Source organism: Tabrizicola caldifontis, assembly GCF_004762095.1.
GTDB classification, from domain to species: Bacteria; Pseudomonadota; Alphaproteobacteria; order Rhodobacterales; family Rhodobacteraceae; genus Tabrizicola; species Tabrizicola caldifontis.
The window spans coordinates 54430-111703 of record NZ_SIJH01000005.1; the positions used below are offsets into that span (position 1 = coordinate 54430).

The window sequence follows — 57274 nt, forward strand, 5'->3', positions numbered from 1 at the left end:
TGCCCGTGCCACCTTCACGGTGAAGCTGGTCATGATCGCCTTGCTGATCATGTCCTTCTGGTCCTGGGCGATCATCATCCAGAAGCACATCCAGTTCCGCCGCGCGCGGGGTGAGGCGACGATTTTCGATCGGGCCTTCTGGTCGGGCGAGCCGCTGGACGAGCTGTTCGAGAGGATCGGGCCAGACCCGCAGGGCCAGTCGGAAAAGATCTTCGCCGCCGGAATGCTGGAATGGCGCCGCAGCCACAAGCAGGACGGCGGGCTGATCGCAGGTGCGCAGGCGCGGATCGACCGGGCGATGAACGTGGCCATCGCGCGGGAAAGCGAAGAGCTGAACCGTGGTCTCAGCTTCCTGGCCACCACGGGGTCCACCGCACCCTTCATCGGCCTGTTCGGGACGGTCTGGGGGATCAAGCACAGTTTCGAGCAGATCGCCATCAGCCAGAACACCAACCTGGCCGTGGTGGCCCCGGGTATCGCCGAGGCGCTTCTGGCCACGGGCATCGGCCTGGTGGCCGCGATTCCGGCGGTGGTTTTCTACAACAAGCTGAATGCCGACAGCGAGCGGATCGTGGGCGGCTACGAAAGCTTTGCCGACGAATTCGCGACGATCCTGTCGCGCCAGCTGGATTCCTGAGCCGTGGGCGCCGGGGTCATCAAATCGGCCGGTGGTGGTGGCCGGCGCGTCAGGCGTCGCGGCCGGTCGGCCGCGATGAGCGAGATCAACGTCACGCCCTTTGTGGATGTGATGTTGGTTCTACTGATCATCTTCATGGTGGCAGCACCGATGCTGACGGTAGGCGTGCCTGTGGAACTGCCGAAGACGGCTGCAGGTGCCTTGCCGACGGAACAGGAGGAACCGCTGACCGTCTCCATCACGGCGGACGGGCGCATAGCGATCCAGACGACCGAGGTGGCCGATGTCGAGATGATCCCGAAACTGCGGGCGATCGCGGCCGAGCGGACCTCGAAGAAGGTGTTCCTGCGGGCTGACGGGTCGATTCCCTACGAACGGGTGGCGCAGGTGATGGGGGCGCTGAACGCGGGCGGCTTCAACGAGATCGGTCTGGTGACCGACGCGCAGGGGCCAAGCTTTGGCGGCGGGGCCGCGTCTGATGCTGCGGGCGACGCGGGATCGGGCGGCTAGGGCGCGGGATGCAGACGGGAACGATCTATTCGGGGATCGGACATGCAGGGGTGATCCTCTGGGTCCTGGTCGGGGATTGGCTGTTCGCGCCGAAACCCGCCGAAGAGATCATTGCGACGCAGGTCTCGATCCTGACCAGCGCCGAATTTGCGGCCCTTCAGGCAGCGGCGACGCCAGATCCCGTGGAAGAGCCGGCCCCGGTGCGACCGCAGGCACGGCCCGATCCGCAGCCGGCGCCAGAGCCCGAACCCGCACCCCCGCCTGCCCCGGAGCCTGCCCCGCAGCCGGCGCCCGAACCCGTGCCAGAGCCGGAACCAGAGCCTGCCCCCAGCGATGCCGTGCAGGCTGAAGTGGAGCAGCCGCTGCCCTCGCCCTCGACCGAGATCCAGCCCGCGCCGCGTGCGGCCGAGATCGTGGCGCCAAGCCCGGTCGAGGTGCAGCCGGAGGTGCCGACTTCGGACACGCCGACGCCCGCCGTCAGCGACCAGCCGGCCGAGGCCGAGGTCGTGCAGGAAACCCCTGCCGAGGAAACCGCGCCCGAGGTAACCGGCGACGTTCTGCTGACCGAGGCGAATCGCGACCAGACGGCGGCGACGGGTATGACCACCTCGATCCGGCCTCGCGCCAAGCCCGAGCGTCTTGCGCCCCCGCAGCCCGAGCCGGAGGTGGCGGCCGCCGCGCCACCGCGCGAGACGCCGCAGGAACAGCCGGTCGACAACCAGGCAACCGAGGATGCGATCGCGGCGCTCCTGGCCGAGGCGGCCTCGGAACCGGCGCCGACGCCGGCGCCCACCGGCGGGCAGAACCGTCCCCAGGGGCCACCGCTGACCGGGGGCGAGATGGGCGACATCTCCAGCGCCATCGCGCGGCGCTGGAACCTTGGCGCTGCGTCGACCGAGGTCCTGCGCAGCATGGTGGTGATCCGGGTGACCTTCGGGCCGGACGGTCGCCCCACAGATTTCCAGCTCATCGAGTCGAATGGTCCGAACCAGGCGGCGATCGACAACCTGTTCCAGATCGCGCGGCGGGCGGTGAACCGGACCCACAGCGAAGGCGGCATACCGCTGCCGCCGGACAAGTACGACACCTGGCGCGTGCTGGATCTGGTCTTCGATGCCAACGGGATGCGGTTCAGATGATCGTCAGAAGCACTGAAATGTCGCCCAGACGTCCCACTTCTCCCGCATGATCGCGGGCAACGACACGAGAAACGGAGCATGAGGCCGATGACAGCACCCATGAGAACTGCCTTCCGAACCCTGTTTGCGCTGGTCCTTGGCGTGACGGTCCTTGCGGCCCCGGTCGCGGACCCGGCCATGGCGCAGAACGCACCGCCGCGCATCGTGATCGGTCCCGGCGTGATCGAGCCGATGCCGATCGCGGTGCCCACCTTCATCGACGAGGGCGGCGCAGGGCAGTATGCGCGCGACATCACGCGAGTGGTGATTTCCGACCTGACCGGGACGGGCTTCTTCCGCAACATCGGCGAAGAGGCCTACATCAGCCGGATCACCAGTTTCGACGGCGGGATCGCCTTCGAGGACTGGAAGGCCATCAATGCCCAGGTTCTGGTGACGGGCGCGGTTTCGGTCGCGGGCGACCGGATCACGGTGAAGTTCCGGGCCTATGACGTGTTCAACGGCACCACGCTGGAGGGTGCGGCGTTGCAATTTGCGGGCACGACCCAGGGCTGGCGGCGCATGGCGCACAAGGTTGCCGATGTCGTCTATTCCAAGATCACAGGCGAGGGCGGCTATTTCGACAGCCGGGTGGTGTTCGTCAGCGAGTCGGGGCCGAAGAACCAGCGGCTCAAGCGGCTGGCAGTGATGGATTACGATGGCGCGAACGTCCAGTATCTGACGGACAGCAGCAGCATCGTGCTGGCCCCGCGTTTCTCGCCCACCGGTGACCGCATCCTTTACACCAGCTACGAGACCGGTTTCCCCCGGATCACCCTGATGGACGTTGCCACGCTGCGCCGCCAGACGCTGGAAGAACAGCCGGGCACGATGACCTTTGCCCCCCGCTTCAGCCCCGATGGGCGCACCATCGTCTTCAGTCTGGAACGCGGTGGCAATACCGACATATATGCACTGGACGTGGGCAGCGGCGCCTTGCGGCAGCTGACGAATGCCCCCTCGATCGAGACGGCGCCAAGCTTCAGCCCCGATGGCAGCCGCATCGTGTTCGAGTCCGACCGGACAGGCACGCCGCAGCTTTACATCATGCCGGCCAGCGGCGGCGAAGGCGTGCGGATTTCAGGCGGGCAGGGGCGCTATGGCACCCCGGTCTGGTCGCCGCGCGGCGACCTGATCGCCTTCACCAAGCAGCATCAGGGCCGCTTCCACATCGGCGTGATGCGCACCGACGGCAGCGAAGAGCGCCTGCTGACGGCCAGCTTCCTGGACGAGGGCCCGACCTGGGCGCCGAACGGGCGGGTGATCATGTTCACCCGTGAAACCAGCGGCGCAGGCGGGCAGGCCACGCTGTGGTCGGTGGACATCACCGGACGGAACCTGAAGCAAATCCCGACCGACGGCCCGGCCAGCGATCCGGCCTGGTCGCCGCTTTTGCCCTGAAACGTGCCGCGCCGCCGGATTCCCACGGCGGCGCAAACCTGATACTGTGGCCACAATCGAGCCAACAAGAAGGATGACCTCCATGACCCTTGCCGTGAAATCCCTGCTGCTTGTCGCCGCGCTGGCACTTGCCGCCTGCAAGAACCCCGACCGTTACGGTTCCGGCGGCCCCGGTGGCGCTGGCGGCCCGGGCGGCATGGGCGGGATCGACACCACGGGTCTGGGTGATCCGAACAACCCGTCCTCGATCGCCTATTTCAACCAGCGTGTCGGTGACCGCGTGCTGTTCGCGGTGGACCAGTCCACGCTGAGCCCCGAAGCGAGGCAGATCCTGACGGCGCAGGCACAGTGGCTGCTGACCAACACCGGCTATGCCGCGATCATCGAGGGCCATGCCGACGAACAGGGCACGCGTGAATACAACCTGGCGCTGGGCGCGCGGCGCGCGGCGGCGGTGCAGAACTTCCTGATCAGCCAGGGTGTGCCGGCCAGCCGCCTGCGCACGATCAGCTACGGCAAGGAGCGTCCGATTGCCGTGTGTTCGGACGAATCCTGCTATTCGCAGAACCGCCGCGCCGTCACGGTGCTGTCGGCCGGGGCGGGCATGTAAGCGATGCGCTTCGCTCTGGTCCTGTTCCTTTCGCTGCTGCCGGTCCTGGGCCATGCCCAGGACCGGACGCAGACGTTGGCCGACATCCGGGCGGAGCTGGCAATGCTCGCGGCCGAATTCAACGCGCTCAAGGCCGAGCTGGTGACCACCGGCGCGATGACCAGCGGGGCAGCGGGCGGTGATGCGCTGTCGCGGATGGACGCGATCGAGGCGACGCTAGCCCGGCTGACCGCACGGGCCGAAGAGGTGGAACTGCGCGTGAACCGGGTGGTGGCGGATGGCACCAACCGGATCGGTGACATCGAATACCGGCTGTGCGAGGTGACGCCGGGCTGCGATCCGGGCAACCTTGGCGCGACGCCGACCCTTGGGGGAGACACGGGCGCTGCGGTGGCGGCACCGGCCGTGGTGAACCCCGGGGTCAGCACGGGAACGGGTGGGGCAGAGCTTGCCGTCAGCGAACAGGCGGACTTCGACCGGGCCAAGGAGGTGCTCGGTCAAGGTGACTTTCGCGGTGCTGCAACGCTCTTTGAGACCTTTGCCCAATCCTATCCTGGCGGGCCGCTGACTCAGGAGGCGATGTTCCTGCGCGGCGAGGCGCTAAGCCGCCTGGGCGAGACTTCGGCTGCCGCGCGGGCCTACCTGGACGCATACACCGCGAACCCGACCGGAACCTTCGCCGCGGATTCGGTGCTGAAGCTGGGCGAGGCGCTGGGCGCGCTGGGCCAGGTCGACGCCGGATGCCAGACGCTTGCAGCGGTCGGGATCGAGTTTCCGGGCAGCATCCAGGCTTCGCAGGCCAGCGTGGCAATGCAGGGGCTGGGGTGCCGGTAAGGACGGAGCGGCTGATCGGGCTGATCCGCGAGCGGTTGCCCGAGGGCCAGACCATCGGCATTGCGCTGTCGGGCGGTGGGGATTCCACCGCCCTTCTGCATCTGGCGCTGCGGGCGGGGTTCAGGGTGCGCGCGGTGACAGTGGATCATGGCCTGCGCCCCGAAAGCGCCGCCGAGGCGGCAGCGGTGGGGCGTGATTGCACGGCGCTTGGCGTGGCCCATGAGGTGCGGGTCTGGACGCATGGTGAGATACAGGGCAATCTGATGGATGCGGCGCGGCGCGCACGTATGGCACTGATCGCCGACTGGGCGCGGGGCGCAGGGATTGCCCATGTCGCACTTGGCCATACCCGCGACGATCAGGCCGAGACCTTTCTGATGGGGCTTGCCCGGCAGGCGGGAATCGCCGGCCTGTCGGGAATGCGGCGCATCTGGGCCGAGCAGGGGGTCACCTTCCACCGTCCCCTTCTGGACGCAGGACGCGCAGAGCTGCGCGACTGGCTCTCAGCGCAAGGGATTGCCTGGATCGACGATCCGACCAACGAGAACAACCGGTTCCAGCGGGTCAGGGCACGGGCGGTGCTGGCGGCTCTGGCGCCGCTCGGGATCACGGCTGAGGGTCTGGCGGGGGTGGCGGGCCATCTGGCTCAGGTGCAGGCGGCGCTGGCGGTGCAGGTGCGCGCGGCAGCCGCACATCTGCGGGTCGAGGCCGGGGCCTTGCAGGTCGGGCTGGGGCTTTGGGAGGAGCCGGAGGAGGTGCAGCGCCAGGTGCTGGTGGCCGCCCTGCGATGGCTGAACGGAGCGGATTACGCGCCCCGCGCGGCCGATCTGGCACGTTTCGCTGGCGCCATGCGGGCAGGGCGCGCGGCGACACTGGCCGGGGTACGTTTCACGCGGGGCTGGCTGTGCCGCGAGGCACGGGTTCTGGGCAGGCCGGTTGCCGTGGGTGAGGTCTGGGACGGGCGTTGGCAGGTGACGGGCCCCGAGGGCGAGGTGCGCTCCCTGGGCGGCGAAGGGTTGCGGCAGGTGCCCGGCTGGCGGGCGACCGGTCTGCCGCGTGAGGTGCTGGCGGTGACGCCGGCCGTCTGGCGTGGCGACGTGCTGCATTCCGCACCGCTTGCGGGCTGGCCGAACGGCTGGTCGGCACGTCTTGACGCACCCGAGGGCCTTTTCGGACTCTGCGATTGAACACGGGCGGCAAAAGCTTATCTTGGGCACAAAGACGGTCCGCGCCCGTTCCGGGCCCCGCGGACAATTGAGGAGATGCCTTGTGGGCAATGCACGCAACATAGCGTTCTGGGTCGTTCTGCTGATCCTGGTCATGGCGCTGTTCCAGCTGTTTTCCGGCAACACGGCCACGATGTCGTCACGGTCGCTCAGCTATTCGGAATTCATCAACCGCGTGGAGGACGGGCAGGTTTCAAGCGTCGTGCTGGACGGAGAGCGGGTGGTGGTCCGCGCGAAGGACGGCAACACCTATGTCACGATCCGTCCGCAGGGTGAGATCCTGACCGACACGCTGACCCGAGACCTGATCGCCAAGGGCGTGGAAGTCACCGCCGAACCGCAGGCGCAGTCGGGCTTCATGTCGCTTCTGTCGCTGTGGCTGCCCTTCATCGTGCTGATCGGCATATGGCTGTTCTTCATGAACCGGATGCAGGGCGGGGGACGCGGCGGCGCGATGGGCTTTGGCAAGTCGCGCGCGAAGCTTTTGACGGAAAAGCAGGGTCGCGTCACCTTCGACGACGTGGCCGGCATCGACGAGGCCAAGGAGGAGCTTGAGGAGATCGTCGAATTCCTGCGCAACCCGCAGAAGTTCAGCCGCCTGGGCGGCAAGATCCCGAAGGGCGCGCTGCTGGTCGGCCCTCCGGGCACCGGCAAGACGCTTCTGGCCCGTGCTATCGCGGGCGAGGCGGGCGTGCCGTTCTTCACCATCTCTGGCTCGGACTTCGTGGAGATGTTCGTAGGCGTCGGCGCCAGCCGTGTGCGCGACATGTTCGAGCAGGCCAAGAAGAACGCCCCCTGCATCGTCTTCATTGACGAGATCGACGCCGTGGGCCGCGCGAGGGGCGTGGGCATCGGGGGCGGCAACGACGAACGCGAGCAGACGCTGAACCAGCTTCTGGTGGAAATGGACGGGTTCGAGGCGAATGAGGGTGTCATCATCGTCGCAGCCACCAACCGCAAGGACGTGCTGGACCCCGCGCTTCTGCGCCCTGGCAGGTTCGACCGGCAGATCCATGTGCCGAACCCCGATATCAAGGGACGCGAGAAGATCCTGTCGGTCCATGCCCGCAAGGTGCCGCTGGGTCCGGATGTGGACCTGCGGACGATCGCGCGCGGCTCGCCCGGCTTTTCGGGGGCCGACCTGATGAACCTGGTGAACGAGGCCGCGCTCATGGCCGCGCGGGTCGGCCGCCGTTTCGTCACGATGGATGATTTCGAGCGCGCCAAGGACAAGGTGATGATGGGCGCAGAGCGCCGGTCGATGGTGCTGACCGACGACCAGAAGGAAAAGACCGCCTATCACGAGGCCGGCCATGCCATCGTCGGTCTGACGCTGCCTAAGTGTGATCCCGTCTACAAGGCGACGATCATCCCGCGCGGCGGCGCCTTGGGGATGGTGGTCAGCCTGCCCGAGATGGACCGGCTTCAGATGCACAAGGACGAGGCGAAGCAGCGCATCGCCATGACCATGGCGGGCAAGGCGGCCGAGATCATCAAGTATGGCGAAGAGGGCGTGTCCTCTGGGCCCGTGGGCGACATCCAGCAGGCCTCGAGCCTGGCGCGCGCCATGGTCATGCGTTGGGGCATGTCCGACAAGATCGGCAATGTCGATTACTCGGAGGCGCACGAGGGCTATCAGGGCAACACGGCAGGCTTCTCGGTCAGCGCGCAGACCAAGCAGCTGATCGAGGCCGAGGTGAAGGCCCTGATCGACGAGGGCTACGAGACCGCGCGGCGCATCCTGCTGGAGCGCCACGAGGATTTCGAGCGTCTGGCCAAGGGTTTGCTGGAGTATGAGACGCTTACCGGCGACGAGATCCGCAAGGTGATTGCCGGAGAGCCCCTGGGTGGCGACGACGATGCCGACAAGCCGGCGCCGAGCGGTGGCGGCGGGGCCTCGGTTGCGGCGATTCCCAAGACGCGCGGCCGCGGCGCGAAGCCCGGTCCCGAGCCCGAGCCAGCGCCCTTGTGACGGAATGTGACAACGTAAGGCCCCGCTTCGGCGGGGCCTTTTGCATGGGCGGGACAGCCGTTACCCTGTGCCACCCGCAGACGGAGGCAAGGGCGTGATCGCGGCACACAGGACAGCAGAAGACCGGCTGGTGCGAATGGACCTGACGCGCGAGCATCTGCGCGATGCCATCTGGATCGACCTGAGAGCGCCGACCGTAGCGGAAGAGGATGCGGTCGAAGCGGCCCTTGGCATCGACATTCCCACGCGCGAGGACATGCAGGAGATCGAGGTCTCGTCCCGGATCTACCGCGAGGACGGGGCGCTGTTCCTGACGGCGCAGGTGGTGGCCACCGATGCCGCCCGGGCAATCGAGATTGGCCCGGTCACCTTCGTTGTGCTGCCCGACAGGCTGGTCAGCGTGCATTACCATCATCCGGGGTCTTTCGACTCTTTCGCTGACTGGGCCTCGCGGCACGACACGCCGCTGAAATGCGGGGTCGATGCGTTGCTGGGATTGCTGGAGGCGGTGGTGGACCGGCTGGCCGACATCCTGGAGGCCGAGGCACGGCGGCTTGATGGTCTGTCGCGGCAACTGTTCGCGCCCGACCGGGGTGCCGCGAACGGCGAGGACCTGTCTGACCTGCTGCGCAGGATCGGTCTGGCCGAGGACGTGAACGCCAAGGCAAGTGAAAGCCTGGGTACTCTTGTGCGGCTGGTGGGCTATCTGACGGTGGACAAGGAAGCGCATTCACCGTTGCGCATGGGGCAGGCGACGCGCACCCGGGCCAAGACCCTGTTGCAGGACATCCGCAGCCTGCACGAAGTGGTTGGCGCGCAGGCCGAGAAGGTCCGCTTCCTGCTGGATGCGACGCTGGGGGTGATCAGCATCCGTCAGTCGGACGTGATAAAGATCTTTTCGGTCGTTGCCTTCGTATTCCTGCCGCCGACGCTGATTGCCAGCATCTACGGGATGAACTTCGAGCACATGCCGGAACTGTCCTGGACCTGGGGCTATCCGATGGCGCTGGGGTTGATGGTTCTTTCGGCACTGGTGCCCTGGCTGATCTTTCGCTGGAAGAAATGGCTGTAGAAGAGGAGAGGCGATGCCTGCCCTGATCCCGACCGACCATGTGGCCCGTGTCGTCTGGCTGGGTTATCAGCCTGTGCCGGTGGAAAAGCTAGTGATCACCGCACAGCCGCTGATGGAAATGCCGCTGAGTTTCTCGGGCTTTGCGGGCGAGGTGCATTCCGGTCTGACGCGGCCGTCGTGCAGCCGGGTCGTGAAGCAGCATCCGAAGGGCACCGAGATCAGGAATGTCCGGCAGCTTTGCGTGGTCAGTGCCGAGGAAATGGCCGAGGTCGCCCGCGACATGGGGCTGTGCGCGATGGATTACGCCTGGGTCGGCGCCTCTCTGGTGGTCGAGGGCATCCCGGATTTCACCCATGTCCCGCCGTCGAGCCGGTTGCAGGGGCCGGACGGGGTGACGCTGGTCGTGGACATGGAGAACCTGCCTTGTCAGGAGCCGGCGGTGACCATCGACAGGGCATTGCCCGGGCAGGGCAAGGCGTTCAAGGCAGCCGCCGCGGGCAAGCGGGGCGTGACGGCCTGGGTCGAGCGCGAAGGGATCCTGCGGCTGGGCGACGAGCTGCGGTTGCACGTTCCGGCCCAAAGGCCCTGGCGCGGGTGATCCGGCTGGCCCTGGGCGGGCGCAGCCCCCAGACACCCGGCGGGATGTTTGCGCACAGAAGATGGGCAGATACAGCCGAATTTTCCGGCTTTGGTGCCGTGGTTTCTTATGGGAAACAGGTCAGGGCGAATTTCGCGGTTTTCAGGTCGGAAACCGGCCTAGGCATCGCCGTTTCGCCCGGTATCACGTCGCAAACGGAACAACCTGCCCCGTGGGAGACGCGACATGGCCTTCAAGACCGACATCGAAATTGCGCGCGAAGCGAAGAAGAAGCCGATCATGGAGATCGGGGCAAAGCTTGGCATCCCGGCCGAGCATCTGTTGCCCTACGGCCATGACAAGGCCAAGGTCAGCCAGGAGTTCATCAAGAGCCTGGCCGGCAAGCCCGACGGCAAGCTGATCCTCGTCACCGCGATCAACCCGACGCCGGCGGGTGAGGGCAAGACCACGACCACGGTGGGCCTGGGCGACGGGCTGAACCGGATCGGCAAGAAGGCGGTGATCTGCATCCGCGAGGCGTCCCTGGGCCCGAACTTCGGGATGAAGGGCGGCGCGGCGGGCGGCGGCATGGCCCAGGTCGTGCCGATGGAGGAAATGAACCTTCACTTCACGGGTGACTTCCATGCGATCACCTCGGCCCACAACCTGCTGGCGGCCATGATCGACAACCACATCTACTGGGGCAACGAACTTGGCATCGACGAGCGCCGCGTGGTCTGGCGCCGGGTGATGGACATGAACGACCGCGCGCTGCGCGACATCGTGGTCAGCCTCGGCGGGGTATCGAACGGCTTCCCGCGTCAGACCGGGTTCGACATCACGGTCGCCTCGGAAGTCATGGCTATCCTGTGCCTCGCCAACGACCTGGAAGATCTGCAGAAGCGTCTGGGCGACATCGTGGTGGCCTATACCCGCGACAAGAAGCCGATCTACTGCCGCGACCTCAAGGCCGACGGCGCGATGACGGTGCTTCTGAAGGACGCGATGCAGCCGAACTTGGTGCAGACGCTGGAAAACAACCCCGCCTTCGTCCACGGCGGCCCCTTCGCCAACATCGCGCATGGCTGCAACAGCGTCATCGCCACGAAGACGGCGCTGAAGCTGGGCGAGTACGTCGTGACCGAGGCGGGCTTCGGCGCCGACCTCGGGGCCGAGAAGTTCTTTGACATCAAGTGCCGCAAGGCCGGACTGAAACCCGCCGCTGCGGTGATCGTGGCCACGGTCCGCGCGATGAAGATGAACGGCGGCGTGGCCAAGGCCGATCTCGGCGCCGAGAATGTCGAGGCAGTGAAGAAGGGCTGTCCGAACCTCGGCCGCCACATCGCCAACGTCAAGAGCTTCGGCGTGCCGGTCGTCGTGGCGATCAACCACTTCTACAGCGACACGGATGCCGAAATCGCGGCGGTGAAGGCCTATGTCGCCGAACAGGGCGCCGAGGCGGTTCTGTGCAAGCACTGGGCGCAGGGCTCTGCCGGGATCGAGGATCTGGCGCGCGCCGTGGTCAAGCTTGCCGAAAGCGGCGCCTCGACCTTCGCGCCGCTTTATCCCGACGAGATGGGCCTGTTCCAGAAGATCGAGACCATCGCCAAGCGCATCTACCACGCCGACGAGGTGCTGGCCGACAAGTCGATCCGCGACCAGCTGAAGGCCTGGGAGGCCGCGGGCTATGGTCACCTGCCGATCTGCATGGCCAAGACGCAATACAGCTTCTCGACCGACCCCAACCTGCGCGGCGCGCCGACAGGCCATTCGGTCCCAGTGCGCGAGGTGCGACTGTCGGCCGGCGCGGGCTTCATCGTGGTGATCTGCGGCGAGATCATGACCATGCCGGGCCTGCCCAAGGTGCCGAGCGCCGAGGTGATCCGCCTGAACGAACAGGGCCAGGTCGAGGGCCTGTTCTAAGCGGTCGCATTGCCTATGGCGGGGCATCCCCTTATCTCGGGGGTGCCTCGCCCAGGGAGACGACGATGCGAAAGCCCGCAGACTGCACGACAATGGCCCATATCCGGGCTGAGATCGACCGGCTGGACGAGGATATCGTCCGGCTCTTTGCAGAGCGGGCGGCCTATATCGACCGCGCGGCCGAGATCAAGGCAGAGGCCGACCTGCCTGCCCGGATCGAGGCCCGCGTCGAGGAAGTGGTACGGAACGTCCGCCGCCATGCTGCCACCTACGGGCTGCCGCCCGATCTGGTGGAAAAGCTTTGGCGACGGCTGATCGACTGGTCGATCGCGCGCGAGGAAAGCAAGCTTGGACCGGACAGTCTGAGGAAGGGATGAGCGCGGGATGCCTGCCACGCTGATTGACGGCAAGGCCATTGCGGCCCGAATGCGTGAGGAAACGCGGGCTGAGGCCGCACGGCTGACGGCACTGGGCTGGACGCCGCGGCTGGTGTCGATTTCGGTCGGCGATGTGGCAGCGGCAGAGCTTTACGTCCGCAACCAGCAGAAGTCGGCCGAAGCCTCGGGCGTTGGATTCGAGGCGCGGAACTATCCCGAGACGATCAGCCTGGAGCAATTGCAGGGCGTGCTGGCAGGTCTGAACGCGGATCCGAGGGTGAACGGGATCATCATCCAGCGGCCGCTGCCTTCGCACATCCCGGTGAAGGCGTTGCAGAAGGCCGTACATCCCCTGAAGGATGTCGAGGGTATGCATCCCGCCTCGATCGGCAATATCGTGTACAACGATCTGGTGCTGGGCCCTTGCACCGCAGTCGCCGCGGTCGAGATCCTGAAGACCCTGCCGCTGAGGATGGAAGGGCTGGATGTCTGCGTGATCGGGCATTCCGAAATCGTGGGCAAGCCCATCGCCTTCCTGATGATGGGGCTGGGGGCTACGGTCACGGTCTGCCACCACATGACGCGCCAGGTCGCGGTGCACAGCCGGGCGGCGGATGCCGTCTTTGTGGCGGTAGGCAAGCCCGGCCTGGTGCGCGGCGAGATGCTGAAACCCGGCGCGGCGCTGATCGACATAGGCATCAACCGTGTTGACGGCCGCACTGTGGGAGATGCGGATTTTGCCAGTTGCGCCGAGGTAGCGGGATGGATCACGCCGGTCCCCGGCGGGGTGGGGCCGGTGACCGTGGCGATCCTGATGAAGAACGCGGTGCTGGCGACGCAGCTGCAGATGGAACATTACCGCACTGCCTTTGCGGCGGCGGTCTAGGGGGAGGGATGGCGATGACGGCCAGGGTGATAGACGGCAAGGCCTTTGCGGCACGGGTGCGGGCGCAGGTCGCGGAACATGTGGCACGGCTGAAGGAGGAGAACGGGATCCAGCCAGGTCTTGCCGTGGTGCTGGTGGGCGAGGATCCGGCCTCGAAGGTCTATGTCAGGAACAAGCATGCCTCGACGATCGAGGTCGGGATGGCAAGCTTCGAGCATCGCCTGCCGGCCGAGACATCGGAAGCCGACCTTCTGGCACTGATCGACCGGTTGAACGCGGACCCGAAGGTGCACGGAATTCTGGTGCAACTGCCGCTGCCGGGGCATCTGAACTCGGAATTGGTCATCAACCGGATCAATCCGGCGAAGGATGTGGACGGGTTCCACATTTCCAATGTCGGGCTGCTGGGAACCGGGCAGAAGGCGATGGTGCCCTGCACACCACTGGGATGCCTGATGATGCTGCGGGATCACCACGGCAAGCTTGCCGGGCTCGAGGCGGTTGTGGTGGGCCGGTCGAACATCGTCGGGAAGCCGATGGCGCAGCTTCTTCTGGGTGACAGCTGCACAGTGACGATCGCGCACAGCCGGACGAAGAACCTGGCCGAGGTCTGCCGCCGCGCCGACATCCTGGTTGCGGCGGTAGGCCGGCCAGAGATGATCACCGGCGACATGGTGAAGCCGGGGGCTACGGTGATCGATGTCGGCATCAACCGGATCGAGCGCGATGGGAAGGGTGTCCTGGTGGGCGACGTGCATTACACGAGCGCAGCAGAGGTTGCGGGGGCGATCACCCCGGTGCCGGGTGGTGTCGGGCCCATGACCATTGCCTGCCTTCTGGCCAACACGCTGACTGCCAGCTGCCGGGCGCATGGACTGGCCGAGCCCGAAGGGCTGACCGCTTAGGCTGGGCAGCACGCCACCTACCTGGGCATCGGAATGGCAAGGACGCGCGGGCCCGTCAGGACTGCCAGTGCATCCTGCGCCATCAGGGTGGCCAGCGCCGGATCATCGCAGCGCAGGCCTCCGGTGTAGGTGCCGTAGGCGGGCAGGATAAGCCGGCTCGAGTCGACCAGAAAACAGGGGCGCCACTGGCCGGCAAGCTGGGCTTTCGGGTGGTAGTGTCCCGATATCTCTGCCCGGTCTGCCGGGTCGGCAATGTGGCGGAAGGTGAAGGGCCGCAGACCGAGTTCGGACCGGTGAGAGCCGCCGAGTTCGATCGGGCCGGGGTCGTGGTTGCCGGTGATCCAGATCCAGGTGCGCCCGGCGATCAACCGGGCAAGCCAGAGACGGTATGTGTCATCAAGGCCATTGGCGGCGGCAAGGTCATCGAAGCTGTCGCCAAGGCAGATGACTGTGCTGGCCCCCGTGGCGTCGATATCTCGGTCGAGCTTTTCCAGAGTCGCGTGCGTTTCATACGGCGGCAACAGCGCTCCGCTGCGGCGTGCAAAGCGTTCGGATCTGCCGAGATGCAGGTCAGAAACGGCAAGCAATCCACTTGCGGGCCAGAACATGGCCCCTGATGGCATCAGGTGCAGGGTTTCGCCCCAAAAGCTGCAAGGGACCATCGGTCGTGACACGCCTGTTTCACGGGCGAACGCCCGGGATCAGGATCATCCTATGACAATGACCGCGCGGAGCCGCCAGCGCAATCTGAACGGTGGAAGCGAACAACCCCGGACCAGATTTGGGCTCGGAATGCGCCCGAAATCAGCCCCTGTAGCAGGTGGCCTTCTTGCCAGAACCGGCCGGCGAGCAGACCCAGCTTGCTCCCCTGGCAAGGCCCCGCGCCTTGATGATCGCCGCGCGGGTGCGGGCGATGGCTTCGGCATTCGAAATCGGCCTTGCTGCGTTGGCGAACCAGTCGAACTGGACGGACGGACGCGAGGAACGGTCCTCTGACGCAAGAACCGGCATGCCGGACAATGCCGCTATTGCCGCCACCGCGACCAGCCCGAAGCGCTTTCTAGCCATCGCACGATCCCCCTGATGGGTGCGGCGCGAACGCCGCACGTCAACAAGGGATTCATGCCGGTCTTTCTGGCCCAAATCGGTCGGGAAATGGGCGATTTCAGGAATTGTCCGGCAGGGTGCGCTTGTCCACGCGCCAGTCGGGCAGTCCGAAGCCATCACGCCAGGGGTAGACTTCGGGCTGGTTGAAATAGACCGAGCCAATCAGCAGAGGCATGTTAGGCCGGGTCTGGCGAACCTGGTTTTCCCAAAGGTTTACATAGGCTTCGCGGCCGGAATAGCCCACCTCGGCCACAAGGATCGGCTTGCCGAAGCCCTTGAGCCGATCATAGCGTTCGGTCAGCCAGTCCTCGAACGTCTTCGCTCCTCCCAGGACTTTCTCCTCCCAGGGTTCCAGTCCGAAGATCGACATGCCCACAATGTCGACATAATCGTCACCGGGATAGTATTCGGTCGCATTTTCCAGCCCCAGTGGCGACCAGACAACGTTGATGTTCGGCGCCTCGTCCCGGCAGATGTCGATCATGCGGCGGTAGGCAGCAATATAGTCCTCGGGGCGCCAGCCGGCCCAGATGAAATGGCCTTCGTCATAGTCCATTTCATGCCCCCAGCGGACAGAGATTGGGCTTTGCAGCGTGCCGATCACCGAACAGATGCTACGCATGTTGGCATCGTAGTATCCCGCCCGGATCCCGTCTCGCAGGAACCTGGCCGTGTTGCGTTCGCTGCGGGTCCACGTCCATGGCTCGATGGTAATCAGAAGGGCGCGGTTGCGGGCCAGGGCATACTGGTCGACATCCAGAAGCGAGGACAGGTTCACGTCCTCCCAGGGCAGGAAGACATGTTCGATCGTCACCTGCGTGTCGGCCTGGAATTGCCCATCGGGATCGTAGACGCCGAAGGGCAGGTCGCCGGGTGGTGCTGCCTCGCCTGGCAAGGCGAGGGGCAGGCAGAGACTCAGGGCCAGTGCAACTTTTCTTGTGCCATTCATCGCAGTCTCTCCTCAGTGGAGGCCCGACGGGGGTCGAACCAATTCAAAAGTGAAACGATAGTCGGCCAGTCCGGCCTGCCCCGATCCTGCACCGGCCACCCGGGTCTGCATCTGCACCAGCTTGATGCGTTCCAGGCCCTGGGTGATGCCATAGGCACCTTCGGCCGCGCGTGAAGAATAGGCGGCGAAAGTCAGGCCGACAAGCAGGACGGTCATCGCCATCTGCAGCCCCGCATCCGTGCGGGTGCCGAAGAAGGTCCAGCCGTTTTCCGAAAGGTGATGCCAGATCGTCACCAGAACGACCGAGACATAGAGCGTTCCCGAAAGCAGCGTCAGCAGGTAGAAGCCCTTCGCCTCGGTCAGGCGCGGGCCGAAAAGGACCGGCAGGATGCAGCCCATCGCAAGTGCCGCATAGACGAGAAGCACCCCGGTGGGCAGCCGGCGGCGCGATGCTTCGCCCTTGGGGGTGATGCGGAAATCGACGAAGCGGCCGGTCACCGTGTCGCGGATCGCCATGATACATCCCCACAGCACCCAGGGCCACTGCAGGGCGAGGAAGAGGATGCGCTCCCAGCTGATCACCGACGCATCGACCGGGCGGAAATGGCCCATGCCGTGCAAGCTCCATGCGATGGCCAGCATTACGAAGATCATCGGCAGCACATGCCCGAAATAATCGGGATAGGTGACCGCCGAATAGCGGATGTCGAAGATCACCGCCACGATGGGCAGCAGATACATGGCGCAGAAGGTCAGCGCGATCAGGGGATAGAGCAGCTGACAGAAAAGGAATTGCGCCCGCAGACGCGGGGGCAGGCTGGGCAGGTAGCGCGGCGTGTGCTGCAAGAGCAACGTGACCAGACTGCGCGACCACTGGAATTCCTGCGTCACCATGTCGGCGACGGTCGCAGGCCCGTCGCCGATCGCGATGGCGTCGATCGCATGGACGCCTTTCCAGCCGCCTGCGTTCAGGATCATCGTGGTCGAATGATCCTCGGCCAGTTCGGGGCCAAGGCCCCCGACTTCCCGCAGCGCCTTGGTGCGAACCGCGTAGTGCGATCCAATGCACATGGGGGCGAAGCCGTTGGAATAGCCCGCCTGAAGGATGCCATGGAATCCGCCTTCGGTGTGCAGTCGGGTGCGTGCCGCCCAGTTCAGCGGTGCATTGGACGAGCAGATCGACGGGGCCGAAACATAGCCGACCTCCGGGTCGGCGAAGGGGCGCAGCATCTCGCGCAGATAGCCGGGCTGAGGCACATGATCGGCGTCAAGCTGGCAGACCACGTCATAGTTCGCATAGCCCCAGTGATCATAGAAATAGGCGAGGTTGCCTTCCTTGCAGCGTGTGCGGCGTGGCCAGGTGGGGCGGTGATAATCCTTCACGCCATGCCTTGTCGAAACGCGCACCCCCCTTGCGGCGCACCAGGCCAGCGTGGTGCGCGAGGGGTTCTCGTCGGCCAGCCAGGTGTCGTGCGGGATGTCCTGGGCCAGCATCGCCTCAAGCGTGCGGCGCACCACCTCGAAGGGCTCGGAAGGGGTCTTGGTGACGATCATTGCCACCCGCAGACCCAGATGCGTCGGGTCCGGCGCGGCCGAACGGACGGCACGGTGGGCGAAGGCCAGGAAGAAGGCCTGCAGGAAGGTGATCCAGCCAATGAGCAGCGACACGATCCCGAATTTCAGCCAGCCGACCCAGCCGGCGCTGCCATCGACATGAGAGGGGTCAAGCCACCAGATCCAGAACCAAAGGGCAGCTGCAATCCACAGGCCAGTCAGCAGTTGCAGCCATCGGCGCTCGGGCACCGACAGAAGCGGGACAAGCCAGGGGTTGGTCGTCTCACGCGGCATGGCGCAGCCCGTAGACAAGGGCGGCATCGGTCAGAAGCGTTGTCAGATCCGACCGTTCCGCGACAAAGCCCAGCCGGTCGCGCGCGGCCGACGGGTCGGCGACCAGAGCAGGCGGGTCGCCAGGGCGGCGGGGCGCCCAGATCACCGGCATCTGCCGACCGGTCATCGCCTCGATCCCGGCGACGATCTGGCGGATCGACAGGCCCTGTCCGGTGCCAAGGTTAAGGTGCAGCGTCTCGCCCCCGTCCAGAAGGTGCCTCAGCGCCAGAACATGGGCGCGAGCGAGATCGCAGACGTGGATGTAGTCGCGGATGCAGGTGCCGTCTGGCGTGGGGTAGTCGGTGCCATAGACCTGAAGTGCCGGCCCCTGCCCGGTGGCCGCGCGCAGGGCCAGCGGCAGAAGGTGGGTTTCCGGTTCGTGCCGTTCAAACAGCTCGCCTTCGGGGTCGGCGCCAGCCGCGTTAAAGTAGCGCAGCGCGGCATAGCGCAGACCATGGGCGGCGGCGTGGTCGGCAAGCATCTGTTCGCAGATCAGTTTGGTGCGACCATACGGATTGATCGGCACCTGCGGCGTCGTCTCGGCGATAGGCAGCCGGTCGGGCACGCCATAGGTGGCGCAGCTTGAGGAAAAGACGATCCGGTCTAGCCCGGCCGCGTGACAGCCCGAGATCAGGCCGATCATGCCGCCCAGATTGTTGTCGTAATAGAGGCCGGGATTCATCATGCTTTCACCGACATAGGCCGATGCGGCGAAATGGATGACGGCTTCCACCCTGTATTGGCGCAGGACCACCTCGACCGCTCCTGCATCGCGCACGTCCCCTGCCACGAAGGGGCCGTAGCGGACAGCGTCGCGGTGACCGGTCGACAGGTTGTCGAAAGCTACCGGCAGGAACCCTGCCCGGGCCAGTGCCTTGCAGGTGTGCGAGCCGATGAAGCCCGCGCCCCCAGTGACCAGGATGGCGGGCCCTGCGGTCATGACACGAGAACCGGCTTGCCAGGCATGGGGGCGCCGATGCGCTGGGCGAACCAGGCGATCGTCTTGTCAAGGCCCCGGTCCAGCGGCACCGTGGGCGCCCAGCCCAGGACGTCGCGGGCGCGGGTGATGTCGGGCCTGCGCTGGCGCGGGTCGTCCTGCGGCAGGGGCTGGAAGGTGATGGGCGTGCGGCGGCCGGTCTTGGACTGGACCAGCTCGGCCAGTTGCAGCATGGTGAACTCTCCGGGATTGCCTAGGTTTACGGGCATTTTCTCGTCGCTTGCCATGAGCCGGATCAGCCCTTCCACCAGATCGTCCACGTAGCAGAAGCTGCGGGTTTGCGAGCCGTCGCCATATACCGTCAACGGCTGGCCCCGCAGGGACTGGACGATGAAGTTAGACACCACGCGCCCGTCCTCGGGATCCATCTGCGGGCCGTAGGTGTTGAAGATGCGCGCGATCCGCGTCTCGAGCCCGCGATGCGCGCCGTATTCCCAGAACAGCGTCTCGGCCGCACGTTTGCCTTCGTCATAGCAGGCCCTGGGTCCGACGGTATTGACGCAACCCCTGTAGCTTTCGGGCTGCGGCGAGATCTCGGGGTCGCCATAGATCTCGGACGTCGAGGCCAGAAGGATCCGCGCGCCCTTGCGCTCGGCCAGGGTCAGCAGGTTGAGCGATCCCTCGATCGAGGTGCGAAAGGTGTGGATCGGGTTCGCCTGATAGCGTGGCGGCGATGCCGGGCAGGCGAGGTTGTAGATTTCGTCCACCGGACCCGAGATGGCCAGCGGCGAAATGATGTCCTGACGGATGAAGCGGAAGCGGGGATGCTTGGCCAGAGACGCGATGTTGTCTGCCGATCCGGTCACGAGATTGTCGACACAGATCACTGACTGGCCGGAAGAAATGAGCCTTGCGCAGAGTGCCGATCCGACAAAGCCGGCACCGCCGGCGATCACAACTACCTTCTGCCCCGGCAAACCACGCTTTCCATGGCCTGGTGTATCCAAGAAGTCACGCATTGAACCCCCCCTTCAAATCGCCGCGAATGTAAATGACCATTCAAGACCATACGTCGATGACGGCTGTCCCGACGGACGGGCAGCTATGCAAATCCATGCCTTACCGCGTCATTTGCGCTATTGCTGGCGTTGCATTCACTGGCATCCTCGACTATCGAGGAATTCCCATTTTTGTCAATGTTAGGCCATAATTAGACATCATTTGGACACATTCGATCGACCGCAAGCGATATCTCGCATGAAGTCTGGCCTATCGAAAGGCTCTATGCAATCTTAAGTAGTTACGTGGCTTTTTCCTGCACCACAAACGATAGCAGCTTGCGAATCGCTGAGCGCGCGCTTCACGTCGAAGAACCTCTTTGCCGCAATCTTGCCATGAAGTCGGAGGCGCCAGGCGTGGTGTCGAGGGCGGCCCTAGGGGTCTGACCGGACTTGGGCAGGCGGATCGGTCAGGCTAGGCCCGCAGCCTTCATCAGGGCCTGCGCCTGGGCGCTGGCCAGGCGGTCGCGCCCCTCGCCATGAACGGGAATGCGCCCCGGCTCGAAGAACAGGGGGGCGGCCAGCGGTGTGACGCGGGAAAGACGGCGGAGGTCGATATTCTGGCCGATGCGGGCCAGAAGGGCCTCGATGCGGGAAAAGTCGATGAGGCCGCGCAGCGCCTCTTCCCGGGTGATCTGCAAAAGGAGGTGGTCGGGATCGTAGCGGCGCAGCGTGTCATAAAGAATATCGGAGGAGAAGGTCGCCTGACGCCCGGTCTTGCGCCGGCCCTGGTGGCTGCGTTCGATAAGCCCGGCGATGATGGCGGTCGCGCGGAAGGTGCGCTTCATCACGGCGTTGCCGGCAAGCCAGCTGTCCAGGCCGTCGCGCAGCGTGGCAAGATCGAACAGTGGTGCCGGGTCGGTGACCGGGTCAAGGCCCCAGATCAGCGTGGCATAGTCGGTCGCGACGAAGCCGAGCGGGGCAAGGCCCTGCCTCTCCATCTGTTTCGTGACAAGCAGTCCGAGCGTCTGCTGGGCGTTGCGACCGGCGAAGCCGTAGATCACCAGATGTTCGCGGCCGTCGTGCGGGAAGCTTTCGAGGAGGAGAGAGTGCGGATCGGGCAGGCGCGAGACCTCGCGCTGCTTGGCCAGCCACGATGCGGTGTGGGCGGGCAGATCGGGCCAGCTGTCCTGCTGGAAGATGCCCAGGATGCGTTCGGCGAGCAGGGTGGATGTTGCGAACTTGGTGCCGTTGAAGACTGCGACCCTTGGATCGCGGCCTGGTGTCTTAGATACCTCGACAGTCATCTCGCGCAGCCCCTCGTAGCGGACGATCTGGCCGCCGATCAGGAAGGTGTCGCCGGGGGTCAGGGTGGCGGCGAAGGATTCCTCGACCTCGCCCAAGGGAGTGCCATGATTGCGCAGGCGGACCTTCAGCGTCTCGATGTCGATGATCGTGCCAAGATTCTGGCGGATCACCGCGGCGGCGCGGGGATCGCGCAGCTGCCATTTCCCACCGCTTTGCTTCAGGCGCTGCCAGCGGTCATAGGCCCGCAGCGCATAGCCTCCGGTGGCGACGAAATCGAGACAAGCGTCGAATTCCGCCCTGGTCAAAAGGGCATAGGGGCCGGTGGAGATGACCTCGGCATAGAGGGAATCGGCGTCGAAGGGGCCGGCGCAGGCGGTTGCAAGGATGTGCTGGCAGAGGACGTCGCGGGGGCCGGGGCCGCGCGGTTCTCCGTCCAGGGTGCGGGCGCGGACTGCGTCAAGGGCGGCTTGGCATTCCACCACCTCGAAGCGGTTGGCGGGGACGAGAAGTGCCTTGGAGGGCGCATTGTAGCGGTGGTTGGCGCGGCCGATGCGCTGGACAAGGCGCTTGACGTTCTTCGGCGCGCCGACCTGGATAACCAGGTCCACGTCCCCCCAGTCGATGCCGAGGTCGAGCGAGCCGGTGCACACGACGGCGCGCAGTGCGCCAGCGGCCATGGCCTGTTCTACACGCTGGCGGCTTTCGCGGGAAAGCGAGCCGTGGTGAATGCCGATCGGAAGGTCATCCGTGTTGGAAAGCCAGAGGTCGTGGAAGAAAAGTTCTGCCTGGGCGCGGGTGTTGTGGAAGATCAGCGTGGTGCGGTGGCGCCGGATCTGGTCGAGGATCGCGGGTATGGCGTAACGGCCGCCGCCGCCCGACCACGGCGGGGGGGCTGCGGTTTCCAGCATCGAGATGTCGGGGTCGGGGCCGGGGTCAGCCTGCAGGATCGTGGTTTCGGGTGCAAGGAAGCGCGCCAGGGCAGCCGGATTCTCGACGGTGGCGGAAAGCCCTACGCGGCGAAGCTGCGGATTCAGCGACTTGAGACGGGCGAGTTGCAGGACGAGCTGGTCGCCGCGTTTCGATTCGGCAAGCGCATGAATTTCGTCAACGATCACCCGTTGCAGACCGGCGAAGATGCGGGGGGCGTCCTCGTAGGAAAGCAGAAGGGCCAGGCTTTCCGGCGTCGTCAGCAGGATATGCGGCGGATCGGCACGCTGGCGGCGGCGCTGGATGTAGCCGGTATCGCCGGTGCGGTCCTCGACCCGGATCCTGAGGCCCGCACCCTCGATCGGCGTGCGCAGGTTGCGGCGGATGTCGGCGGTCAGCGCCTTCAGGGGCGAAACATAAAGGGTGTGAATACCGGCCGGAGGATCGGCCCCCAGTTCGGCGAGGGTGGGCAGGAACCCCGCCAGCGTCTTGCCGCCGCCCGTAGGCGCAATGAGAAGGGTGGAAGGCTCGTGCGCCTGTTCCACCATCTGAAGCTGGTGGGAGTGAAGCGTCCAGCCCTGGGCGGCGAACCAGTCGGAGAGGGCGGGGGGCAGCGTCAGCATGGCGCAGAGATAGACTGCGATCGTGTGCAGGGAAACCCGGTTGCGACCTGCCCTGGCCCGCCGTCGGGCCGGGCGCTCCGGGCAGAGCGCCGCAGTGACCATCTTGCCTTTTCCCTTCGGCTCGGGTGAGGTCGCGCCATGCGTGCTACGACCGATCTGGGCCGCCCCGTTGAGGGGGCGCTGTGGATGCTGGCCACGGGTCTGGCCTTCGTGGGGGTAAACGGCATTGTCCGGCATCTGGGCACCGACATGCCGGCGGCGCAGTCGGCCTTCATTCGCTTTGTCTTCGGGCTGGCCTTCCTGGCGCCCGCGCTGATTGCGATGCGTGGGACACGGCTGCCCACCGGCATCTGGCCGCTGTTCCTGTGGCGCGGCGCGCTGCATGTCGCGGCAGTGGTCTTCTGGTTCTGGGCCATGGCGCGTGTGCCAGTGGCCGAAATGGCGGCGATCGGCTTCCTGAACCCGGTGATCGTGCTGGTCATCGCGGGGCTTCTTCTGGGCGAGGGGCTGGGAAGGGGGCGGATTGTTTCGGTGCTTGTGGCCCTTGCCGGAGCGCTGGTCGTTCTGCGGCCGGGGCTGCGCGAGGTTACACCAGGGCATCTGGCGCAAATGGCGGCAACGGTCTGCTTTGCGGTTAGCTACATTTTCGCCAAGCGGCTGAGCGCGATGGCCCCTGCCAGCGTGGTGGTGGCCGTGCTTTCGGTGACCGTGGCTATGGGGCTGGCGCCGATCGCCTGGTGGGTCTGGCAGCCGGTCAGCGCGGTGCAGGTGGCCTGGCTGGCGGGCGTCGCGGCGCTGGCCACGCTGGGACATTACACCATGACGCGGGCCTTCCGGGCAGCGCCGCTGGCGGTGACGCAGCCGGTGACCTTCCTGCAGATCCTTTGGGCGGCATTGCTGGGTGCCCTGGTTTTCGGCGAGGCGGTGGACGGGTTCGTGATCCTGGGCGGGGCGCTGATCGTGGGGGCGGTCAGCCTCAACACCTGGGCTGAGGCGCGGCGGGGCCGGATTCCGCCGCAGCCCGTGCCGTAAGAGGCACGCAGCCCCCCCGCCTTCCCCTCTCCTCTCCACGAGGGGGAGGTGAGGGGCGGGGCCGCCAGTGTTGCGCACGGGCAAGGTGCTGCGCGCGGGGTGGTGAGCAGTTGTAGAGAAACCTTTCCTAGGGTCGCGGGCCACGGCGATCCTGCGGAGGTTTCAATGCCCGACGATACGACGATCCTGTCGCTGCCCCTGATTCTTCCGGCCCAGGCGCAGAAGCATGTCACCCACAACGAGGCGCTTTTGGCGCTGGATCTGATCGTCCAGCTTGCCGTGATCGACCGGGTAAGGACGGTGCCGCCGCAGCTTCCTTCGGTGGGGGACCGGCATATCGTTGCGGCGGGGGCAAGTGGCGACTGGGCGGGGCAGGCGGGACGGATTGCGCTGTATTCGGAAACCGGCTGGCAATTTACCCAACCCCTGCCGGGTTGGCGGGCGCATGTGCTGGCTGAGGGGCAGACGGCTGTCTTTGACGGGCTGGTGTGGAAGGCACCCTCGGATGGGCCGCTGACAGTGACGCAGCTGGGGGTCGCCGCGACTGCGGATGCGGTGAACCGGCTGGCGGTATCCGCCCCGGCGACGCTGCTGAACCATGCCGGTTCCGGGCATCAGCTGAAGGTGAACAAGGCGGCAGAGGGCGACACGTGCAGTCTTCTGTTCCAGACAGCCTTTTCCGGCCGGGCCGAGATGGGGACCGCGGGAAGCGACGATTTCAGCGTGAAGGTCAGTCTGGACGGCTCCGCCTGGGCAACGGCGCTGACGGCGGATGCCGCTTCGGGCGAGGTGACGCTGCCGCAACCTCTCCACCTGGGTGGGCAGGCGGTCGATCCGGCCTCGCCCCCGGACGGAACGCTGTGGCTGAACACGTCCACGGGCGAGGTGAAGGTTCGCTCGGCCGGGGTGACGCTTCCGGTGGCTGTTGGTGGCGGGGGGATCGCCGATGGCGACAAGGGTGACATCACCGTGTCGGGCAGCGGCACGGTCTGGACAATAGATGCGGGTGCGGTCGGTCTGTCGAAGCTGGCCGGGATCCCGGCCGATAGCTTTCTGGGTCGCGCGAGCGCTGGCCAGGGTGAGCCAGAGGTGCTGACGCCCGTTCAGGCGCGCAGCATCCTGAACATAGCCGATGGCGCCACGGCCAATGCCAGCGACGCGGCCCTGCGCGACCGGGCCACGCATACCGGGACGCAGCCGGCCAGCAGCATCACCGGGCTGGCGGCCGTGGCGACCAGTGGCTCGGCCAGCGATCTTGCCACAGGCATATTGCCGGCGGGTCGGTTCAACGACACGGCGCACGGTAACCGCGCCGGAGGTTCGTTGCACGCGACGGCCACGACCGGCGCGGCAGGCTTCATGTCGGCGGCGGACAAGGCGAAGCTGGACGGTGTTGCGACCGGAGCAAACAACTATACCCACCCTAACCACAGCGGCGACGTGACCAGCGCAGGAGACGGGGTGACCACGATTACTGCCAATGCCGTGACCAACGCCAAGCTGGCCGAAATGGCCACAGGCACGATCAAGGGCCGTTTCTCGGCCGGGCCCGGCGATCCCGAGGATCTGACCGGCGCGCAGGCGACAGCCTTGCTGGATACTTTCACCAGCGGCACCAAGGGCCTGGTCCCTGCCTCGGGCGGGGGCACGACGAACTTCCTGCGCGCCGACGGAACCTGGACGGCGCCTCCGGGTGGTGCCGGTGGCAGCCCGGGCGGCAGTTCAGGGGCAGTGCAGTGGAACGACGGCGGGTCGTTTGCAGGCGCAGCCAATGTCAGGATCGAAGGAAGCGAACTGTCCCTGCCGGCGATTGCGCCTCCGATGGCACCGGCGCCAGGCGGGGTGAAGCTGTTCGGACGATCGATCGGCGGGCGCATCATGCCCGCCTTCGTTGGCGCGAGCGGGCTTGACACGACCATCAGCCCGCATTTCGGGCGAAACAAGATCGGGATATTCCTTCCGCCCGGAAACGGGGGTTCGCTTACCAACATGGGGATTGCGACGGCGGCGGCGGGAACGGCCACGGCCGCCAGCGTAGGCACGACAAACCTGCATAGCTACATGCGCCGTCACGAATGGCTGGTGACGACCGCTTCGACCACGGCAGTGGCGGGGGTGCGGGCGAATGCCTTGCAGTGGGGGCTTGGTGGCACGGCGGCTGGGCTGGGCGGCTTTCATCTGGTCTGGCGCTGGGGGCCGGCGACCGGTGTCGCGAACGGGGCGCACCGTGCCTTTGTCGGGATGCGGGGTTCTGTTTCCGCGCCTAGCGACGTCGATCCTTCGACCCTGACAAACATGTGCGGCATGGGTTACGATTCATCCGACGTGACCATCCAGTTCCTGCACAACGACGCCACAGGCACGACGACGAAGATCGACCTGGGCCCGGACTTTCCGAAACCAAGCCAGGACCGGACCGCCGTCTACGAGATTGTGTTGTTCGCGCCGCCGGGACCGACGCAGATCCTGCACTACGCGGTGACAGACCTGGTTTCGGGGGCCGAGGCAACCGGTGCTGTAACAACCGATCTTCCCCCAGTGACTCAGCTTCTCGCACCGTGGAGCTACATCAGCGTGGGTGGGGTGTCGTCGGTCATCGGCCAGGCAGTCATGAGCCTTTACATCGAGACGGATTATTGAGGAGGCAGACATGCTGCACGTCGTCTTTACCGAAGATGGCATTCCCGGCTGGATCGGAAGCCAGCCGCGCGAAGGGTCGGAACCGATGGACAGGGATCTGGCGTTTCTGGCCGAGCATCGCCGGGCACCCGATGGCACCTGGGTCAGGCGGAGCGCGCCTTCCATCGCCGAGCCCACGGCAGAAGAGGTGCTTGCCCGCGCGAAGGCTGCCGCAGAGGTGGCGGAAGCTGAGCGCGAAGCGGCACTGCGCGAGGCCCTCAGCGAAGAAGCGGACCCGTTGTTCTTCAAATGGCAGCGCGACGAATGCCGGCGCGAGGACTGGCTTGCCGCAGTGGCCGCTGTGAAGGCGCGTTTCCCGAAGCCTTGAGCGGCTGCCGGTGAACCGGGACATGGCAGGATCCCCGGGCCAGCCAGGAACCTGCCAGACCCGTTCCCGGATTTGACACGTCGGGTCGCCGTGCATAGACAGAATGCATGTCACCTGGAGAGAGAGCCGATGCGGATTGCAATGATCGGAACGGGTTACGTCGGTCTTGTGTCTGGCGCCTGCTTTTCCGACTTCGGTCATGAAGTGGTCTGCGTCGACAAGGATGCGGGCAAGATCGCGCGGCTGCATGCGGGAGAGGTGCCGATCTACGAACCCGGGCTAGATGCGCTGCTGGCCAAGAACGTCGCTGCGGGGCGGCTGTCATTCACGACCGATCTGGCGGCTGCAGTGGATGGGGCCGAGGCTGTCTTCATCGCGGTCGGCACGCCCACACGGCGCGGCGACGGCCATGCGGATCTCAGCTATGTGATGGCGGCGGCGGCGGAAATCGGCCGGGCTCTGACCGGTTATGCGGTGGTGGTGACCAAGTCCACCGTGCCGGTCGGCACCAACCGCAAGGTGGCCGAGGTGGTGCGCGAGGCCAACCCGAGAGCAGATTTCGACGTTGCCTCGAACCCGGAATTCCTGCGCGAGGGGGCCGCCATCGATGACTTCATGCGCCCCGACCGCGTGGTGATCGGTGTGGAGACAGAGAAGGCGCGCAAGGTCATGGCCGAACTTTACCGGCCGCTGTCGCTGCGGGATTTCCCGGTGGTCTATACCGACCTCGAAAGCGCCGAGATGATCAAGTATGCGGCCAATGCCTTCCTGGCCACCAAGATCACCTTCATCAACGAGATCGCCGCCCTGTGCGAGCGCGTGGGCGCCGATGTCAAGGCGGTTGCGCGCGGCATGGGAATGGACGGTCGCATCGGCGACAAGTTCCTGCACGCAGGGCCGGGCTACGGTGGCAGCTGTTTTCCGAAGGATACCAAGGCGTTGGCCCGCACGGGGCAGGACTTTGCCGTACCGTTGCAGATCGTCGAGACGGTGATCAAGGTCAATGACGAGGTGAAGCGGCGTATGATCGACAAGATCGTCGATCTTTGCGACGGAACCTTGCGCGACCGGACGATTGCCGTGCTTGGCGTGACCTTCAAGCCCAACACCGACGACATGCGCGATGCGCCGTCGCTGACCATCGTTCCGGCGCTGGTCGGGGCGGGGGCCAAGGTGCGCGTCTGCGACCCCCAAGGCCAGCACGAGGGAGAGGCGTTGCTGCCCGGTGTGAAGTGGGTCGACAATCCCTACCAGGCAGCAACCGGTGCCGATCTGGTGGTGCTGCTGACCGAATGGAACGAATTCCGCGGTCTCGATCTGGCAAGGCTTGCGCGCAAGATGACGATGCCGCGGATGGCGGATCTGCGCAATGTCTACGACCCGGCAGAAGTGCGCGCGGCAGGTTTTGCCGCCTATGTCGGCGTTGGCCGCTAGGTCAGGCCTTCACGCCGCCCCCGACGGCACCTGCAGCAGGCTGTCGCCTCTGGACTGGTAGTATTTGCGAAAAACCCTGTCGAATTGCCCGGATTGCGCCGGGATGGAACCATGCGCGTGAGCCATTGACCGGCAATCCCTTGTCCCGTGCGAACGGGTGTGCGCGGGGCCGGAGGCTGGGATGTATGCGTTTCAGGTGGCCGAGACTTTCACTGCAGCACCGCTGAATCTGGTCTCGGGGATCAGCGACATGGAACTGCTGGTGCGGGACGGCAGGGTTCTGCTGTGCTCTGCAACCCGCTCGGGCGGTGGGCTGATGGTGTTGGAGATCGGTCAGGCCATGACCCTGGTCGACCAGCGGCAGATCGCGCCTGGCAGTACCCTTCCGGCACCCGCCCGGCTGGAGCTGCTCATGGTCGGTGGAACCCCGCATCTTGTTGTCACCGGAACGAATTCGGGAGGAGTGCTGGCCCATGGCCTGACCGGCACAGGGGCGCTGGGCGCTCAATTGCAACTTCCGGGCAGCCTGGGCGGCGCGCTGTCCGCGCAGGCAGTGGTGCAGGTCGCAGGCAATACCTTCTTCTATGCCGCGCGCAGCGGCGAAAGCACGATCCACGCCTATTCCGTCGCGCCGGATGGCAGCATGACCCTGATCGGCAGCCGTGTGCTGGGGGGAACGCAGTCGGGCATCGACATTTCAGGCTTGACCGTGGTCACCGTGGGCGGGCAGATGCATCTGGTCAGCCTTTCGCTTCAGGCCGATGTCATCCGCACCTTTCCCCTGGGTGCAAACGGCGCCCTTGGACAAGCCAGGGTGCTGGGCGTGCCGCAGGGTCTGGGCATCGCCGATCCTGCGGCGGTCAGGGTGATCGAGATGGCCGGGGTCACCTATCTGGTCGTCGCCTCGACCGGAACTTCCTCGATCAGCGTCATCGAGATCGCACCCGGCGGCGAAATGCGGGTGGCCGATCATGTGATCGACACGCTGGACACCCGCTTTGCCGCCGTCCAGTCCATCGCGACCTTGACCGTCGATGGGCGCGTGTTCATTTTCGCCGGCGGCAGTGATGGTGGGATCACCGTGATGACCATGTTGCCCGATGGCCAGCTGGTCATGGTGGGCCAGCAGTTGCAGGTGCCCGGGCTTGCCTTGCAGAACATCACCGCGATGACGGCCCGGGTGGTGGACGGCAGGATCGACCTGTTCATCGCCGGCGAAGGGGCGGGCATCACCCGCCTGACACTTGATCCCGGCCTGCTCGCCCCGATCCAGTTGGCCGGGCCCGAGGCCGCCACGCTGACCGGTTCGGCAGCAGGTGACATGCTGCTCGGCGGCGACGGCGACGATCTGCTGTCCGGCGGTGCCGGGGCCGACATCCTGTCGGACGGAGGCGGATCCGATACGCTTTACGGCGGTGCCGGGGCCGACATTTTCGTTCTGGCGCGTGATGGCACACCGGACCTCATCGCCGATTTCCAGCCCGGAATGGACCGGATCGACCTGTCGGCCTGGGGGCGCATCCATTCGCTGGCCGCACTGACCATCACCCCGACCGCGACGGGCGCTCTGGTCATCCATGGCGACGAGGTGCTGGAAATCCGCTCGGCCAACGGTCAGCCGATCCCGCCAGGCCAGTTCCGGCTGACGGATTTCGTCGGCCTCTGGCACGCACCGTCCTCTGCTCCGCCCAAGGGAGTGATCACCGGCACCGTTCAAAGCGACCTGCTGTCCGGCACCGATGGCGACGACCGGTTCATCGTCACCCCGGGGGCCGACACGATCTACGGCGGCGCCGGACTGGACATGATCGATCTGTCGCAGGCGAGCGAAGGGCAGGTGGTCAACCTTCAGGCCCCCGGCCAGAACAGGGGCCTTGCCGCCGGGCAGATCTATCACGGCATCGAAGGCCTTATCGGCTCGCGCTACGGCGACACGTTGACGGGAAATGCAGCCGACAATCTGCTGGACGGGGCCGAGGGGGATGACCGGTTGTCCGGTGGGGCCGGGAACGACACGCTCCGGGGCGGGGCCGGGAACGACACGCTTTATGGCGGCCCTGGCGCGGACCTGCTGGACGGAGGCGCTGGACGTGATCGCATCAGCTACCGTGACTCCGGCAGCGGACTGGTCGCCGACATGGCAGCGCCCGAGGCCAACACGGGCGATGCCACGGGTGACCGCTATGTCGGGATGGAGGATCTTGAAGGCTCGCGCCACGGCGATACGCTGCGGGGCGATGCCCAGGCCAACGGGATCTGGGGGAATGACGGCAACGACCTGATTGTCGGGCGTGCGGGCAACGACACCCTTTTCGGCGGCAATGGTGACGACACGCTTATGGGTGGTGCGGGGGCCGACCGGCTGGATGGCGGCAGCGGTTTCGACACGGCAAGTTATGCCGACAGTGCAGCGGGCATGCGCTTTGATCTGAAGGACGCAGGCCAGGCCACCGGAAATGCGCAGGGTGATGTCTTCATTTCCATCGAGGCGTTCGAGTTCACCAACCTTGCTGACACGATCTTCGGCAGTGACGAGAGTGACTTCCTCCTTGGCCTTGACGGCGATGACCGAATCGAGGGCCGGTCCGGTTCGGACCATCTGATCGGGGGTGGCGGGAACGACGTGCTTTACGGCGGCGAGGGGGACGACGTTCTTTTCGGCGGGGCCGGGGCGGATCGGCTGGACGGTGGCGCGGGGTCCGACATCGCCTCGTGGGGGGATGCGGGTTCTGGTGTTCTGGTCGACATGGCGACGCCCTCGGCGAACACGGGCGAGGCGAAGGGCGACGTATTGGTGGGGATCGAGGGGCTTGAGGGTTCGTCCCATGCCGACACGCTGCGGGGCGATGGGGCGGCGAACCGGCTTTACGGCGGTGCGGGGGCCGACCTTCTGGACGGCCGTGCCGGCAACGACACGCTTTTCGGCGGCAACGGCGACGACACGCTGATCGGGGGGGCCGGGTCTGACGTGCTGGACGGCGGCGCGGGGTCGGACTGGGCAAGCTGGGCCGGCACGACCGCAGCCCTGCGGGTCGATCTGGAGGATGCGTCACGGAACACGGGGGCAGCTGCGGCGAAGGTGCTGATCTCGGTCGAGAACGTGATCGGGGGCACGGGGGCGGACACGCTTCTGGGCGACGGCGGCGCGAACGGGCTGATCGGGGGCGCGGGCAATGACCGGCTCGAGGGGCGGGGAGGCGATGACACGCTGTACGGCGGGGCGGGCAACGACTGGCTGGACGGCGGCGCCGGGGACGACCGGCTGGAGGGCGGGGATGGCGCCGACACGCTGTATGGCGGGGCGGGGTCGGACGTGCTGGACGGCGGCGCGGGCAACGATGTGCTTTACGGCGGGGCGGACGCGGACGGCCTGTATGGCGGGGCGGGCAACGATCTGCTTCACGCGGGCGATGGTGCCGACCGCCTTTTTGGCGGCGACGGCAACGACACGCTGTTGGCCGGGGCAGGCGCCCAATGGCTGGAGGGTGGGGCGGGCATCGACCTGGCCAGCTATGCCGGCGCGAATTCGGGTGCAGAGATCGACCTTGGCGATCCGAGGCGCAATGCGGGGGCGGCGGCGGGCCATGTGCTGGTCGGGATCGAGGCGGTGACCGGGACACGGTTCGCCGACCGGATCGCCGGGAACGCGGGGGCGAACACGCTGCGCGGCGAGGGCGGTTCGGACCATCTGATCGGGGGTGGCGGGAACGACGTGCTTTACGGCGGCGAGGGGGACGACGTTCTTTTCGGCGGGGCCGGGGCGGATCGGCTGGACGGTGGCGCGGGGTCCGACATCGCCTCGTGGGGGGATGCGGGTTCTGGTGTTCTGGTCGACATGGCGACGCCCTCGGCGAACACGGGCGAGGCGAAGGGCGACGTATTGGTGGGGATCGAGGGGCTTGAGGGTTCGTCCCATGCCGACACGCTGCGGGGCGATGGGGCGGCGAACCGGCTTTACGGCGGTGCGGGGGCCGACCTTCTGGACGGCCGTGCCGGCAACGACACGCTTTTCGGCGGCAACGGCGACGACACGCTGATCGGGGGGGATGGCCATGACCTGCTTTACGGCGATGGCGGTGGTGATCGGCTGTACGGAGGCAACGGGAACGATCTTCTGGACAGCGCTGCCGGCGCCGACAGCCTTTTCGGCGGGGTCGGGAATGATACGCTGGTCGGCGGTGACGGCGACGACGTTCTGAACGGCGACGCGGGCAATGACTGGCTTTTCGGCGGCAGTGGCAACGACACGCTGACCGGGGGTGCGGGAGTGGATCATTTCGTATTCTCCGGCGGCCAGGACGTGATCATGGATTTCACCGACGGGCAGGACAGGATCGTGCTGGATGCTGGCTTGTGGGATGGAGATCCCCCTGCGATCGACGCGATCATCGCCGGAGCAATGGTGACATCGAACGGCCTGGTCTTTGACTTGGGCCATGGGTCCGCTCTGGACATCCGGGGAGTTTTCGACGCATCACTCCTGACGGATGACATCCTGTTCCTGTAACCGCGAAGGCCGGGGCAATGACCGAAAAGGTGCTGGTTACGGGCGGTGCGGGCTATATCGGGGCCCATGCCTGCAAGGCGCTGGCGCGCGCCGGTTTCACGCCCGTTGCGTTCGACAATCTGTCCACCGGCTGGGCCGAGGCTGTAAGATGGGGGCCGCTGGTCTGCGGCGACGTGATGGAGCGTGCGGCGATCGACGCGGCGCTGGCCGAGCATCGCCCGGTCGCGGTAATGCATTTTGCAGCCCTTTCGCTTGTGGGCGAGTCGATGCAGGATCCGGCACGCTACTGGCGTGTGAATGTGGGCGGCGCGCTGAACCTGCTGGAGGCCTGTGCGGTCGCTGGCGTGCGCCACTTCGTCTTTTCATCGACCTGCGCGACCTATGGCGATCAGGACGGCGTGCTTCTGACCGAAGAGACGCCGCAAATGCCGATCAATGCCTATGGCGGGTCGAAGTTGGCGATCGAGGGGATGCTGCGCGATTTCGGTCGGGCCTTCGGGATCCGGCATGTGATCTTCCGCTATTTCAACGTGGCGGGCGCGGATCCCGAAGGCGAGATCGGCGAACAGCACCGGCCGGAGACCCACCTGATTCCGCTGATGCTTGAGGCGGTGGCGGGAAAGCGGCCGGCACTGACACTGCACGGCACGGACTATCCGACGCCCGATGGCACCTGCGTGCGCGACTATGTGCACGTGACCGACCTTGCCGAAGCGCATGTGCTGGGTCTGCGGTATCTTCTGGCCGGGCGGGGTGACGCTGTCTTCTGCCTTGGAACGGGGCGCGGCTTTTCCGTGCGCGAGGTGATCGAGGCCAGCCGTGCGGTCACCAACCGCGAAGTGCCGCTGCTGATCGGCGAGCGGCGGCCGGGGGATGCGGCGTCGCTGGTGTCGTCCTCGACCCGCGCGGTGGCCGAACTGGGATGGAATGCACGGCATTCGACACTGCACCAGATGATTGGCGACGCCTGGGCCTGGGCCCAAAAGCCGGGGTTTGCCGAGTAGGCGCGGAAAAACGCGGCGGTTCCCGATGCCCGGCTGTCAGAGATCCCAGTCCGGTCTCAGCGGGGCAGCCGTCCGGTCGGCGGCAAGCCCCAGCCATCCCCCCCGGATCGGCACCTTGCGTTCCGCGCCCCAGTCGCCGGTGACGGTCAGCAGGTCGCCGTCCAGCATCACCCCCGCCACCGACTGACCCGATGGCCAGCGGATCGCGCCCAGGATGTGCCGCACCTCGACCGTGCCCTGCGGGTCCAGCGTCACCAGCGCGGGCTGGCCGGCGGCGGTCAGCGGATCGGGATCTTCCCGCGACGACAGGCCAAGCACATGCAGGACAGCGCCTTCCTCTACCCCGAGGCAGCCGCGGTGCCGCCCATTCCACGGCGCATAATCCCGCCCGCCGTTCGAATGCCACAGCATGGTCAGGGGGAGGGCGCGGGGGTTCCGCAGCGACAGAACCAGATCACCTTCGGCCGGGCGAACCACGGCAGTCCAACCCAGGCGCGAGGCCGGGTCTTCCACCCCGGCCACGAAATCCTCATGCGCTTCGCCCCACGGGTATCGGTGCAGGTTCACCGTTCCGCCGTCTGCGGCGGGAAACTCGGCCGCATCTTCGGCCCGGCGCGGGTAGACCAGTTTCGAGCGGCCGCCGGTCGTCTCCAGCGGTTCGGCCAGCGTCTCCCACCAGCGCTTGCGCGAGAAGCTTAGCCTGGCACCGTTCGGGACCGCGATCATCGCATGGTTTGATACCGGAAGGCTGCCGTTCCCACCGATGAACAGGTGGCGCTGGTAAACGAAGGGGTGGTCGTCGCTGACCGACAGTTCCTTGACCACTGTCGCACCCAGGACGGCGCCCTCCAGCACCGCGCGCAGGGTGCCGGACCCAGCCGGCACCACAAGCCAGTCGCCATTGGCAGGCAGCCCGTGCAGCCCGTCCGGCCCCGGTCCCATCGGCGCGGCCAGGAAATCCCCCGCCAGCCACGACTGGTGCGGGGGCGCACCGGCTGGCACCTCCCAAGGCGCCCAGGGGGCATGATGCAGGGGTGCGATCGTTGTGCTTTCGTCCTCGACGGCGAGATGCCGCAGCACGCCGCCCCGGGCGACGAAACCCACCTGAATGCCTCTGGCCTGAAGCGCGTGGATCATGGGCAACCCTCCGTTGCCGGACAGGCTAGCGCGCCGACGGGCCAAAGGGAACTGGCATGTCAGTTTTCCCCGCGCTAGTCTGCCCGCAAAACGGCAGGAGGACAGGATGGGACGACTGGAGGGCAAGACAGTCTTCGTGACGGCGGCCGGGGCAGGCATCGGGAGAGCCTCGGCTCTGGCCATGGCACGGGAGGGGGCACGCGTCATCGCAACCGATGTGAACGATGCGGCACTGGCCGACCTCGGGTCTTGCGAGACGCGGGTGCTGAACGTGCGCGACCCCGTTGCCATCACCGCGACCTTTGCCGAGGTCGGCATCCCGGACGTTCTGTTCAACTGCGCGGGATTTGTGGCAAACGGCACGATCCTGGACTGCGATGAAGAGACCTGGGCCTTCAGCCTGGATCTGAACCTGACCTCCATGTTCCGCATGTGCAAGGCGGTCCTGCCGGGCATGCTGGAACGCGGCCATGGCAACATCATCAACATGGCTTCGGTCGTCGGTTCGATCATCGCGGCGCCGAACCGGGCGGTCTATGGCGTGACCAAGGCCGGGGTGATCGGGCTGACCAAGGCCATCGCAGCCGATTTCGTCGCCAGAGGCATCCGCTGCAACGCGATCTGCCCCGGAACGGTCGATACGCCCTCGCTGCGGGAACGAATGCGGGCCTCGGGCGATTATGAGGCAGCTCGGGCGGCCTTCCTTGCGCGCCAGCCGGCAGGGCGGCTGGCCACGGCCGAGGAAATCGCGGCGCTGGTCGTCTATCTGGCATCGGATGAATCGTCGTTCACGACAGGCGTCGCGCATGTGATCGACGGCGGCTGGTCGAACGTCTGACCAACGGGGTTGCCCCAGCCGCAGGCGCGCGGCTATAGGGGGGACAAGGCGCCCGTGTCCTTCCCCCTTCTGACGGTCGTCCCTGGGCTTTGCCAGCTGACGACCGAAGGGTGCGCGAAGGGGTGCGCCGATGTCCGACCTGCTGATCCGAAACGCCGATGCCGTAGTGACGATGAATGCCCGCCGCGAGGAGCTTGCCGGCGCAGATGTCTATTTGCGCGACGGGGTGATCCTTGCGGTGGGCCACGGGTTGGCCCGGGCCGAGGCCGAGGTGATCGAAGCGCGGGGCTGCGTGGTGACGCCGGGGCTGGTGAACACCCATCACCACCTTTACCAGACACTGACCCGCGCGGTTCCGGGCGGGCAGGATGCGCTCCTGTTCGGTTGGCTGAAGACGCTTTACCCGATCTGGGCGCGCTTCGGACCGGAAGAGATGTTCGTCTCGGCACAGGTCGGGCTGGCCGAACTGGCGCTGTCGGGCTGCACGCTGAGCTCGGACCATCTGTATCTCTATCCCAACGGCGCGCGGCTGGACGATACCATCGCGGCAGCTGGCGAGGTGGGGCTGCGCTTTCAACCGACGCGGGGGGCGATGTCGATCGGGGAAAGCGCAGGGGGCCTGCCGCCAGATGCGCTGGTCGAGGATGAGGCTGCGATCCTTGACGACATGATCCGCGTTGTCGACGCATTCCACGATCAGCGCGCGGGCGCCATGATCCGGGTCGGCCTTGCACCCTGTTCACCCTTCTCGGTCAGCCGTGAGCTGATGCGCGACGCGGCCTTGCTGGCGCGGGACAAGGGCGTGATGCTGCACACCCATCTGGCCGAGAACGACGAGGACATCGCCTATTCTCTGGACCGCTTCGGTTGCCGCCCCGGCCAGTATGCCGAGGATCTGGGCTGGACCGGGCCGGATGTCTGGCACGCGCATTGCGTCAAGCTGGTTGGTTCGGAAATTGAACTTTTCAGCCGCAGCCGCACGGGTGTTGCCCACTGTCCATGTTCGAATTGTCGACTAGGTTCCGGCATTGCCCCGGTCCGCGCCCTGCGGGATGCGGGGGTCGGGGTGGGGCTGGCTGTCGATGGATCGGCCTCGAACGACGCTGGCAACCTGATCGCCGAGGCGCGGATGGCGATGCTTCTGCAACGCGTCGCGCTGGGCGCCGATGCGATGAGCGCGCGCGAGGCGCTTGAAATTGCGACACTGGGCGGCGCGCGGGTGCTGGGGCGGGACGACCTGGGACGGATCGAGCCGGGCAAACGCGCGGACCTTGCCATCTGGGATGTTTCGGGGATGGAGACGGCCGGGGCATGGGATCCGGTGGCTGCCCTGGTGCTATGCGGGCCGACAAGGGTGCGCCACCTGATCGTCGAAGGGCGACAGGTGGTGCGCGACGGCCAGATCGTCACGCTGGATCTGCCGCGCCTCGTGGAACGTCAGCGCGCACTGGCGCGGCGGCTGGTCGCCTAGCATCGGGTTTCCCGGCCGTTTCCTTTCGTGGCGGCCAGAAGGACGCCCGCGCTCTGGCAGAGGCGGCCCATCCATCCGATCGTCCTGGGATTCGCCGCCAAGGATGCCAAGGGCCGCCTGGTCACCCGGATCCGGCACCTGCCGGCCGTTTCGCCGTGCTCAGCACCCTAAGCGTCCGAAGCTTCGCGCCCCTTGGCGAAGAGCCGATCATCCGTGGCTGCGAAACGGCTTTGCGGGACATGACGGAAGGCAGGCACGGCGTCTGGCGAAAGCTCAAGCCGGGCATCTTCCGGGCGCTGAACGCCCGCAGCCGGACCTGGGCGCCGCGTTGCACCGGGGCTTCTGTACGGGCATCGATTAGGATAGAACCGGCCTTGCAGGAGGCCGCCCATGCCGCACGACTATGCCGCTCAGCGGCGCGAAACGTTTCAGACCTTCCGCCAGTCGAAGGGGATCAGCCTGCCCAAGACGGCGGTCGTCGAATACGCCTTCTTCATCGAGGAGCTTGATGCCAGCTGGGCCGCGCTGGAACGCGCCCTTCGCCTGGCCGGGTTCCGCACAAGGCGGCTCAAGGACGGGGAAACCCTGATCGCCGCAATCGGCCCGATTCCGGTGACGCCCGAGGCGATCTGGGAATACGAGCGGATCGCAACCGAGATCGCGCTGAAGCACGACTTCTATCCCGACGGTTGGGAACTGGCCGAATAGCCGCACTTGGCGATCAGCCAAGGGCCAGCCCCGCCGCAATGGCCCACATCGTCACGCCGACGCCGACCTCCAGCCCGACCCAGGCCGAGGGGCGGGCAAAGACAGGCGCCAGCAGCCTTGCGCCGAACCCAAGCGCGGCAAAGAAACTCAGGCTTGCGCAGGCGGCCGCCACCCCGAAAATCGCCTGGTTAGGGGCATGTTGGGCCGAGATGGAGCCGATCAGCACCACCGTATCCAGATAGACATGCGGATTGGCCCAGGTCAGCAGCAGGCTGGTGGCCAGCACACTGGCCAGCGGCGCGGCGCCCGCATCGCTGGGCTGCAGCGCCTGGCCACCCTTCGCGGCCGCGCGGAATCGCAGGGCGCCGTAGCTCAGCAAGAACGCCACGCCCAGCCAGCGCATCGCCTCGCTGAACCAGGGCAACCGTGCCGATAGCGTGCCGAACCCTGCCACCCCGGCTGCAATCAGCAGGGCATCCGAAATCGCGCAGACTGCAACCACCGGCGCCACATGTTCCCGGCGCAGACCCTGCCGCAGCACGAAGGCATTCTGCGCCCCGATCGCCAGGATCAGGCTCAGAGCCAACAGATAGCCGTTCAGCGCTGCTTCAAGCATGTGACAGCGTCTCCAGCGCCGCCATTGCGTCGGTGCGCTGCTCCCACGGGACGAACAGATGGTCGTGATGCACCCCGGCGATCACGTTGCAGCTGATGCCGACCCTGGCCAGGGCATTCGCAAAAGCCGCCGTCAGCCCCACGGCCGCAAGGTCGCTGACGACAGTCAGGCTGATCCGTGCCCAGGGGGCCGACCCAAGCCCTGCCGCCTGCATTGCCGCTAGGGGCGCAACGACCGTCAAACCTTCGTCTTCTGCCACTGTGGCAAAGGGCTGGAAGGGCAGTGCGGTGGCCGCCACCGCAAAGCCATATGGATCTGGGTGCAGCACCGGCTGCATGCTTCGCAAAAGCACCGCAAGATCGCGTCCGGCCATGGTTCCCTTCCGTTTTCCTTGACCTACGGCGGGATGATGCAACAATCTAGTTAATATTCCTGAGTCAAGATTAGCCAGGCTAATGATAGACCCCGCCCAGCTTGCTGCCTTGGCCGCAGTCCACCGCCGGGGCTCATTCGAGCTTGCGGCGGCTGACCTGCATATTACCCCCTCGGCCGTTTCGCAGCGGATCAAGGCACTGGAGGAACGGGCAGGTACTCTGCTGATCCGCCGCGGCCAGCCCTGCACCGCAACGCCGCCTGGCCTGCGACTGATCCGCCACCATGACGAGATCGCCCTTCTGGAGACGACGCTTGCGCAAGATCTGCCCGGCCTTGCCGCAGGCCCCGCCACTCTGCGCATTGCGGTGAACGCCGACAGTCTGGCAACCTGGGTGATCCCGGCGCTGGCCGCGACCGAGGGGCTTTTGTTCGATCTGGTGATCGACGATCAGGATGTCAGCCAGGATTGGCTGCGGCGCGGCTAGGTGGTCGCAGCCATTACCGCCCATGCGGGGCCATTGCAGGGCTGCGACACGGTCCCGCTGGGCTGCCTGCGCTACCGCGCCACCGCCACGCCCGCGTTTGCTGCACGCTGGTTTGCCGAGGGCGTCACGGTGCAGACCCTGTCGCGCGCGCCCGGCCTGACCTTCTCTGACAAGGACCGCCTGCAGGAACGCTGGGTCTCGCTGGTGACCGGGGCCCGCCACCCGGCCTTTCCCAGCCATCGCATCGCCTCGTCCCAGGCCTTTGTCGAGGCCTGCCTTGCCGGACTCGCCTGGGGCATGAACCCGGAGGTGCTTGTAGCCCCGCATCTTGCCGCGGGTGCACTGGTGGAACTGGTGCCCGGCACGCCGCTTGACGTGGCGCTGCACTGGCAGTTCACCCGCCTTGCCGCCCCGGCGCTGCGCCCGGTGACCCAGGCGATCCGTGCCGCCGCAGGGGAAAGCCTCGTGCAATAGGAAACGGGGGCGGCTTTCGCCACCCCCGTCATCCGACCCCGAAGGGACATAAGGCTTACGCCAAGGCCAGGTTCACAGCCGATTCCCGACCGTTGCGATCCCGCTCGATGTCATAGGTCACGGCCTGCCCATCGGGCAGCGAGCGAATGCCCGCACGCTCCAGCGCGGTGACGTGGACGAATACGTCCTTCGACCCATGCGCGGGGGCGATGAAGCCGAAACCCTTGGTGGCGTTGAACCATTTCACGGTGCCATTGGCCATCGTGATCTCTCCTGTCATGTTGCCACCCGCGAAATGCGGTGGCCCGGCCCAAGTGTCGTGTCGATCGAAGCTGAAGGCCGAAGCAGACAGAAAACGAAAGAAGGAAACCCTGCCTCATGCAGATGCGCCTTCCGGCCGCAGAATGCAAGGGGTGCGCGAAAAGATCGCTGGCCGATGGCGGCCCTATCGCTGGACGGTCAGAAGCCAGGCCACGAGATCGGCAATCGGCTGGCTGGTCATCAGGGGCTGTCCGGTATGGGTTTTCATCGTCACATCCTGGCCCTCGAAGAAGTCGCCATAGATCGGCATGTCGCTGCCATGTGACACCAGAGGGTCGCGCCCGTCGATCCGGGCGGCAACCCGTTCCAGCGGAAAGACGCCGCCATGGCGGGCGACCAGCGTGGTCAGGTCGGCTGGCTGGATCAGCAGGACAGGCGCCATGGGCCCGTTGCCGGTAGCCGCCGTTCCATGGCAGACCGCACAATGCTTCTGGAACAGCACCTTGCCATCGCCGGCGTTGCCGACCGTCACCTCGCCTTCGGCCCAGGCCGCTGTGGCCTGCCCCATCAGAAGCGCCATCACCATGCCCCGGATCATCGCATCCTCCGCGTTCAAGCTGGCAAAAGGCTGCTTCCCGGCCATGTTCCTGTCCTTGATGCAGGTCATGTCAAAAAGACAAGGGGCCCCGTCGCCGGAGGCCCCTGTCCGCAGAAGAGCCCGCGAAAGAGAAAGGATTCAGAGCTTCGCGGCCACGTCGTCGGGCACGTCGAAGTTGTGCGTGACGGTCTGCACGTCGTCGTCTTCTTCCAGCAGGTCGATCAGCTTCATCAGCTTCTGCGCGGTTTCCAGATCGACCTCGGTCCGGGTTTGCGGCCGCCAGATCAGCTTCGACTCGGTGGATTCCCCTAGCGTCTTTTCCAGCGCATCCGAAACGGCCGACAGGTTCTCGACCTGGCAGTAGATCCAGTGGCCATCCTCGTCGGTCACCACGTCATCCGCCCCGGCCTCGATCGCGGCCATCATCACGTCATCGGCCGACCCGGCCGACAGCGGATAGGAAATCTCGCCCAGCCGGTCGAAGCCATGGCTGACGCTGCCGGTCTGACCCAGGTTGCCGCCCGCCTTGGTGAAATAGCTGCGGACGTTCGAGGCCGTGCGGTTCAGGTTGTCGGTCATCGCCTCGACGATGATGGCAATCCCGCCGGCGCCATAGCCTTCGTAGCGGATCTCGGTATAGTCCGCCGCATCTCCGGCTTGCGACTTCTTGATCGCCCGATCGATCACATCCTTCGGCATCGAGGCCGCCCGCGCCGCCTTGACCGCCAGACGGAGGCGCGGGTTCTTGTCGGGGTCGGGGTCGCCCATCTTGGCAGCGACGGTGATTTCCTTCGCCAGCTTCGAGAACATCTTCGAGCGGATCGCATCCTGCTTGCCCTTGCGGTGCTGGATGTTCGCCCATTTCGAATGGCCTGCCATGGCCCTTACTCCGGTCCCATTTCGAGTGATGCGCCCCTCTACACCCGCCAGGCCGATCAGGGCAACCCCAGGCACCCCGAAACGCCCCGTGATGGCTGCGTCTTGCGTCGTCGCATCCCTGCGAACGGAAGGCGCAGACGCACGACGAGCGCCCCCTAGTCCCTCGGCGGCGGCGAGACGAAGACATGATCCCGCCCCATGGCATCGGTGATGACCACCTCTGCCATCGGCGGCACGGCGCCTTCGGCCCCCAGCGCCCCGGTCAGGCCTGTCCAGAGCTGGCGCAGCACATTCGGGTTCTCGACCACGCGGACACTGTAGCCGTAACCCGGCCCGCAGTCGTCCATCCGGCCCACGCCGCCGGCCTCGGCCCAGCGCGCCCGGCAGACCGTGCCATCCGACAAGGTCAGCGTCAGCGCCTCGGCTGACAGCCGTGCCGCCTGCGGCTGCGGTGTTCCGGGCGCGACGCAGGCCGCCATGAGGACCGGCAGCGCGAGGATCAGCTGTCTCATCGGAATCTCCTCAGAACGGGAAGAATACGGGTATCAACAGTGACATCGCCAGCATCATCACGATGTTCAGCGGCACGCCGATGCGCAGGAAGTCGCTGAAGCGATAGCCCCCCGGTCCATAGACCAGCGTGTTCGTCTGATAGCCGATCGGTGTCGCGAACGAGGCCGAGGCCCCGAACATCACCGCCACCACCAGGGGCCGCGGGTCAACCCCCAGTTCCACTGCCAGCCCGATGGCGATCGGCGTCAGGATTACCGCCACCGCATTGTTCGTCACGATCTCGGTCAGGAACGAGGTCAGAGCGTAGATCCCCAGAATGACCAGGATCGGCGGGATGCCGTGCAGGTGCGGCGCGGCCCAGTCCACGATCATCTTCACTGCACCCGACGCCTCTAGCCCCGCGCCAACGCCCAGCATTCCGAAGATCAGAGCCAGAAGCCGGCCTTCCACGGCGCCAAAGGCTTCGTCGGCATCGATACAGCGGGTAACCAGCACGATCCCGACCCCAACGAACGCCAGCCAGAGGATCGGCGCCACGTCCAGTGCCGCCAGCCCGATCACCGCAGCCATGACTGCGATCACGATCGGTGCCTTGGCCCGGCGAAAGGGCCTTTCCGACGGAGAGGAGATGTCCACCAGTTCCATGTCGGCCGCCAGCTTCTGGATGTCGCCAGGCGCACCTTCCAGCAGCAGCGTGTCGCCCACCTGCACCACCAGGTCGTCAAGCTGCCGGCCGATGTTCTGGTTCCGGCGATGCACCGCCAGCGGATAGACGCCATAGCGGCGGCGCAGGCGCATGGATCCCAGAGATCGGCCGACCATGTGGCATCCTGGGGTGATCAGCACCTCGACCGTCGCGGTCTGCACCGATGACAGCTTGTCCACCAGCCGCAGTTCCCTTGATTCCTGCAGGGCCAGCACCTCGCTCATTGGTGTGCGCAGCACCACGCGGTCACCCGCCTGCAAAACCACATCCGCCAGTTCGCGGCGCAGCGACAGGTCGCCCCGCAGCACATCGACCACCCGCATCCGGTCAGCCTTGAACAGGGCGACCTCGTTGATCCTCTGGCCGATGATCGGGCTGTCTTCGGGCACCGCGACCTCGGTGAAGAATTTCATCGGCGCCCGGTCGCCCAGCAGCGCCGCCATGCTGTCGCGGTCGGGCAGCAGGCGCCGGGTGAACAGCAGCAGATAGGCAACGCCCACCATCGAAGCGGCGATCCCCAGAGGCGTGATCGAGAAGATGCCGAACCCGTCCAGCCCCTGCGCCCGTGCCACGCCATCGACGACGATGTTGGTCGAGGTGCCGATCAGCGTGATCGTCCCGCCCAGGATCGCCAGGTAGCTCAGCGGAATCATCAGTTTGGAGGGCGACAGTTGCATGGCCTGCGCCAACCGCATGAAGACCGGGATCATCACGACCACGATTGGTGTGTTGTTCAGGAAGGCGCTCATTGCCAGCACGCCCAGTGCGATCGCCGCCAGCGCACGCACCGGTCGCCTTTCCACATGACGCAGCGCAAACTGTGTCGCCGTTTCCAGTGTGCCGGTGCGCACCAGCGCGCCCGCCAGGATGAACATCGCTGCGATCGTCCAGGGTGCGGCGTTCGACAGGGCGCGTGTCGCCTGATCCTGCGGCAGGATCCCCAGGACCAGCATCACCATTGCCCCGCCGATGGCGGTGACCTCGACCGGATAGGTCTCCAGCACGAAAAGAACGAGCATTCCGCCCAGGATCGCCAGCGCGACCCAGGGCATGATCTCGGGCGGCAGGACGACGCCGAACATCAGACGCCTCCGCGCTGCCGGGCGGGGGGATGCTGCACCGCCCGTTCGGCAGGATGAACAGTGCCCATCCCCGTTGCCCGCGGCCCTGACAGCATGGGCCGCCTGCGGAATGGGGCGCCTCTCTCCCCCCGCGTGGGGGAGGGAGGGGGTGGGGGGGGCACGGCCGCGGATCCGTTCATGGCACGGCCTCCTGCAACCGCCCGCCCACGCGCACCATCCGCACCCGTTTCGCCAGACCTGTCCGGTCGTCGGTTTCCACGAAGACCCCCGACAGGGTGGCCTCGCCCCCGGCCGGCTCGAAACGTGCCTTGGGCATTCCGGTGATGAACCGGCGCAGGGGCTCCAGCTTCTCCATCCCGATCACGCTGTCATAATCGCCGCACATGCCTGCATCGGTCTGGTAGGCGGTGCCCTTCGGCAGGATCATCGCATCCCCCGTCGGCACATGTGTATGCGTGCCCACCACGAGGCTGGCCATGCCGTCGCACCAGTGGCCTGTCGCCATCTTTTCCGACGTTGCCTCGGCATGAATGTCCACAACCGACGCCTGCACCACACTGCCCAGGGTATGCGCCTTCAGGACAGACTCCAGCGCGCTGAACGGATCGTCGAACGGCCGTTTCATGAACACCTGGCCCAGCGCCTGCGTCACCAGAACCTTGCGGCCCTGCGTCGCCGCGAACACCCGGTGACCCTTGCCTGGCGCAACCTTCGAGAAGTTCAGTGGACGGATGATCCGAGGTTCCTGTTCGATGAAGCTCAGCATGTCCTTCTGGTCGAAGGCGTGGTCGCCCAGGGTCACGCAATCGGCACCTGATGCCAGAAGTGCCCTGGCATGTTCGCCCGTGATCCCGGCACCTTGGCTGGCGTTCTCGCCATTGACCACGACGAAGTCCAGACCCCAGGCCTCGCGCAGGCCGGGAAGGCGCTCGATGATGGCCGTCCGCCCCGAACGGCCCATCACATCCCCAAGAAAGAGCAATCTCATGGTCACGGGCTTAGGCGGCGCTTCGGGCTCGGGCAAGGGGATTGGCAAGAATGCCGGCAGATTCTTCGGCACAGAACCCGTTCTGCCGCTCAACCAGCGGGCAGAAGCCGCCGCCCGCCCACCCACACTTCGGCCACAGCGCGGTCGTCGCCCATCATGATCGTCGGGAAAAGCTGCTGCCACAGGTCGCCTGCCCGGCGGGTGGCCTGTTCGATTGCGGGGGTAGAGGCAAGATCGATCACGACGAGATCCGCCTCCATCCCCGGGGCGATGTTGCCGATCCGGTTTTCGGCATGCAGGGCGCGCGCCGAGCCTTGCGTCGCCAGCCACCACAGCTGGGCGGGGTGCAGCGACTGGCCACGCAGTTGCGCGACCTCGTAGGCGGCGGCCATGGTGCGCAGCATCGAGAAGCTGGAGCCACCGCCGGTATCGGTTGCAAGCCCCACGCGAAGCGACTGCGCAAGCCCCATGTCGAACAGGCCCGAACCGATGAAGGTGTTCGAGGTCGGGCAGTGAACAAGGCTTGCGCCGGCCTCGATCAGCCGGGCGCGCTCGCGGTCGGTAAGGTGGATCGCATGGCCGTAGACCGCGCCTTCGCGCAGAAGGCCGTGCGCCTCGTAGGTCTCCAGATAATCGCGCGATTGCGGGAAAAGGGTCTTCACCCAGGCGATCTCGTCTGTCTGTTCGCTGAGGTGGGTCTGCATCAGGCATTCGGGATGTTCGCGCCACAGCGCGCCCAGCGCGGCCAGCTGTTCCGGCGTAGAGGTCGGCGAAAAGCGCGGCGTGATGACATAAGACAGCCGGTCCAGCCCATGCCATTTCCCCAGAAGCCGCTTCGAGTCGTCGTAGGCCGACTGCGCGGTGTCGCGCAGGCCTTCGGGGGCATTGCGGTCCATGCAGGTCTTGCCGGCAAAGGCCCGCATCCCGCGCGCCCGGGCGGCCGTGAAGAAGGCATCGACGCTTTCGGGATGGATGGTGCAGTAGCTGCACACCGTGGTCGTGCCGCGCGCCAGCACCAGGTCAAGGTAGCGCCCTGCGACATCGGCGGCATAGGCAGGGTCGGAAAAGCGCATCTCCTCGGGGAAGGTGTAGGTGTTCAGCCAGTCGATCAGCCGTTTGCCCCAGGAGGCGATGATTGCGGTCTGCGGGTAATGCACATGGGCGTCGATGAAGCCGGCGGAAATGAGCTTTGTCCCATGATCATGGACCCGAGCCTGCGGGAAACGCGCGCGCAGATCGGCGGCCTGCCCTACGGCGGTGATGCGGTCACCCTCGATCGCGACCGCGCCGCCGCTTATCGGCCGGGCCGCAGACAGTCCGTCGCGGAACGGGTCGCCATCAAAGCGAATGACCTGGCCGATCAGCAGATCCATGGATGTTATCCCCTTGTCACGCCGCAAGACTAAGGGCATTCCGGTCCGGGGTAAATTTGCCTGCTGCCCCTGTTTCGGTGAAACTGTTTTCTCCGGGCACGCGGCAATCGGATGGGGGGCGCATGGCGGAACATCTGGCCGAGACCGAGGAAGAGATGCTGAGCCAGGACCGGATCGACGCGGTTCTGGAGGCGGTCGAGGCCGGCAACCGCGAGGCGGTCGATGCGCTGCTGGAGCCGCTGCACGCCGCCGATATCGCCGACCTTCTGGAACAGATCGGTCCGGCCGACCGCCGGGCGCTTCTGGCGCTGTGGTCGCACGAGATCGACGGCGAGATCCTTTCGGAAATTTCCGAGGCGATCCGGGAAGAGGTTGTCGAGGCCCTGCCACGCGAAGTGCTGGTCGAGGCGGTCCGCGATCTGGAGACCGACGATGTCGTGGATATCCTGGAAGACCTGGACGAGCCGCAGCAGGAAGTGATCCTCGACGCGCTGGAGGATGCCGACCGCGTGGCGGTCGAACAGGCGATGTCCTACCCGGAATATTCCGCCGGCCGCCTGATGCAGCGCGAGGTGGTGGTGGCGCCCGAACACTGGACCGTGGGCGAGACCATCGACTATCTGCGCAAGGCCGAGAACCTGCCGGACCAGTTCTATCACGTGATCCTGGTCGATCCGCGGATGAAGCCGGTGGGATACGCCACGCTGGGGCGCATCCTGTCCTCGGGCCGCGAGGCGAAGCTGGCGGACATCACCGAGGACAGTTTCCGCACCGTCGAGGCCACCGACCCTGAATCGGATGTGGCCTATATCTTCAACCAGTATCACCTGATTTCCTGCCCGGTGGTGGATGCGGCCGGGCGGCTGGTGGGCGTGATCACCATCGACGACGCGATGAACGTGCTGGACGAAGAGCACGAGGAAGACATGCTGCGCCTGGCTGGCGTGGGCGACGAGGCTTCGGTCAGCGACGGGCCGGTCGAGACGGTGAAGCAACGCCTGCCCTGGCTGGTGGTGAACCTTGCCACTGCCTCGCTTTCGGCGGTGGTCATCAGCCAGTTCGAGGCAACGATTGCCGCGATCGTGGCGCTGGCCGCGCTGATGCCGATCGTCGCCTCGACCGGCGGGATCGCGGGGACGCAGTCGCTTGCGGTTGCCGTGCGTGCGCTGGCCACGCGCGACCTGACACAGGCCAATGCGGCGCGCGTCGTGCGGCGGGAGCTGCTGGCGGGCCTTCTGAACGGGCTGGGCCTTGCGCTCATACTGGGCGCGGCCGGATCCTTGATCTTCGGCGACTGGCATCTGGGGCTGGTGCTGGCCATGGCGATGATCGTGAACCAGATGGTCGCGGCACTGGGCGGAGTGCTGGTGCCGCTGACCTTGAACCGGATGGGGCTTGACCCTGCCCTGGCCAGCGGCACCTTCGTCACCACTCTTACCGACGTGATGGGGTTCTTTGCCTTCCTCGGGCTTGCAACGGTGATGCTGCTATGAACGATATCAAGACATTGGCGCGCCAGGCGGCCTTTGCCCGCCGGGCAGAGGCACACGCGGCGGGGCAGGGGCAGGCAGCCGAGATCCTGGCCGACTACCTGTCGCCCCATGCCGGAAAGGTGCTTTCAGGCTACATGCCGATGCGGACAGAGATCGACCCCCTGCCGGCGATGGCCGCGCATCAGGGCCCTGTGGGTGTGCCGGTGATCATCGGCAAGGGCCAGCCGCTGCGGTTCCGCGAATGGTCGCCCGGCGCGAAGATGGTCGAGGGCGCCTTCAAGGCCCTGATCCCGGAAGATGGTGCCTGGTTGGAGCCGCAGGTGCTGATCGTGCCGCTTCTGGCCTATGACGCACGGGGATACCGGCTGGGCTATGGCGGCGGCTTCTACGACCGGACGCTGGAAGGCCTGCGCGCCCGCCACCCGGTGCTGGCGGTGGGCTTCGCCTATTCGGCGCAAGAGGTACATGAGGTGCCGACCGAGCCGACCGACCAGCCTCTGGATGCGATCGTCACGGAACGGGGCGTGACCGAATTTTCCCGTCGATGACGTTGTCCCCCCTTGCTGTCGGGGAGGAGGACAACGTCGAACGACGCGCCGTCCGTCAGTGCGCGATTTCTTCCTGACGGACGAACATGTTGCTCCAGGCGCGGTCGATGAGTTCCGGTGTCATCTGGTAGGGGATGTTCTCGAACTCGCAGACCGCGATCATCTGGTCGATCAGGAAGACCGGCATGTAGTTGGCATAGTTGTTGTCGATGGTCGGGAACTTGACCTTCATCAGATGCATCAGCGCCCTTTCGTCCAGCGGCATCTTCTTCTTGCGTGCCACCATGGCGAAGATCTTGAGGAAGTTCTCCTGGCTAGGCCCGTCGATCTTGATCTTGAAGAAGATCCGGCGCAGGGCCGCGCCGTCGAAGATCTGGTTCGGGTGGAAGTTGGTGGAAAAGATCACCAGTGTGTCGAAGGGCACGGTGAACTTCTCGCCCGATTGCAGCGCCAGGATGTCGCGGCTTTCCTCCAGCGGCACGATCCAGCGGTTGACGATCTTCTGCGGCGGTTCCTGCTGGCGGCCAAGGTCGTCGATGATGAAGATGCCCCCGGTCGCCTTCAGTTGCAGCGGGGCCTGGTAGGTGCGGGCCGTGGGGTTGTAGTTCAGGTCCAGCATGTCCAGCGTCAGTTCGCCGCCGGTGATCACGCTGGGACGCTCGCAATAGACATAGCGGTTGTCGAAACGGTTCGAGGTGCGGCGCAGGCTGTTCGGGTCGTCCACCGCCATTTCGGCTGCGGAATGCACGATCGGGTCGTAGACGCTGATGATCTGGCCGGAATATTCGATGGCGCGCGGCACATAGACCTTGTCGCCAAGCGCGGCACGGATGCCGTGGCTGATCGAGGATTTCCCGTTGCCCGGCGGGCCATACAGCAGGATCGACCGGCCCGAGGTCACCGCCGGGCCGAGGTTGTCGATCAGATCGGGCGGCAGGATCAGGTGGCCCATGCCGGCCATCAGCTGTTCGCGGTTCAGCCGGATGTCGCGCACCGACTGGCGCCTGATCTGCGCCGTGTACTGGTCCAGCGGCACCGGCATGGCGCCATAGTATTCCGACTGCGACAGAGCATCCAGCGCGCGGGCCTTCCCGGCATCGGTCAGCTCGTAGCCCATTTCGCTGCCGGCCGTAGCATGCAGCGTGCCGGTCGCGGTGACCAGTTTCTGCGAACGGGCAATGTCCATCAGTTCCTGCACCAGCGGCACCGACAGGCAGACGATCTTGGACAGGGCGGAAACCTGATCCTGGTTCGTGCGGAACATCGACTTCAGCAGGATGTCCCGCATCATCACGACAGAAAGGCCCGTATCGGCCAGCGAACGGGGCGAGGGCGGCGGTTGGACGCCCGACACCGGGGCTTCAGCGTTCATTCGACAAGCTCCGTGGACAATCGACGCAGTCTGCTTCGATTTGAGTCGTAGACGTAACTTGTGTCAGACTTGGGGCCAGATGGCGGCAACAAGGTAGACGACGACCATCCCGGAAAGGGCCAGACCGAAGGGGAAGAACCGGCGCTGAACCCAGCTTTCCCAGTCCGGTGTCATGCGCCGCACCGCCGGGATACCGCGCATGATCCGGTGAACGATCAGCGCGCCGATCATGCACGAGGCGATCAGGACGAACAGCCAATCGATCGGCGTGCCCACGAATATGCCCGACATTGCGGCGGCATATTTGGCGTCACCGGCCCCGAAGGTTCCGGTCGTGTACAGCAGGTAAAGCGCCACCAGGGTGATCGCCATGATCCCGAAGCCCCAGAACCACGCGCTCCAGGTCGGCACGGCCAGCCAGCCCAGAAGCGGCCAAACCGCAGCCATGGCCAGCACTGCCTTGTTCGGAATCTTCATCCGCTTCATGTCGCTGACCGAGGCCCAGATCGCGATGGGCAGCACGGGAACCAGCAGGATAAGTGCGCCAGTCGGGGTGATCATCAGGTGCGCACGTTCGAATCAAGGGCGGCAAGGCTGCGCGCGGCGGCTTCGAAATATTGCGGATGGGTGTCGATGGCCTGTTGCAGCAGCCCCTTGCCCACGGTGATGTCGCCCTGCTTGATCGCGGCAAGCGCCATGGAATACAGCAGTTCCGCCCGCTCGGTCTGCGTCATCTGCACCACCGGCAGGTCGTACTTGCGCTGTGCGGCCCGTGCAAGGACCAGGTTGTTCTTGGCGATGAACAGCGATGGGTCATAGGTCAGCGCCTGGATGAACAGCTTTTCGGCGCCGGCGGAATCACCCCGCGTGAGTTTCGAGAAGCCCCAGTTGTTCATCACACCAGCCGGCTTCGTGGTCAGCCCGGCGGCGATTTCATAGAAGCTGTCGGCCTTCTTCCAGTTCTTGTCCGCGTCCGCGACCATGGCTTCCAGACGATAGCGGTCGAAGGTTTCATGCGTCGGGGGGATGGAGTTCAGCTCGGCCTTCGCTTCGGCCCATTGGTTCGACCGGATCAGGGCATCAGCCAGCATCACGCGGTCTTCGGCCGTCGCGTCCTTGTGGGCAACGACCTTGCGCCAGACGCTGACTGCCTCGGTGGGCTTCTGGGCCCGGATCAGCGATTTTGCCAGGCCGCGCAGCAGATCTACCCTGTCGGGGTTCTGCTGGGACGCACGCGTGAAATAGGCGACGGCCTCGTTCGGATCGCCGACCGTCAGCATCAGATCGTTCAGGTTGCTTTCATCGATGACGTTGACGTCCTTGAGGGCCCGCTGCACCTGGGCGTCGGAATTCTTCTGGCAGGCAGACAGGACAACGGCGCTGCCAAGAAACAGCACGACAAGTCCGGGGTGGCGCATGTTTCGCGTCCTTCTTGAAGACTGTTCTTTCGTCTTACTGCTCGGGGCTCCGTCCTAGAGCTGCGTGAGAAGCACGTATCTGCCCTTCTCCTGCCGGACGAGGCGGAACCCGCCTTTCTGTTCCTCCGCGCCATCATACACGCTTGCTTCGCTTCGGGCGATAGCAAGCTTCAGATTTTCACGGATCGAGTCCGTTTGGCCACTGTCCTGCGCGAAGGCGCGCTGGAAATAGACCCGCGCCTCGCCGTATTCGCCCCGCTCCATCAGGACGACCCCCAGGTTGTTCATCGCAGGAACGAAGGTGGGATCCTGTTCCAGCGCCCGGCGAAGAATCTGTTCGGCCTGTCCAAGCCGGCCAAGGGCCAGGTTGGCCGAACCGATGGCGGACAGCGTGTCGACGTTCATCCCGTGTTCGCCCACTGCCCGATAGTAGGCCTTCAGCGCCAGTTCGTATTCCCCGGCTTCCATCAGCCTGTGGCCGACAAGCAGGCCATCGACACTCTTGCCACGGGCATCGATGCCGAAGGGGGCGTTGCGTGTCACGCCCTGCGACTGAACGCAGGCGGCCAGCGCAAAAGGCAGCAGAACCGGAAGGATGACCCTGAGACGCACGCTGCCCCTTGCCTGTGGCGCGGATTGCTGCCCGCTTGTTCTTGTCAGCCTCCGCCCCGCATCTGCGCCATCATCGTCACGATACCGTGCACGGACGGCCCGATCAGGATGACAAGCAGAGGCGGAACCGTGAACAGCATACTGCCAAGGGTCAGCTTCGTCGGCAACATGTTTGCCTTCTCTTCGGCGCGCATGATCCGCTTGTCGCGCATGTCGGCCGAATAGACCCGCAGCGCTTCGGCCACCGAGGTTCCGAAGGTTGCCGACTGCACAAGGGTCGTCACGAACGAGGCCACGTCCGGCACACCCACGCGCTCGGCCATGTCCTTCAGCACGACCACCCGTTCCTTGCCAGCCTTCACCTCCTGCGCGACCATGTCGAATTCGTCCGCCAGTGCCGGATATCCGGCGCGCGATTCCTTGCCCACGCGGATGATCGACTGGTCCAGCGACTGGCCGGCCTCGACGCAGACCAGCATCAGATCAAGCGCGTCGGGAAAGCCCTCGATGATCTCGGTCTGGCGCTGCTGCAGCCGTCGATCGACCCAGTAGCGCGGCAGATAGTAGCCGATGGCGCAGGGCAGCAGCGTATACATCAGCATCTGGGTGCCCGACATCTCGCCGTTCGCGGATTTGATCAGTGCCACGATGATCCCGATGACCAGGAACGTGATCCCCAGCACGAACTGCATCGCGTGGAACATGCGCACCGCATTTTTCGACGTGTAGCCCGCGCGCAGCATCCGCAGCCTGGCAGCCGACAGCTCTTCCTTCGACTGCGGTTCCAGGAACTTGGCGAACTTGTCCAGCTTGTCGATCCGCTCGGTGCGCCGCAGGGCGCGCTTCTTGTCTGGCGCGCCTGTACCAGGCTGTTCCTGCTTCAGCTCGCGGAACCGGTCCCTCTGCTTTTTCATCACCGAGGGCAGCGCGATCAGCACCAGCAGCAAGCCCAGCCCGCCAATGGCCAGCAGCGGGCCAAGGGGGCCAAGGATTTCGACCAGCATCGCGTTGATATCGGAAAACGGGTTCATGGCCGCCTCACACTTTGATGTTGGTCATCATCTTCATGTAGATGATGTTGATGATCAGGAAGACGATCACGAACAGCGCCGCAGGAACGAAGGCAGGCGTTTCCTTCACGCCGTCGTAATAGTCGGGCTTGATCACGTTGATCATGATCAGCGCGACGATCGGAAAGCCCGACAGGAACATGCCCGACCATTTCGCCTCGGCCGTGATGGCCTTGACCCGGCGGAACAGCTTGAACCGCGCGCGGATGACCTTGGACAGGCCGTCCAGGATTTCGGCCAGGTTACCACCCGACTGCTGCTGGATCGACACGGCAACCGCGAGGAACCGCAGGTCCTGACTGTCCATCCGCTCGGCAAAGGCTTTAAGAGACTCCGTCACGTCGCGGCCATAGGCAGCCTCGTCCGCGATCACACCGAATTCAGAACCCAGGGGATCGGGGATTTCTTTGGCAACAATTCCGATGGCTGTGGAGAAAGGATGGCCCACGCGCAACGACCGCACCATGAGGTCGATCGAATCGGGAAGCTGTTCCTCCAGAAGCGCCATGCGCTTCTTGGCCTTGCTGTTCACCCAGTAATAGACGCCGCCGATGCCCATGGTGGCCCCCAGGATCACCCGGACGGAGAATTCTGCACCGGTCATCACCGTCAGCATGAAGAAGGCCAGCACCGACACAAGGCCCATGATTCCGATCAGGGCCTTGGGCGAAAAGGCGATGTTCGCGCGCTGGGCCTTCTTGGCAAATACGGAATACAGCGGGATGTTCTTGGAATTGAGGTGCTGGTTCATCTCCTTGCGAAGCTGTTCCAGCACCTGTTCGCGGTTCGCATTCTTTTCCAGCAATGACAGCCGGCGGCTGAGCCGGCTGTTCAGGCTGATCGACTTGCCGAAAACCGTCAGATAGATGCCCTCGACGATTACCACGACGGCGACGAAGATCAGGATGTAGATGAGAGGTGCTGCGCTGATCTGCATGTCGGGCCTCAGGCGATCGGTTCGTAGATCGAAGCGGGCAGGTCAAAGCCCCACTGGCGGAAACGGTCCGAATAGGCTGACCGCAGGCCGGTCGCGTTGAACCGGCCGATGATCTTGCCCGAAGGCTCTACCCCCAGGCGCTCGAACCGGAAGATTTCCTGCATCGAGATCACTTCGCCCTCCATACCGGTAATTTCCGTGACCGAGGTCATCCGGCGTGTTCCGTCCTGCAGCCGGCTGGCCTGAACGATCAGGTTGACGGCGGATGCGATCTGACTGCGCATCGCCTTCAAGGGCATCTCGATCCCGGCCAGGGCCACCATGTTTTCAAGGCGGCTGATCGCATCCCGCGGATTGTTGGCGTGAATCGTGGTCATCGACCCGTCGTGGCCGGTGTTCATGGCCTGCAGCATGTCGATGACCTCTTCGCCCCGGGTTTCCCCGACGATGATGCGGTCGGGGCGCATCCGCAGCGCGTTCCTAAGGCAGTCGCGCTGCGTGACGGCGCCCTTGCCTTCGACGTTCGGCGGGCGGCTTTCCATCCGGCCGACATGGATCTGCTGCAACTGGAGTTCGGCGGTGTCCTCGATCGTCAGCACGCGTTCGTGGTTGTCGATGAACGAGGACAGCGCGTTCAGCGTCGTCGTCTTGCCCGAACCCGTCCCGCCCGACACGATGATGTTCAAACGGCAGGATACGGCGGCCTGAAGGTAGGCGGCCATTTCCTCGGTGAAGGCGCCGAAGCGGACCAGGTCCTCGATCTTCAGCTTGTCCTTCTTGAATTTCCGGATCGAGACGAGCGAGCCATCCACGGCAATCGGCGGGATCATGCAGTTGAAGCGGCTGCCATCGGCCAGCCGGGCGTCGCAGTAGGGATTCGATTCATCGACGCGGCGGCCCACGGCGGACACGATCTTGTCGATGATCCGCAACAGGTGGCGTTCGTCGCGGAAGGTGACATCCGACAATTCCAGCCGACCCGCGCGTTCCACGAAGATGCGCTTGGGCCCGTTCACCAGGATGTCGCTGATCGTCTCGTCCTTCAGCAGCGGCTCCAGCGGGCCAAGGCCCATCACCTCGTCGTAGAGTTCCTGGTTCAGGGCAAGCCTGTCTTCCTTGTTCAGGGCGACGGACATCTCGTCCAGCGCTTCCGAGGCAAGGGCGGCAATCTCGCTTTTCAGCTGCTGTTCACTTGCCGTTTCCAGTGCTGAAAGGTTCAGGTCTTCCAGAAGGCGCTTGTGGATCGCAACCTTCAGTTCCGTCAGGCGTTCCTTGCGCTTCTTCTCGCGGTCGGCGGCAAGGGCCTCGGCTGCGGCCTTCTGCGACAGCGGAGCGGCCGGTGCGGCGCGGGTTGCAAGGCCGGGCTTCTCGACCGAGGCCGTGGCCGGCACCGCAGACGGCGTACCGGGGCGGGCGGGAGGCGTGGACTTGGAAAAGCGGCTAAACACGGATCATTCCCCCTGGATCAGGCCTTGGCGGCTTCGACGGATTTGTTCAGGTCGTGCAGGGACTTGGCCAGCTTTTGCAGTTCCTTGCGCAGCGGGTTCTTCGCGGCGCTTTCGGCGATCGGCAGACCATGATCGTTGGCCTGTGTCACCTGTTCCCCCCCATCGGGCAGCTGCACCTCGATCGAGATGTCCAGGCTTTCGGCCATGCGTTTCACACGGGCCTTGGCGGAAAGGTCGGTGAATTTCGGCGCGCGGTTCAGCACATAGCGCACCTTTTCGTGCGGCAGTGCCTCGGCCTTCAGGGCGCGGATGAAGCGAAGGATGTTCTGTGCCGATCGCAGATCCAGTTCCAGCAGCGCGAAGTAGAGATGCGCGCGCTGCAGCACCGCCTCGGTCCAGCCGACCACGGTTGATGGCATGTCCACGATCACGAAATCGAAGTTCGCCTGCGCCATGTCCAGCAGACGTCCGATGTCTTCGGCAGTCACCATCTCCAATGGCAGCATGTCGGAAGGGGCCGTAAAGACATGCAGCTTGTCGTTGAAGGTCAGCATCGACTTCAGCAGGCTGTCGCTGTCCACCGCGCCCATGTCGCTGAGTACCTCAAGCACGGCCTCCTTGCGCGGCAGGTCAAGGTAGGTCGCAATCGAACCGTATTGCAGATCAAGGTCGATGACGCAGACGCGGGTTCCTTCGCTGTCCGGGACATTGCACAGCTCCCACGCAAGGTTCGCCGCGAAGGTCGAGGCGCCCACCCCGCCTGCCATGCCATGCACCGGCAGGATCACCCCGTCGCGGTCGCCCTTGGGCCGCGCCGTGCCGGTGAAGGCCCCCGTGACCGGATCGAAGCCTTCTGGGATGACCAGAGCCGGCTTGCGCAGCCGTTCGATCGCGTCGTGCAGCGCACCTTCCGGCAAGGGGTAGGGCACGAAATCATCAGCCCCGAGTTTGAGCATCTGGTGCAGAACAGAGGGGCTGACCTGGTTGGCAATGAGCAGAACCTTGATCTTCTTGGCCTTGGCGGCCTTGATCACGTCGTTCATCTTCGACAGTTCGCTTTCGTCCTCGCTGTCCACGGCGATGGCGACGAACTGCATGCCGGTGCTGTCGGGCTGTTTCAGGAAGACCAGCGCATCTTCGAAGTTCAGGTCACCCCAGGCTTCGCCAAGTTCCTGCTCCATGTCGTCGATCAGCAGATCGAATCGTTGGACGTCGCGGGAAATCGTGCAGGCAAGGATCGGTGCAGGATCGATTTGAACAGTCGGTTTGCTCGTCATCTTGCGTTCTGTCCTTTCAGCGCGGGGGGCACTAAGTCACTGGTTTGCCTTGGCTTCATCGTGCAACTGCCCTTGGCATCATTCATCCTGGTACGTGGGATTCCCGACCGTCCCCATCAGCCGGACGTTGGTCAGGAATGGTGGCGATATTTGGGCCAAAACTGCCTGTTTCTGGGATTTCGCCACGTTCTGGAAACGAAAGGGCCGGGCGTTTGCCCGGCCTTCCGAATCATTCAGCTGATCCTGGAAACGACCCCGCTATTCGGTCAGCGTGGTTTCCGTGCCAGCATTCTTGGCGGCGCCGCTCTGGACGTAGTCGCGCCAGATGATCTCGGCGTATTTGCCGTTCAGCACCAGCGGGTGGTTGCTCACGAAGCCCGAGACCTCGGTCACGGTGCGCCGGTTGCGGACCTCGGGTGCATTGGTCTGCACGATCGGCCGGGTCTTGCCATAGCTGACCACAGCCTCGAGCCGCGACCGCGAAATGCCCTGGGCAGTGAGGTAGGCCACGGCCGCCTGTGCCCGGCGCAGGCCGAGACGCTGGTTGTATGCCGCAGAGCCCACAAGGTCGGTGTGGCCGTAGACACGGAAGCGCACTTCCGGGAACTGCTTGATGAAGTTGGCCTGCCTGCGCAGGATCTCCTTCGCTTCGGGTGTAAGCTCGGCGCTGTTGAACTCGAAGTTGATGGTGTCCGGAACCTCGGCCGAGAAGCGTTCGGCCAAGGCCACGGTATAGCTCATTTGACCGGTCTGGATCAGCGTGTTGT

At 65.5% G+C, this 57274-nt stretch carries 51 protein-coding genes and 1 pseudogene (2 of these 52 running past the window's edge); 26 read left to right on the plus strand and 26 right to left on the minus strand.

Translation table 11 applies throughout. The features are described from left to right. The 14 genes from tolQ to folD form a co-directional block, all read left to right on the plus strand. Positions 1-637, plus strand: partial view of a protein TolQ gene (tolQ, locus tag EYB42_RS05390; protein ID WP_135448845.1) — the 3' portion only. Its footprint begins 59 nt before the window's first position; only the last 637 of its 696 coding nucleotides appear in the window; its start codon lies beyond the left edge, outside the window; its stop codon occupies positions 635-637. A gap of 3 nt (positions 638-640) precedes the next feature. Next, positions 641-1147, plus strand: a complete 507-nt coding sequence (gene tolR, locus EYB42_RS05395) for a protein TolR (protein WP_135448846.1) — start codon at positions 641-643, stop codon at positions 1145-1147. A gap of 8 nt (positions 1148-1155) precedes the next feature. Then, entirely contained in the window at positions 1156-2286 is a 1131-nt protein-coding gene (locus tag EYB42_RS05400; RefSeq protein ID WP_135448847.1) for a cell envelope biogenesis protein TolA, read from the plus strand. Between the two features lie 99 nt (positions 2287-2385). Beyond that, a complete protein-coding gene (tolB, locus tag EYB42_RS05405; RefSeq protein ID WP_135448848.1) occupies positions 2386-3726 on the plus strand; it encodes a Tol-Pal system beta propeller repeat protein TolB in 1341 nt (446 codons plus the stop codon). Positions 3727-3808: 82 nt separating this feature from the next. Further along, positions 3809-4336, plus strand: a complete 528-nt coding sequence (gene pal, locus EYB42_RS05410) for a peptidoglycan-associated lipoprotein Pal (protein ID WP_135448849.1) — start codon at positions 3809-3811, stop codon at positions 4334-4336. A gap of 3 nt (positions 4337-4339) precedes the next feature. After that, a complete protein-coding gene (gene ybgF, locus EYB42_RS05415; protein WP_135448850.1) occupies positions 4340-5170 on the plus strand; it encodes a tol-pal system protein YbgF in 831 nt (276 codons plus the stop codon). Continuing rightward, complete coding sequence (tilS, locus tag EYB42_RS05420) at positions 5161-6357, plus strand: tRNA lysidine(34) synthetase TilS (RefSeq protein ID WP_240783987.1); 1197 nt, start codon at positions 5161-5163, stop codon at positions 6355-6357. Before ybgF ends, tilS begins: the two co-directional genes overlap by 10 nt. A gap of 82 nt (positions 6358-6439) precedes the next feature. Beyond that, the gene (gene ftsH, locus EYB42_RS05425; RefSeq protein WP_135448852.1) at positions 6440-8368 is read left to right on the plus strand and encodes an ATP-dependent zinc metalloprotease FtsH; all 1929 of its coding nucleotides are present in this window, start codon (positions 6440-6442) and stop codon (positions 8366-8368) included. A gap of 94 nt (positions 8369-8462) precedes the next feature. Then, the gene (locus EYB42_RS05430; protein WP_135448853.1) at positions 8463-9440 is read left to right on the plus strand and encodes a magnesium transporter CorA family protein; all 978 of its coding nucleotides are present in this window, start codon (positions 8463-8465) and stop codon (positions 9438-9440) included. Positions 9441-9453: 13 nt separating this feature from the next. Further along, positions 9454-10038: an MOSC domain-containing protein gene (locus tag EYB42_RS05435; protein ID WP_135448854.1), complete on the plus strand. Its 585-nt coding sequence runs from the start codon at positions 9454-9456 to the stop codon at positions 10036-10038. A 225-nt stretch (positions 10039-10263) separates the two neighbouring features. Next, positions 10264-11940, plus strand: a complete 1677-nt coding sequence (locus tag EYB42_RS05440) for a formate--tetrahydrofolate ligase (RefSeq protein ID WP_135448855.1) — start codon at positions 10264-10266, stop codon at positions 11938-11940. Between the two features lie 65 nt (positions 11941-12005). Beyond that, positions 12006-12317, plus strand: a complete 312-nt coding sequence (locus EYB42_RS05445) for a chorismate mutase (RefSeq protein WP_135448856.1) — start codon at positions 12006-12008, stop codon at positions 12315-12317. A 7-nt stretch (positions 12318-12324) separates the two neighbouring features. After that, a complete protein-coding gene (locus EYB42_RS05450; protein ID WP_135448857.1) occupies positions 12325-13203 on the plus strand; it encodes a bifunctional 5,10-methylenetetrahydrofolate dehydrogenase/5,10-methenyltetrahydrofolate cyclohydrolase in 879 nt (292 codons plus the stop codon). 14 nt (positions 13204-13217) lie between these two features. Further along, the gene (gene folD, locus EYB42_RS05455) at positions 13218-14108 is read left to right on the plus strand and encodes a bifunctional methylenetetrahydrofolate dehydrogenase/methenyltetrahydrofolate cyclohydrolase FolD (RefSeq protein ID WP_135448858.1); all 891 of its coding nucleotides are present in this window, start codon (positions 13218-13220) and stop codon (positions 14106-14108) included. A gap of 17 nt (positions 14109-14125) precedes the next feature. On the opposite strand, the gene pdeM is transcribed toward folD, so the two are convergent. The 7 genes from pdeM to EYB42_RS05490 form a co-directional block, all read right to left on the minus strand. Next, positions 14126-14770: a ligase-associated DNA damage response endonuclease PdeM gene (gene pdeM, locus EYB42_RS05460; protein WP_135448982.1), complete on the minus strand. Its 645-nt coding sequence runs from the start codon at positions 14768-14770 to the stop codon at positions 14126-14128. Positions 14771-14912: 142 nt separating this feature from the next. Continuing rightward, entirely contained in the window at positions 14913-15176 is a 264-nt protein-coding gene (locus tag EYB42_RS05465) for a hypothetical protein (RefSeq protein ID WP_135448859.1), read from the minus strand. 97 nt (positions 15177-15273) lie between these two features. Beyond that, positions 15274-16164 (minus strand): glycoside hydrolase family 26 protein, encoded by an 891-nt coding sequence (locus EYB42_RS05470; protein ID WP_135448860.1) that lies wholly within the window; start codon positions 16162-16164, stop codon positions 15274-15276. A 12-nt stretch (positions 16165-16176) separates the two neighbouring features. After that, positions 16177-18012, minus strand: a complete 1836-nt coding sequence (locus tag EYB42_RS05475) for a glycosyltransferase (RefSeq protein WP_135448861.1) — start codon at positions 18010-18012, stop codon at positions 16177-16179. Next, positions 18002-18991: a UDP-glucose 4-epimerase GalE gene (gene galE, locus EYB42_RS05480; RefSeq protein ID WP_135448862.1), complete on the minus strand. Its 990-nt coding sequence runs from the start codon at positions 18989-18991 to the stop codon at positions 18002-18004. Before galE (EYB42_RS05480) ends, EYB42_RS05475 begins: the two co-directional genes overlap by 11 nt. Beyond that, the gene (locus EYB42_RS05485) at positions 18988-20007 is read right to left on the minus strand and encodes a UDP-glucuronic acid decarboxylase family protein (protein WP_135448863.1); all 1020 of its coding nucleotides are present in this window, start codon (positions 20005-20007) and stop codon (positions 18988-18990) included. The genes galE (EYB42_RS05480) and EYB42_RS05485 overlap by 4 nt, the downstream gene beginning before the upstream one ends. Positions 20008-20456: 449 nt before the next feature. Beyond that, positions 20457-22844 carry a ligase-associated DNA damage response DEXH box helicase gene (locus EYB42_RS05490; protein ID WP_135448864.1) on the minus strand — a complete coding sequence of 796 codons (2388 nt, stop codon included), beginning with the start codon at positions 22842-22844 and terminating at the stop codon, positions 20457-20459. A 138-nt stretch (positions 22845-22982) separates the two neighbouring features. Here EYB42_RS05490 and EYB42_RS05495 point away from each other — a divergent pair, with 138 nt between their 5' ends. From EYB42_RS05495 to galE (EYB42_RS05520), 6 genes are all read left to right on the plus strand, one after another. Then, on the plus strand, positions 22983-23876 hold the full coding sequence (locus EYB42_RS05495; protein WP_240783988.1) for a DMT family transporter: 894 nt from the start codon (positions 22983-22985) through the stop codon (positions 23874-23876). A gap of 165 nt (positions 23877-24041) precedes the next feature. Then, positions 24042-26516: a DUF2793 domain-containing protein gene (locus tag EYB42_RS05500; protein WP_135448865.1), complete on the plus strand. Its 2475-nt coding sequence runs from the start codon at positions 24042-24044 to the stop codon at positions 26514-26516. A gap of 10 nt (positions 26517-26526) precedes the next feature. Then, entirely contained in the window at positions 26527-26883 is a 357-nt protein-coding gene (locus EYB42_RS05505) for a hypothetical protein (RefSeq protein WP_135448866.1), read from the plus strand. A 129-nt stretch (positions 26884-27012) separates the two neighbouring features. Continuing rightward, on the plus strand, positions 27013-28317 hold the full coding sequence (locus EYB42_RS05510) for a UDP-glucose dehydrogenase family protein (protein ID WP_135448867.1): 1305 nt from the start codon (positions 27013-27015) through the stop codon (positions 28315-28317). A 181-nt stretch (positions 28318-28498) separates the two neighbouring features. Continuing rightward, positions 28499-32824: a calcium-binding protein gene (locus EYB42_RS05515; protein WP_135448868.1), complete on the plus strand. Its 4326-nt coding sequence runs from the start codon at positions 28499-28501 to the stop codon at positions 32822-32824. A gap of 17 nt (positions 32825-32841) precedes the next feature. Continuing rightward, positions 32842-33828, plus strand: coding sequence for a UDP-glucose 4-epimerase GalE (gene galE / locus EYB42_RS05520; RefSeq protein ID WP_135448869.1), 987 nt, complete (start codon positions 32842-32844; stop codon positions 33826-33828). A 36-nt stretch (positions 33829-33864) separates the two neighbouring features. Here galE (EYB42_RS05520) and EYB42_RS05525 read toward each other — a convergent pair whose 3' ends face one another. Then, on the minus strand, positions 33865-34965 hold the full coding sequence (locus tag EYB42_RS05525; RefSeq protein WP_135448870.1) for a hypothetical protein: 1101 nt from the start codon (positions 34963-34965) through the stop codon (positions 33865-33867). Between the two features lie 106 nt (positions 34966-35071). On the opposite strand from EYB42_RS05525, the gene EYB42_RS05530 reads away from it, so the two are divergent. The 3 genes from EYB42_RS05530 to EYB42_RS05540 all read left to right on the plus strand — a co-directional run bounded on the left by EYB42_RS05530 (position 35072) and on the right by EYB42_RS05540 (position 37982). Next, the gene (locus tag EYB42_RS05530) at positions 35072-35803 is read left to right on the plus strand and encodes an SDR family oxidoreductase (RefSeq protein WP_135448871.1); all 732 of its coding nucleotides are present in this window, start codon (positions 35072-35074) and stop codon (positions 35801-35803) included. Between the two features lie 130 nt (positions 35804-35933). Then, complete coding sequence (locus tag EYB42_RS05535) at positions 35934-37274, plus strand: 8-oxoguanine deaminase (protein WP_135448872.1); 1341 nt, start codon at positions 35934-35936, stop codon at positions 37272-37274. Positions 37275-37664: 390 nt separating this feature from the next. Further along, positions 37665-37982, plus strand: coding sequence for a ribonuclease E inhibitor RraB (locus EYB42_RS05540; protein ID WP_135448873.1), 318 nt, complete (start codon positions 37665-37667; stop codon positions 37980-37982). A gap of 13 nt (positions 37983-37995) precedes the next feature. Here EYB42_RS05540 and EYB42_RS05545 read toward each other — a convergent pair whose 3' ends face one another. Both EYB42_RS05545 and EYB42_RS05550 read right to left on the minus strand, forming a co-directional pair. Then, positions 37996-38598: a LysE/ArgO family amino acid transporter gene (locus EYB42_RS05545; RefSeq protein WP_135448874.1), complete on the minus strand. Its 603-nt coding sequence runs from the start codon at positions 38596-38598 to the stop codon at positions 37996-37998. Next, the gene (locus tag EYB42_RS05550; RefSeq protein WP_135448875.1) at positions 38591-38971 is read right to left on the minus strand and encodes an ACT domain-containing protein; all 381 of its coding nucleotides are present in this window, start codon (positions 38969-38971) and stop codon (positions 38591-38593) included. Before EYB42_RS05550 ends, EYB42_RS05545 begins: the two co-directional genes overlap by 8 nt. Before the next feature lie 82 nt (positions 38972-39053). On the opposite strand from EYB42_RS05550, the pseudogene EYB42_RS05555 reads away from it, so the two are divergent. Further along, a pseudogene (locus EYB42_RS05555) lies at positions 39054-39932 on the plus strand (LysR family transcriptional regulator ArgP). A gap of 55 nt (positions 39933-39987) precedes the next feature. Here EYB42_RS05555 and EYB42_RS05560 read toward each other — a convergent pair. The 7 genes from EYB42_RS05560 to guaD form a co-directional block, all read right to left on the minus strand. Beyond that, entirely contained in the window at positions 39988-40194 is a 207-nt protein-coding gene (locus EYB42_RS05560; RefSeq protein ID WP_135448984.1) for a cold-shock protein, read from the minus strand. Positions 40195-40377: 183 nt separating this feature from the next. Next, positions 40378-40836, minus strand: a complete 459-nt coding sequence (locus EYB42_RS05565) for a c-type cytochrome (RefSeq protein WP_240783989.1) — start codon at positions 40834-40836, stop codon at positions 40378-40380. A gap of 93 nt (positions 40837-40929) precedes the next feature. Next, on the minus strand, positions 40930-41670 hold the full coding sequence (locus EYB42_RS05570) for a YebC/PmpR family DNA-binding transcriptional regulator (RefSeq protein ID WP_135448876.1): 741 nt from the start codon (positions 41668-41670) through the stop codon (positions 40930-40932). Positions 41671-41825: 155 nt separating this feature from the next. Continuing rightward, entirely contained in the window at positions 41826-42182 is a 357-nt protein-coding gene (locus EYB42_RS05575) for a hypothetical protein (protein ID WP_135448877.1), read from the minus strand. A gap of 10 nt (positions 42183-42192) precedes the next feature. Then, on the minus strand, positions 42193-43971 hold the full coding sequence (locus EYB42_RS05580) for an SLC13 family permease (RefSeq protein WP_135448878.1): 1779 nt from the start codon (positions 43969-43971) through the stop codon (positions 42193-42195). A 175-nt stretch (positions 43972-44146) separates the two neighbouring features. Further along, positions 44147-44959 (minus strand): TIGR00282 family metallophosphoesterase, encoded by an 813-nt coding sequence (locus EYB42_RS05585; RefSeq protein WP_135448879.1) that lies wholly within the window; start codon positions 44957-44959, stop codon positions 44147-44149. A gap of 89 nt (positions 44960-45048) precedes the next feature. Continuing rightward, positions 45049-46332 (minus strand): guanine deaminase, encoded by a 1284-nt coding sequence (gene guaD, locus EYB42_RS05590; RefSeq protein WP_135448880.1) that lies wholly within the window; start codon positions 46330-46332, stop codon positions 45049-45051. Between the two features lie 122 nt (positions 46333-46454). Between guaD and mgtE the strand changes: the two genes are divergently transcribed. Both mgtE and EYB42_RS05600 read left to right on the plus strand, forming a co-directional pair. Further along, a complete protein-coding gene (mgtE, locus tag EYB42_RS05595) occupies positions 46455-47825 on the plus strand; it encodes a magnesium transporter (protein WP_135448881.1) in 1371 nt (456 codons plus the stop codon). Next, a complete protein-coding gene (locus EYB42_RS05600) occupies positions 47822-48373 on the plus strand; it encodes a 5-formyltetrahydrofolate cyclo-ligase (protein ID WP_135448882.1) in 552 nt (183 codons plus the stop codon). Before mgtE ends, EYB42_RS05600 begins: the two co-directional genes overlap by 4 nt. A gap of 55 nt (positions 48374-48428) precedes the next feature. Here EYB42_RS05600 and EYB42_RS05605 read toward each other — a convergent pair whose 3' ends face one another. From EYB42_RS05605 to EYB42_RS05645, 9 genes are all read right to left on the minus strand, one after another. Beyond that, positions 48429-49745 (minus strand): P-loop NTPase family protein, encoded by a 1317-nt coding sequence (locus EYB42_RS05605; protein ID WP_135448883.1) that lies wholly within the window; start codon positions 49743-49745, stop codon positions 48429-48431. A 63-nt stretch (positions 49746-49808) separates the two neighbouring features. Continuing rightward, on the minus strand, positions 49809-50306 hold the full coding sequence (locus EYB42_RS05610) for an A24 family peptidase (protein ID WP_240783990.1): 498 nt from the start codon (positions 50304-50306) through the stop codon (positions 49809-49811). Continuing rightward, entirely contained in the window at positions 50306-51163 is an 858-nt protein-coding gene (locus EYB42_RS05615; RefSeq protein WP_135448884.1) for a tetratricopeptide repeat protein, read from the minus strand. The genes EYB42_RS05610 and EYB42_RS05615 overlap by 1 nt, the downstream gene beginning before the upstream one ends. Before the next feature lie 54 nt (positions 51164-51217). After that, the gene (locus tag EYB42_RS05620) at positions 51218-51775 is read right to left on the minus strand and encodes a tetratricopeptide repeat protein (protein ID WP_135448885.1); all 558 of its coding nucleotides are present in this window, start codon (positions 51773-51775) and stop codon (positions 51218-51220) included. A 44-nt stretch (positions 51776-51819) separates the two neighbouring features. Then, positions 51820-52806, minus strand: a complete 987-nt coding sequence (locus EYB42_RS05625; protein WP_135448886.1) for a type II secretion system F family protein — start codon at positions 52804-52806, stop codon at positions 51820-51822. A gap of 7 nt (positions 52807-52813) precedes the next feature. Next, positions 52814-53782 carry a type II secretion system F family protein gene (locus EYB42_RS05630; RefSeq protein WP_135448887.1) on the minus strand — a complete coding sequence of 323 codons (969 nt, stop codon included), beginning with the start codon at positions 53780-53782 and terminating at the stop codon, positions 52814-52816. Between the two features lie 8 nt (positions 53783-53790). Beyond that, on the minus strand, positions 53791-55230 hold the full coding sequence (locus tag EYB42_RS05635) for a CpaF family protein (RefSeq protein ID WP_135448888.1): 1440 nt from the start codon (positions 55228-55230) through the stop codon (positions 53791-53793). 17 nt (positions 55231-55247) lie between these two features. Further along, positions 55248-56507: an AAA family ATPase gene (locus EYB42_RS05640; protein ID WP_135448889.1), complete on the minus strand. Its 1260-nt coding sequence runs from the start codon at positions 56505-56507 to the stop codon at positions 55248-55250. A 258-nt stretch (positions 56508-56765) separates the two neighbouring features. Further along, positions 56766-57274: the 3' portion of an OmpA family protein gene (locus EYB42_RS05645; RefSeq protein ID WP_135448890.1), read on the minus strand. The gene runs 136 nt beyond the window's last position; the window shows 509 of its 645 coding nt (coding positions 137-645); its start codon lies off the right edge, out of view — the gene reads right to left on this strand; the stop codon is at positions 56766-56768.

Excerpts from the sequence above, each read along its gene's own strand:
- EYB42_RS05580 (WP_135448878.1), bottom strand. The coding sequence starts at position 43,971 with ATGTTCGGCGTCGTCCTGCCGCCCGAGATCATGCCCTGGGTCGCGCTG.
- galE (WP_135448862.1), bottom strand. The coding sequence starts at position 18,991 with ATGACCGCAGGGCCCGCCATCCTGGTCACTGGGGGCGCGGGCTTCATC.
- EYB42_RS05615 (WP_135448884.1), bottom strand. The coding sequence starts at position 51,163 with ATGCGCCACCCCGGACTTGTCGTGCTGTTTCTTGGCAGCGCCGTTGTC.
- EYB42_RS05605 (WP_135448883.1), bottom strand. The coding sequence starts at position 49,745 with ATGAACGCTGAAGCCCCGGTGTCGGGCGTCCAACCGCCGCCCTCGCCC.
- tolB (WP_135448848.1), top strand. The coding sequence starts at position 2,386 with ATGAGAACTGCCTTCCGAACCCTGTTTGCGCTGGTCCTTGGCGTGACG.
- EYB42_RS05535 (WP_135448872.1), top strand. The coding sequence starts at position 35,934 with ATGTCCGACCTGCTGATCCGAAACGCCGATGCCGTAGTGACGATGAAT.
- pal (WP_135448849.1), top strand. The coding sequence starts at position 3,809 with ATGACCCTTGCCGTGAAATCCCTGCTGCTTGTCGCCGCGCTGGCACTT.
- EYB42_RS05490 (WP_135448864.1), bottom strand. The coding sequence starts at position 22,844 with ATGCTGACGCTGCCCCCCGCCCTCTCCGACTGGTTCGCCGCCCAGGGC.
- EYB42_RS05475 (WP_135448861.1), bottom strand. The coding sequence starts at position 18,012 with ATGCCGCGTGAGACGACCAACCCCTGGCTTGTCCCGCTTCTGTCGGTG.
- EYB42_RS05465 (WP_135448859.1), bottom strand. The coding sequence starts at position 15,176 with ATGGCTAGAAAGCGCTTCGGGCTGGTCGCGGTGGCGGCAATAGCGGCA.
- EYB42_RS05500 (WP_135448865.1), top strand. The coding sequence starts at position 24,042 with ATGCCCGACGATACGACGATCCTGTCGCTGCCCCTGATTCTTCCGGCC.
- EYB42_RS05640 (WP_135448889.1), bottom strand. The coding sequence starts at position 56,507 with ATGACGAGCAAACCGACTGTTCAAATCGATCCTGCACCGATCCTTGCC.
- EYB42_RS05515 (WP_135448868.1), top strand. The coding sequence starts at position 28,499 with ATGTATGCGTTTCAGGTGGCCGAGACTTTCACTGCAGCACCGCTGAAT.
- galE (WP_135448869.1), top strand. The coding sequence starts at position 32,842 with ATGACCGAAAAGGTGCTGGTTACGGGCGGTGCGGGCTATATCGGGGCC.
- EYB42_RS05525 (WP_135448870.1), bottom strand. The coding sequence starts at position 34,965 with ATGATCCACGCGCTTCAGGCCAGAGGCATTCAGGTGGGTTTCGTCGCC.
- EYB42_RS05630 (WP_135448887.1), bottom strand. The coding sequence starts at position 53,782 with ATGCAGATCAGCGCAGCACCTCTCATCTACATCCTGATCTTCGTCGCC.
- EYB42_RS05545 (WP_135448874.1), bottom strand. The coding sequence starts at position 38,598 with ATGCTTGAAGCAGCGCTGAACGGCTATCTGTTGGCTCTGAGCCTGATC.
- EYB42_RS05510 (WP_135448867.1), top strand. The coding sequence starts at position 27,013 with ATGCGGATTGCAATGATCGGAACGGGTTACGTCGGTCTTGTGTCTGGC.
- pdeM (WP_135448982.1), bottom strand. The coding sequence starts at position 14,770 with ATGGTCCCTTGCAGCTTTTGGGGCGAAACCCTGCACCTGATGCCATCA.
- EYB42_RS05435 (WP_135448854.1), top strand. The coding sequence starts at position 9,454 with ATGCCTGCCCTGATCCCGACCGACCATGTGGCCCGTGTCGTCTGGCTG.
- EYB42_RS05485 (WP_135448863.1), bottom strand. The coding sequence starts at position 20,007 with ATGCGTGACTTCTTGGATACACCAGGCCATGGAAAGCGTGGTTTGCCG.
- EYB42_RS05450 (WP_135448857.1), top strand. The coding sequence starts at position 12,325 with ATGCCTGCCACGCTGATTGACGGCAAGGCCATTGCGGCCCGAATGCGT.
- EYB42_RS05550 (WP_135448875.1), bottom strand. The coding sequence starts at position 38,971 with ATGGCCGGACGCGATCTTGCGGTGCTTTTGCGAAGCATGCAGCCGGTG.
- EYB42_RS05530 (WP_135448871.1), top strand. The coding sequence starts at position 35,072 with ATGGGACGACTGGAGGGCAAGACAGTCTTCGTGACGGCGGCCGGGGCA.
- EYB42_RS05600 (WP_135448882.1), top strand. The coding sequence starts at position 47,822 with ATGAACGATATCAAGACATTGGCGCGCCAGGCGGCCTTTGCCCGCCGG.
- folD (WP_135448858.1), top strand. The coding sequence starts at position 13,218 with ATGACGGCCAGGGTGATAGACGGCAAGGCCTTTGCGGCACGGGTGCGG.
- EYB42_RS05505 (WP_135448866.1), top strand. The coding sequence starts at position 26,527 with ATGCTGCACGTCGTCTTTACCGAAGATGGCATTCCCGGCTGGATCGGA.
- mgtE (WP_135448881.1), top strand. The coding sequence starts at position 46,455 with ATGGCGGAACATCTGGCCGAGACCGAGGAAGAGATGCTGAGCCAGGAC.
- EYB42_RS05610 (WP_240783990.1), bottom strand. The coding sequence starts at position 50,306 with ATGATCACCCCGACTGGCGCACTTATCCTGCTGGTTCCCGTGCTGCCC.
- ybgF (WP_135448850.1), top strand. The coding sequence starts at position 4,340 with ATGCGCTTCGCTCTGGTCCTGTTCCTTTCGCTGCTGCCGGTCCTGGGC.
- EYB42_RS05470 (WP_135448860.1), bottom strand. The coding sequence starts at position 16,164 with ATGAATGGCACAAGAAAAGTTGCACTGGCCCTGAGTCTCTGCCTGCCC.
- EYB42_RS05625 (WP_135448886.1), bottom strand. The coding sequence starts at position 52,806 with ATGAACCCGTTTTCCGATATCAACGCGATGCTGGTCGAAATCCTTGGC.
- EYB42_RS05560 (WP_135448984.1), bottom strand. The coding sequence starts at position 40,194 with ATGGCCAATGGCACCGTGAAATGGTTCAACGCCACCAAGGGTTTCGGC.
- EYB42_RS05565 (WP_240783989.1), bottom strand. The coding sequence starts at position 40,836 with ATGGCCGGGAAGCAGCCTTTTGCCAGCTTGAACGCGGAGGATGCGATG.
- EYB42_RS05540 (WP_135448873.1), top strand. The coding sequence starts at position 37,665 with ATGCCGCACGACTATGCCGCTCAGCGGCGCGAAACGTTTCAGACCTTC.
- EYB42_RS05495 (WP_240783988.1), top strand. The coding sequence starts at position 22,983 with ATGCGTGCTACGACCGATCTGGGCCGCCCCGTTGAGGGGGCGCTGTGG.
- EYB42_RS05445 (WP_135448856.1), top strand. The coding sequence starts at position 12,006 with ATGCGAAAGCCCGCAGACTGCACGACAATGGCCCATATCCGGGCTGAG.
- EYB42_RS05400 (WP_135448847.1), top strand. The coding sequence starts at position 1,156 with ATGCAGACGGGAACGATCTATTCGGGGATCGGACATGCAGGGGTGATC.
- guaD (WP_135448880.1), bottom strand. The coding sequence starts at position 46,332 with ATGGATCTGCTGATCGGCCAGGTCATTCGCTTTGATGGCGACCCGTTC.
- EYB42_RS05440 (WP_135448855.1), top strand. The coding sequence starts at position 10,264 with ATGGCCTTCAAGACCGACATCGAAATTGCGCGCGAAGCGAAGAAGAAG.
- EYB42_RS05570 (WP_135448876.1), bottom strand. The coding sequence starts at position 41,670 with ATGGCAGGCCATTCGAAATGGGCGAACATCCAGCACCGCAAGGGCAAG.
- EYB42_RS05575 (WP_135448877.1), bottom strand. The coding sequence starts at position 42,182 with ATGAGACAGCTGATCCTCGCGCTGCCGGTCCTCATGGCGGCCTGCGTC.
- EYB42_RS05585 (WP_135448879.1), bottom strand. The coding sequence starts at position 44,959 with ATGAGATTGCTCTTTCTTGGGGATGTGATGGGCCGTTCGGGGCGGACG.